At 33.5% G+C, this 57,671-nt stretch carries 59 protein-coding genes, 1 other RNA gene and 1 riboswitch (2 of these 61 running past the window's edge); of the genes, 50 read left to right on the top strand and 10 right to left on the bottom strand.

The window, feature by feature from the left end; genetic code table 11:
- The 5 genes in view from carB to pyrE are tightly spaced (at most 13 nt apart) and all read left to right on the top strand, a layout consistent with a single transcriptional unit that may run on beyond the window.
- A protein-coding gene (gene carB / locus VSF34_RS05080) for a carbamoyl-phosphate synthase large subunit (RefSeq protein ID WP_326717953.1) crosses the window boundary here: on the top strand, nucleotides 1–332 show its end. It extends 2,848 nt beyond the left edge of the window; only the last 332 of its 3,180 coding nucleotides appear in the window; its start codon lies beyond the left edge, outside the window; it ends in the stop codon at nucleotides 330–332.
- Nucleotides 333–345: 13 nt separating this feature from the next.
- Nucleotides 346–1,125, top strand: a complete 780-nt coding sequence (locus VSF34_RS05075) for a dihydroorotate dehydrogenase electron transfer subunit (protein ID WP_326717952.1) — start codon at nucleotides 346–348, stop codon at nucleotides 1,123–1,125.
- On the top strand, nucleotides 1,122–2,039 hold the full coding sequence (locus VSF34_RS05070; RefSeq protein ID WP_326717951.1) for a dihydroorotate dehydrogenase: 918 nt from the start codon (nucleotides 1,122–1,124) through the stop codon (nucleotides 2,037–2,039). Before VSF34_RS05075 ends, VSF34_RS05070 begins: the two co-directional genes overlap by 4 nt.
- Complete coding sequence (gene pyrF, locus VSF34_RS05065; protein ID WP_326718026.1) at nucleotides 2,036–2,749, top strand: orotidine-5'-phosphate decarboxylase; 714 nt, start codon at nucleotides 2,036–2,038, stop codon at nucleotides 2,747–2,749. Before VSF34_RS05070 ends, pyrF begins: the two co-directional genes overlap by 4 nt.
- A 1-nt stretch (nucleotide 2,750) precedes the next feature.
- On the top strand, nucleotides 2,751–3,365 hold the full coding sequence (pyrE, locus tag VSF34_RS05060; protein WP_326717950.1) for an orotate phosphoribosyltransferase: 615 nt from the start codon (nucleotides 2,751–2,753) through the stop codon (nucleotides 3,363–3,365).
- 32 nt (nucleotides 3,366–3,397) lie between these two features.
- Here pyrE and VSF34_RS05055 read toward each other — a convergent pair whose 3' ends face one another.
- Nucleotides 3,398–3,772 (bottom strand): PaaI family thioesterase, encoded by a 375-nt coding sequence (locus VSF34_RS05055; RefSeq protein WP_326717949.1) that lies wholly within the window; start codon nucleotides 3,770–3,772, stop codon nucleotides 3,398–3,400.
- Nucleotides 3,773–3,892: 120 nt separating this feature from the next.
- Between VSF34_RS05055 and menB the strand changes: the two genes are divergently transcribed.
- The 8 genes from menB to VSF34_RS05015 are packed head-to-tail and all read left to right on the top strand — an operon-like array spanning nucleotide 3,893 to nucleotide 12,258.
- Nucleotides 3,893–4,708, top strand: coding sequence for a 1,4-dihydroxy-2-naphthoyl-CoA synthase (menB, locus tag VSF34_RS05050; RefSeq protein WP_326717948.1), 816 nt, complete (start codon nucleotides 3,893–3,895; stop codon nucleotides 4,706–4,708).
- Between the two features lie 13 nt (nucleotides 4,709–4,721).
- A complete protein-coding gene (gene menE, locus VSF34_RS05045) occupies nucleotides 4,722–6,182 on the top strand; it encodes an o-succinylbenzoate--CoA ligase (protein ID WP_326717947.1) in 1,461 nt (486 codons plus the stop codon).
- The gene (locus VSF34_RS05040; RefSeq protein ID WP_326717946.1) at nucleotides 6,176–7,543 is read left to right on the top strand and encodes an isochorismate synthase; all 1,368 of its coding nucleotides are present in this window, start codon (nucleotides 6,176–6,178) and stop codon (nucleotides 7,541–7,543) included. Before menE ends, VSF34_RS05040 begins: the two co-directional genes overlap by 7 nt.
- Nucleotides 7,540–9,255: a 2-succinyl-5-enolpyruvyl-6-hydroxy-3-cyclohexene-1-carboxylic-acid synthase gene (menD, locus tag VSF34_RS05035; protein ID WP_326717945.1), complete on the top strand. Its 1,716-nt coding sequence runs from the start codon at nucleotides 7,540–7,542 to the stop codon at nucleotides 9,253–9,255. The genes VSF34_RS05040 and menD overlap by 4 nt, the downstream gene beginning before the upstream one ends.
- Entirely contained in the window at nucleotides 9,242–10,066 is an 825-nt protein-coding gene (gene menH, locus VSF34_RS05030; protein WP_326717944.1) for a 2-succinyl-6-hydroxy-2,4-cyclohexadiene-1-carboxylate synthase, read from the top strand. The genes menD and menH overlap by 14 nt, the downstream gene beginning before the upstream one ends.
- Nucleotides 10,063–11,142 carry an o-succinylbenzoate synthase gene (gene menC, locus VSF34_RS05025; RefSeq protein ID WP_326717943.1) on the top strand — a complete coding sequence of 360 codons (1,080 nt, stop codon included), beginning with the start codon at nucleotides 10,063–10,065 and terminating at the stop codon, nucleotides 11,140–11,142. Before menH ends, menC begins: the two co-directional genes overlap by 4 nt.
- A 24-nt stretch (nucleotides 11,143–11,166) precedes the next feature.
- Entirely contained in the window at nucleotides 11,167–11,586 is a 420-nt protein-coding gene (locus VSF34_RS05020; protein WP_326717942.1) for a phosphate-starvation-inducible PsiE family protein, read from the top strand.
- 45 nt (nucleotides 11,587–11,631) lie between these two features.
- Nucleotides 11,632–12,258 carry a YfbR-like 5'-deoxynucleotidase gene (locus VSF34_RS05015; RefSeq protein ID WP_326717941.1) on the top strand — a complete coding sequence of 209 codons (627 nt, stop codon included), beginning with the start codon at nucleotides 11,632–11,634 and terminating at the stop codon, nucleotides 12,256–12,258.
- Between the two features lie 48 nt (nucleotides 12,259–12,306).
- On the opposite strand, the gene trhA is transcribed toward VSF34_RS05015, so the two are convergent.
- Complete coding sequence (gene trhA, locus VSF34_RS05010; RefSeq protein ID WP_326717940.1) at nucleotides 12,307–12,954, bottom strand: PAQR family membrane homeostasis protein TrhA; 648 nt, start codon at nucleotides 12,952–12,954, stop codon at nucleotides 12,307–12,309.
- A 114-nt stretch (nucleotides 12,955–13,068) separates the two neighbouring features.
- Here trhA and VSF34_RS05005 point away from each other — a divergent pair, with 114 nt between their 5' ends.
- From VSF34_RS05005 to VSF34_RS04935, 15 genes are all read left to right on the top strand, one after another.
- Nucleotides 13,069–13,908 (top strand): DegV family protein, encoded by an 840-nt coding sequence (locus tag VSF34_RS05005; RefSeq protein WP_326717939.1) that lies wholly within the window; start codon nucleotides 13,069–13,071, stop codon nucleotides 13,906–13,908.
- Between the two features lie 51 nt (nucleotides 13,909–13,959).
- A complete protein-coding gene (locus tag VSF34_RS05000; RefSeq protein WP_326717938.1) occupies nucleotides 13,960–14,823 on the top strand; it encodes an SGNH/GDSL hydrolase family protein in 864 nt (287 codons plus the stop codon).
- Nucleotides 14,824–14,836: 13 nt separating this feature from the next.
- Nucleotides 14,837–15,508, top strand: coding sequence for a YpmS family protein (locus VSF34_RS04995; RefSeq protein WP_326717937.1), 672 nt, complete (start codon nucleotides 14,837–14,839; stop codon nucleotides 15,506–15,508).
- Nucleotide 15,509: 1 nt separating this feature from the next.
- Nucleotides 15,510–15,731: a YozE family protein gene (locus tag VSF34_RS04990; protein ID WP_326717936.1), complete on the top strand. Its 222-nt coding sequence runs from the start codon at nucleotides 15,510–15,512 to the stop codon at nucleotides 15,729–15,731.
- 17 nt (nucleotides 15,732–15,748) lie between these two features.
- Nucleotides 15,749–17,194 (top strand): S41 family peptidase, encoded by a 1,446-nt coding sequence (locus tag VSF34_RS04985; protein ID WP_326717935.1) that lies wholly within the window; start codon nucleotides 15,749–15,751, stop codon nucleotides 17,192–17,194.
- A gap of 153 nt (nucleotides 17,195–17,347) precedes the next feature.
- Nucleotides 17,348–17,923 (top strand): signal peptidase I, encoded by a 576-nt coding sequence (gene lepB / locus VSF34_RS04980; RefSeq protein ID WP_370659274.1) that lies wholly within the window; start codon nucleotides 17,348–17,350, stop codon nucleotides 17,921–17,923.
- Nucleotides 17,924–17,938: 15 nt separating this feature from the next.
- Entirely contained in the window at nucleotides 17,939–18,802 is an 864-nt protein-coding gene (ylqF, locus tag VSF34_RS04975; RefSeq protein WP_326717933.1) for a ribosome biogenesis GTPase YlqF, read from the top strand.
- Nucleotides 18,799–19,581 carry a ribonuclease HII gene (gene rnhB / locus VSF34_RS04970; protein ID WP_326717932.1) on the top strand — a complete coding sequence of 261 codons (783 nt, stop codon included), beginning with the start codon at nucleotides 18,799–18,801 and terminating at the stop codon, nucleotides 19,579–19,581. Before ylqF ends, rnhB begins: the two co-directional genes overlap by 4 nt.
- Before the next feature lie 102 nt (nucleotides 19,582–19,683).
- Nucleotides 19,684–20,550, top strand: coding sequence for a DNA-processing protein DprA (gene dprA / locus VSF34_RS04965; RefSeq protein WP_326717931.1), 867 nt, complete (start codon nucleotides 19,684–19,686; stop codon nucleotides 20,548–20,550).
- Between the two features lie 107 nt (nucleotides 20,551–20,657).
- On the top strand, nucleotides 20,658–22,739 hold the full coding sequence (topA, locus tag VSF34_RS04960) for a type I DNA topoisomerase (RefSeq protein WP_326717930.1): 2,082 nt from the start codon (nucleotides 20,658–20,660) through the stop codon (nucleotides 22,737–22,739).
- A gap of 107 nt (nucleotides 22,740–22,846) precedes the next feature.
- The gene (trmFO, locus tag VSF34_RS04955) at nucleotides 22,847–24,160 is read left to right on the top strand and encodes a methylenetetrahydrofolate--tRNA-(uracil(54)-C(5))-methyltransferase (FADH(2)-oxidizing) TrmFO (protein WP_326717929.1); all 1,314 of its coding nucleotides are present in this window, start codon (nucleotides 22,847–22,849) and stop codon (nucleotides 24,158–24,160) included.
- Between the two features lie 214 nt (nucleotides 24,161–24,374).
- Nucleotides 24,375–25,244 carry a tyrosine recombinase XerC gene (gene xerC / locus VSF34_RS04950; protein ID WP_370659273.1) on the top strand — a complete coding sequence of 290 codons (870 nt, stop codon included), beginning with the start codon at nucleotides 24,375–24,377 and terminating at the stop codon, nucleotides 25,242–25,244.
- A 23-nt stretch (nucleotides 25,245–25,267) separates the two neighbouring features.
- Complete coding sequence (gene hslV, locus VSF34_RS04945) at nucleotides 25,268–25,816, top strand: ATP-dependent protease subunit HslV (RefSeq protein WP_326717927.1); 549 nt, start codon at nucleotides 25,268–25,270, stop codon at nucleotides 25,814–25,816.
- 12 nt (nucleotides 25,817–25,828) lie between these two features.
- Nucleotides 25,829–27,226, top strand: coding sequence for an ATP-dependent protease ATPase subunit HslU (gene hslU, locus VSF34_RS04940; RefSeq protein ID WP_326717926.1), 1,398 nt, complete (start codon nucleotides 25,829–25,831; stop codon nucleotides 27,224–27,226).
- Between the two features lie 33 nt (nucleotides 27,227–27,259).
- Nucleotides 27,260–28,132, top strand: a complete 873-nt coding sequence (locus VSF34_RS04935) for an aldose 1-epimerase family protein (RefSeq protein ID WP_326717925.1) — start codon at nucleotides 27,260–27,262, stop codon at nucleotides 28,130–28,132.
- A 110-nt stretch (nucleotides 28,133–28,242) separates the two neighbouring features.
- Here the strand turns inward: VSF34_RS04935 and VSF34_RS04930 are convergent, their stop codons facing one another.
- Nucleotides 28,243–28,431, bottom strand: coding sequence for a YjzD family protein (locus VSF34_RS04930; RefSeq protein ID WP_326717924.1), 189 nt, complete (start codon nucleotides 28,429–28,431; stop codon nucleotides 28,243–28,245).
- 175 nt (nucleotides 28,432–28,606) lie between these two features.
- Between VSF34_RS04930 and dnaE the strand changes: the two genes are divergently transcribed.
- From dnaE to fur, 6 genes are all read left to right on the top strand, one after another.
- Nucleotides 28,607–31,942, top strand: coding sequence for a DNA polymerase III subunit alpha (dnaE, locus tag VSF34_RS04925; protein WP_326717923.1), 3,336 nt, complete (start codon nucleotides 28,607–28,609; stop codon nucleotides 31,940–31,942).
- A 190-nt stretch (nucleotides 31,943–32,132) separates the two neighbouring features.
- Entirely contained in the window at nucleotides 32,133–33,095 is a 963-nt protein-coding gene (gene pfkA / locus VSF34_RS04920) for a 6-phosphofructokinase (protein ID WP_326717922.1), read from the top strand.
- 49 nt (nucleotides 33,096–33,144) lie between these two features.
- A complete protein-coding gene (gene pyk, locus VSF34_RS04915; protein WP_326717921.1) occupies nucleotides 33,145–34,899 on the top strand; it encodes a pyruvate kinase in 1,755 nt (584 codons plus the stop codon).
- 238 nt (nucleotides 34,900–35,137) lie between these two features.
- Nucleotides 35,138–36,313 (top strand): MFS transporter, encoded by a 1,176-nt coding sequence (locus tag VSF34_RS04910; protein WP_326717920.1) that lies wholly within the window; start codon nucleotides 35,138–35,140, stop codon nucleotides 36,311–36,313.
- 123 nt (nucleotides 36,314–36,436) lie between these two features.
- Nucleotides 36,437–37,309 (top strand): CvfB family protein, encoded by an 873-nt coding sequence (locus VSF34_RS04905; RefSeq protein WP_326718025.1) that lies wholly within the window; start codon nucleotides 36,437–36,439, stop codon nucleotides 37,307–37,309.
- Between the two features lie 70 nt (nucleotides 37,310–37,379).
- Nucleotides 37,380–37,835 (top strand): ferric iron uptake transcriptional regulator, encoded by a 456-nt coding sequence (fur, locus tag VSF34_RS04900; RefSeq protein WP_326717919.1) that lies wholly within the window; start codon nucleotides 37,380–37,382, stop codon nucleotides 37,833–37,835.
- 88 nt (nucleotides 37,836–37,923) lie between these two features.
- Here the strand turns inward: fur and VSF34_RS04895 are convergent, their stop codons facing one another.
- The gene (locus VSF34_RS04895; RefSeq protein ID WP_326716671.1) at nucleotides 37,924–38,982 is read right to left on the bottom strand and encodes an IS30 family transposase; all 1,059 of its coding nucleotides are present in this window, start codon (nucleotides 38,980–38,982) and stop codon (nucleotides 37,924–37,926) included.
- 177 nt (nucleotides 38,983–39,159) lie between these two features.
- Nucleotides 39,160–39,924, bottom strand: a complete 765-nt coding sequence (locus VSF34_RS04890; protein ID WP_326717918.1) for a hypothetical protein — start codon at nucleotides 39,922–39,924, stop codon at nucleotides 39,160–39,162.
- A gap of 165 nt (nucleotides 39,925–40,089) precedes the next feature.
- On the opposite strand from VSF34_RS04890, the gene xerD reads away from it, so the two are divergent.
- The 6 genes from xerD (at nucleotide 40,090) to ssrA (ending at nucleotide 44,471) form a co-directional block, all read left to right on the top strand.
- Nucleotides 40,090–40,986, top strand: coding sequence for a site-specific tyrosine recombinase XerD (xerD, locus tag VSF34_RS04885; RefSeq protein WP_326717917.1), 897 nt, complete (start codon nucleotides 40,090–40,092; stop codon nucleotides 40,984–40,986).
- Nucleotides 40,987–41,005: 19 nt separating this feature from the next.
- Nucleotides 41,006–41,752: a segregation/condensation protein A gene (locus tag VSF34_RS04880; protein ID WP_326717916.1), complete on the top strand. Its 747-nt coding sequence runs from the start codon at nucleotides 41,006–41,008 to the stop codon at nucleotides 41,750–41,752.
- Between the two features lie 5 nt (nucleotides 41,753–41,757).
- Nucleotides 41,758–42,363: an SMC-Scp complex subunit ScpB gene (gene scpB / locus VSF34_RS04875; RefSeq protein ID WP_326717915.1), complete on the top strand. Its 606-nt coding sequence runs from the start codon at nucleotides 41,758–41,760 to the stop codon at nucleotides 42,361–42,363.
- 3 nt (nucleotides 42,364–42,366) lie between these two features.
- Nucleotides 42,367–43,092 carry a pseudouridine synthase gene (locus tag VSF34_RS04870; RefSeq protein ID WP_326717914.1) on the top strand — a complete coding sequence of 242 codons (726 nt, stop codon included), beginning with the start codon at nucleotides 42,367–42,369 and terminating at the stop codon, nucleotides 43,090–43,092.
- A 59-nt stretch (nucleotides 43,093–43,151) separates the two neighbouring features.
- A riboswitch (FMN riboswitch) is annotated at nucleotides 43,152–43,279 on the top strand.
- A gap of 133 nt (nucleotides 43,280–43,412) precedes the next feature.
- Entirely contained in the window at nucleotides 43,413–43,979 is a 567-nt protein-coding gene (locus tag VSF34_RS04865) for an ECF transporter S component (protein WP_326717913.1), read from the top strand.
- Nucleotides 43,980–44,104: 125 nt separating this feature from the next.
- Nucleotides 44,105–44,471: a transfer-messenger RNA gene (gene ssrA / locus VSF34_RS04860) on the top strand.
- Nucleotides 44,472–45,121: 650 nt separating this feature from the next.
- Here ssrA and VSF34_RS04855 read toward each other — a convergent pair.
- Entirely contained in the window at nucleotides 45,122–45,439 is a 318-nt protein-coding gene (locus VSF34_RS04855; RefSeq protein ID WP_326717912.1) for a hypothetical protein, read from the bottom strand.
- A 99-nt stretch (nucleotides 45,440–45,538) separates the two neighbouring features.
- Nucleotides 45,539–45,967 (bottom strand): hypothetical protein, encoded by a 429-nt coding sequence (locus tag VSF34_RS04850; protein WP_326717911.1) that lies wholly within the window; start codon nucleotides 45,965–45,967, stop codon nucleotides 45,539–45,541.
- A gap of 129 nt (nucleotides 45,968–46,096) precedes the next feature.
- Between VSF34_RS04850 and VSF34_RS04845 the strand changes: the two genes are divergently transcribed.
- From VSF34_RS04845 to VSF34_RS04835, 3 genes are all read left to right on the top strand, one after another.
- Nucleotides 46,097–47,266, top strand: coding sequence for an IS256 family transposase (locus VSF34_RS04845; RefSeq protein ID WP_326716335.1), 1,170 nt, complete (start codon nucleotides 46,097–46,099; stop codon nucleotides 47,264–47,266).
- 431 nt (nucleotides 47,267–47,697) lie between these two features.
- Nucleotides 47,698–48,315 carry a hypothetical protein gene (locus tag VSF34_RS04840; RefSeq protein WP_326717910.1) on the top strand — a complete coding sequence of 206 codons (618 nt, stop codon included), beginning with the start codon at nucleotides 47,698–47,700 and terminating at the stop codon, nucleotides 48,313–48,315.
- A 118-nt stretch (nucleotides 48,316–48,433) separates the two neighbouring features.
- The gene (locus tag VSF34_RS04835; protein WP_326717909.1) at nucleotides 48,434–48,991 is read left to right on the top strand and encodes a DNA-3-methyladenine glycosylase I; all 558 of its coding nucleotides are present in this window, start codon (nucleotides 48,434–48,436) and stop codon (nucleotides 48,989–48,991) included.
- Nucleotides 48,992–49,071: 80 nt separating this feature from the next.
- Here VSF34_RS04835 and VSF34_RS04830 read toward each other — a convergent pair whose 3' ends face one another.
- Entirely contained in the window at nucleotides 49,072–49,227 is a 156-nt protein-coding gene (locus VSF34_RS04830; protein ID WP_326717908.1) for a hypothetical protein, read from the bottom strand.
- Between the two features lie 231 nt (nucleotides 49,228–49,458).
- Between VSF34_RS04830 and VSF34_RS04825 the strand changes: the two genes are divergently transcribed.
- The 6 genes from VSF34_RS04825 (at nucleotide 49,459) to typA (ending at nucleotide 55,087) form a co-directional block, all read left to right on the top strand.
- Nucleotides 49,459–49,827, top strand: a complete 369-nt coding sequence (locus VSF34_RS04825; protein WP_326717907.1) for an SdpI family protein — start codon at nucleotides 49,459–49,461, stop codon at nucleotides 49,825–49,827.
- A complete protein-coding gene (locus VSF34_RS04820; RefSeq protein ID WP_326717906.1) occupies nucleotides 49,824–50,549 on the top strand; it encodes a winged helix-turn-helix domain-containing protein in 726 nt (241 codons plus the stop codon). Before VSF34_RS04825 ends, VSF34_RS04820 begins: the two co-directional genes overlap by 4 nt.
- Nucleotides 50,549–52,012 (top strand): ATP-binding protein, encoded by a 1,464-nt coding sequence (locus VSF34_RS04815; RefSeq protein ID WP_326717905.1) that lies wholly within the window; start codon nucleotides 50,549–50,551, stop codon nucleotides 52,010–52,012. Before VSF34_RS04820 ends, VSF34_RS04815 begins: the two co-directional genes overlap by 1 nt.
- Nucleotides 52,013–52,059: 47 nt before the next feature.
- Nucleotides 52,060–52,347 (top strand): UPF0223 family protein, encoded by a 288-nt coding sequence (locus tag VSF34_RS04810; protein WP_326717904.1) that lies wholly within the window; start codon nucleotides 52,060–52,062, stop codon nucleotides 52,345–52,347.
- Nucleotides 52,344–53,117, top strand: coding sequence for an inositol monophosphatase family protein (locus VSF34_RS04805; protein ID WP_326717903.1), 774 nt, complete (start codon nucleotides 52,344–52,346; stop codon nucleotides 53,115–53,117). Before VSF34_RS04810 ends, VSF34_RS04805 begins: the two co-directional genes overlap by 4 nt.
- 125 nt (nucleotides 53,118–53,242) lie before the next feature.
- A complete protein-coding gene (gene typA / locus VSF34_RS04800) occupies nucleotides 53,243–55,087 on the top strand; it encodes a translational GTPase TypA (RefSeq protein WP_326717902.1) in 1,845 nt (614 codons plus the stop codon).
- Here typA and VSF34_RS04795 read toward each other — a convergent pair.
- Together VSF34_RS04795 and VSF34_RS04790 are read right to left on the bottom strand one after the other, a co-directional pair.
- A complete protein-coding gene (locus tag VSF34_RS04795) occupies nucleotides 55,028–55,681 on the bottom strand; it encodes a hypothetical protein (RefSeq protein ID WP_326717901.1) in 654 nt (217 codons plus the stop codon). The two genes, typA and VSF34_RS04795, sit on opposite strands and share 60 nt — an antisense overlap.
- 40 nt (nucleotides 55,682–55,721) lie before the next feature.
- The gene (locus VSF34_RS04790) at nucleotides 55,722–56,681 is read right to left on the bottom strand and encodes an IS30 family transposase (protein ID WP_326716323.1); all 960 of its coding nucleotides are present in this window, start codon (nucleotides 56,679–56,681) and stop codon (nucleotides 55,722–55,724) included.
- 390 nt (nucleotides 56,682–57,071) lie between these two features.
- On the opposite strand from VSF34_RS04790, the gene VSF34_RS04785 reads away from it, so the two are divergent.
- A protein-coding gene (locus tag VSF34_RS04785; protein WP_326717900.1) for an acyltransferase family protein crosses the window boundary here: on the top strand, nucleotides 57,072–57,671 show its start. 1,248 nt of this gene lie beyond the right edge of the window; 600 of the gene's 1,848 nt are visible here — the first part of the coding sequence; its start codon is at nucleotides 57,072–57,074; its stop codon lies beyond the right edge, outside the window.

The following is a 57,671-nucleotide window of genomic DNA, read 5'->3' as shown; positions in this document are numbered from 1 at the left end:
TAGGAGAGCTTGCAAAACGTTTTGCAAAAATCGGTTATGGCTTACTTGCTACAAAAGGCACAGGAGAATATCTAATGAAATTAGGTTTGACAGTAAAAACAGTTGATAAAATTTCAGATAATGATACAAATGACATTCTGAGTAGTATAAGAAATAAAGAAGTTAGTTTAGTCATAAATACTACAGGTCAAGGGGAAGAAAATAATCGTGATGGCTTTGATATTAGACGAACATCAGTTGAAAGTGGGGTACCACTTATGACGTCTCTTGACACGGCAGAAGCTATTTTGCATGTATTAGAGGCGAGAAGTTTTACGACATTAGCACTATAAAAGGAGAGAAGACATGTTGCAAGAAATGATGACTGTTGTCAATCAAAAAGAAATCGCACCTGATATTTTTGAAATGACTTTAAGTGGTGAATTAGTTAAAGAGATGACAAAGCCTGGACAATTTATCCATATACGCATACCACGATCAGACTTACTAATGAGGCGTCCTATTAGTTTAGCCGAGATTGATCATAGCAATCATACTTGTAAAATAATCTACCGTACAGATGGTGAGGGGACGACTGTATTAAGTCAGCTGAAACAAAATGATCTCTTAGATGTTCTTGGTCCTTTAGGTAACGGATTTGAAATAGAGATGGTAGCTCCTGGTGATGTTGTATATGTGATAGGTGGAGGTATTGGAATCCCTCCTTTGTACCAACTAGGCAAAGAGTTATTTGCTAAAGGAGCTACGATTTATTTTTTAAATGGGTTTGCTTCTAAAGAAGTGGTGTATTACGAGGAAGAGTTTAAAAAGTTAGGTGAGTTATTTATTGCAACAGATGATGGAAGTTGTAGTATTAAAGGGCATGTTGGTAATTTGATGGAAGAGATTGTTCTTCAAACGAAAACACCTAAAGCTGTTTTTGCTTGTGGCCCTTCTGGATTATTAAGATCAGTTGAAGAACGATTTGACAATCATCCTCATGTGTATCTATCAATGGAGGAGAGAATGGCTTGTGGTATCGGTGCTTGTTACGCTTGTGTGTGTCCATCAAAAAAAGATCCGGCTAAAAATAAAAAAGTATGTGACGAAGGGCCTATTTTTAAATCCGGGGAGGTTATCATATGAGTCGTTTAAATGTGTCACTACCAGGACTAGATTTAAAAAATCCAATTATGCCAGCAAGTGGTTGTTTTGGTTTTGGTGATGAGTATAGTAAATATTATGATTTGAGTCTTTTAGGTGCCATTATGGTAAAAGCAACTACCATCACCATGCGCTATGGTAACCCAACTCCTAGAGTAGCTGAAACTCCTAGTGGAATGCTTAATGCCATTGGTCTTCAAAATCCAGGGTTAGAAGAGGTCATGAGAAATCAATTACCAGCTTTAGAAAAATGGGACGTACCGATTATTGCAAACGTTGCTGGTTCAAGCGTGGAAGATTATGTGAGAGTTTGTGAGAAAATTGGAGATGCACCAAATGTTAAAGCTATTGAACTAAATATTTCTTGCCCAAATGTGAAAGAAGGTGGTATAGCCTTTGGTACTAGTGCAGGGATTGCAAAAGAGCTGACTATGGCTGCAAAATCTGTCGCAAAGGTACCAGTATATGTAAAATTATCTCCAAATGTCACAAGTATTGTTCCCATTGCTAAAGCAGTTGAGGCAGGCGGAGCTGATGGTATCACGATGATAAATACATTACTTGGTATGCGGCTAGATTTAAAAACTAGACAACCTATTTTAGCAAATGGTACTGGTGGATTATCTGGTCCTGGTATAAAACCTGTGGCGATTAGAATGATTCACGAAGTCTCACGCGCTGTTGATATACCTATTATTGGTATGGGCGGGGTTGTTACAGTAGATGATGTGTTAGAGATGTTTTTAGCAGGGGCTAGTGCTGTGGCAGTTGGAACAATGAATTTTACAGATCCTTTTATCTGTCCAACTTTAATTGATGAGCTACCTAAAAGAATGGATGAATTAGGAATTGAATCTCTTGAAACATTAATTAGGGAAGTTAGGGAGGCTAGATAATGAAGAGACCAATTATTGCGCTAGATTTTTCAAATAAAAAAGAAGTAGACATATTTTTAGCTAATTTCCCAGAAAATGAATCTCTATTTGTTAAAGTAGGTATGGAATTATTTTACCAAGAAGGTCCAAACATTGTGACTTGGTTAAAATCATTGAACCATGATGTTTTTCTAGACTTGAAACTTCATGATATTCCAAATACAGTAGAGAGTGCTATGAGAGGTTTAGGTAAACTTGGTGTCGATATGACTAATGTTCATGCAGCAGGTGGAAAAGAGATGATGATAGCTGCCAGACGAGGCTTAGAAGCAGGAGCTAGCCAGTTTGGTAAAACACCTATTCTGATAGCTGTGACTCAACTCACTTCAACAAGTAATCAGGAAGTTAGAGAAGAACAATTAATTATAGAAGGACTGGAAGCTAGTGTGTGTCAGTATGCCAAACTAGCGAATGATTCTGGCTTAGATGGTGTTGTTTGCTCTGCTTTAGAAGTTGACATGATAAAACAAAAGACAAGAAAAGACTTTGTTTGTCTCACACCAGGCATTCGCCCTAACCTGAATACTCTAGATGATCAAAAACGCACGGTGACACCACAAATGGCTAGAGAAATTGGTTCAACCTTTATCGTGGTTGGTCGTCCAATTACCAAAAGTGATCACCCTTATGAAAGCTATCTTTCAATCAAAAAACAATGGAGCGGGGAATAATATGAAAAAAATTGCAAAGCATTTATTAGATATTAAAGCAGTGACACTAAGTCCCACTGAGCCATACACATGGGCTAGTGGCATGAAAAGTCCAATTTATTGTGACAATCGTTTAACGATGAGTTACCCAGAAGTTAGACAAGATGTGGCCTGTGGTTTGGCGAAAAGAATCAAAGAAGAATTCCCAGATGTTCAGGTGATTGCAGGAACTGCAACTGCTGGTATTCCTCATGCTGCTTGGGTCGCTGAAGAACTTGATTTACCTATGGTTTATATTAGAGGTGCTTCAAAAGGACATGGCAAGAAAAATCAAATTGAAGGTCGGATTGATAGAGGGGCTAAAATGGTAGTCATCGAAGACTTGATTTCAACTGGCGGTAGTGTGATTGAAGCTTGTCTTGCAGCTGAAAAAGAAGGCGCTGACGTACTAGGTGTCATGGCAATTTTTACTTATCAATTACCTGATGGCTTAGCTAATTTTAAAGAAAATAATTTAGCTTGTCATACGTTGACGAATTATGACGAATTAATTGAGGTAGCCTTAGAGAATAACTATATTCATCAAGATGAAGAACTCGTTTTAAAAGAATGGAAAAAAGATCCTAAAAATTGGTAAAAAATTGACTACTAGCGGAGTATGATAGCTTACTAGTAGTTAATTTTTTTATTCATCAAACTACATCTACCTACACTAATCAGTTCATTTTTATCATTAAAAATACTAGCTTCCCAAACTTGCGTTGTACCTCCTATGTGATTTGGTTTAGCGATAGTCGTAATAACACCACTTGCTACACTTTTTATGTGGTTGGCTTGCACATCTAATCCTATAGCCACTTTAATTTTATTATCCAAATACTCATTTGCCCCAATACTACAAGCTGTCTCAATTAACATAGCATTTAATCCCCCATGCATGAGTTTAAAAGGTTGCAGGTGATTTTGTGTCACTGTCATTTGTAAAACGACTTCTTCTTGATTTTTTGTCAGGCACTCAATCCCTAAATAATCTAAAATAGTCATGTAAAACCTCCGAGTTTGTTTTTTCAAGTATAGCATAAAATTTTGATAAACATTATCTACCATTAGTCACTTGATTTTGTGTATAATGAGATAGTAAAGAATTTAAGGAGGAATTAATACATGAGAGAATGGGAAACACTAAAAAATTATGAAGAAATTTTATTTGAGCAAACTGGAAAAGTTGCGAAAATTACGATAAATCGACCAGAAGTACATAATGCTTTTACACCGAAAACGGTTTTTGAAATGATTGATGCTTTTACAATTGCTAGAGACAAGCAAGATATTGGTGTGATTATTTTAACAGGTGCAGGAGATAAGGCTTTTTGTTCTGGTGGTGATCAAAAAGTTCGTGGTAACGGAGGATATGTTGGTAGTGATAATATACCTAGATTAAACGTTCTTGATTTACAACGCTTAATTCGTGTGATCCCAAAACCAGTTGTGGCTATGGTTAAAGGTTATTCAATTGGTGGAGGAAATGTCTTGCAGCTTGTTTGTGACTTAACGATTGCTTCTGACAATGCTAAGTTTGGTCAAACAGGACCCAATGTTGGTAGTTTTGACGGTGGATACGGAGCAGGTTACTTGGCTCGTGTGATTGGACATAAAAAAGCTAAAGAAGTTTGGTTTATGTGTAAACAATACTCAGCACAAGAAGCATTAGATATGGGTTGGATTAATACGGTCGTTCCTTTAGAAGATGTGGAAGATGTGACAATGGAGTGGGCTGAGGATATGTTAAAACGTAGCCCATTAGCTCTTCGTATGATTAAAGCAGCAATGAATGCTGACACAGATGGCTTAGCTGGTATTCAGCAACTTGCAGGAGACTCAACACTTCTTTATTACACAATGGAGGAAGCACAAGAAGGACGAGATGCTTTTAAAGAAAAACGTGATCCAAATTTTGATCAGTTTCCAAAATTTCCATAAGGAGCGATGATAGATGGAGTGGCTAGATAGACAAGCTAAGAATCAAGCAGGTCGTGTTGCCCTTTTTTATCAAGGAAAATCATGGACTTACAGTGAACTAAACAAAGCTATGTTGGATTTATCAAATCAACTATATCACGTGCTACCAAAAGAGAGTAAGCGAGTAGCTATAATGAGTCGTAATTCTAATATGATGTATATCGCTATTTTAAGTTTATGGCATTTGAAGAAAGAGATTGTATTTTTAAATACCCATCTTACCCAAAAAGAGCTTGAGTATCAGTTAAAAGATGCTCAGGTCTCTTTTGTGTTATGTGAAGAAAAATTCAGCTCTTTGTTAGAAGATTTGCCAGTTAATAGCTTGGATTTAAAGTCAGTCAGCAAAATGACAATTCACTCCGATACGATAGCAGAAGTATCTACTATTTCTGGTGAGGATATTGCTTCAATTATGTATACTTCAGGCACAACAGGAAAACCTAAGGGGGTTATCCAGCGTTTTAAAAATCATTATGCTAGTGCTGTGGCAACAAAAGATAATATGGCTATTACAACAGAAGATAATTGGTTGTGTGCCGTTCCTTTGTTTCATATTAGCGGTCTGTCTATATTAATAAGACAACTTGTTTTAGGCTCTCAGGTGACATTATATAATAAATTTGATGCTAAAAAAATAACTCAAGACTTAATAAATGCTCAAGGAACAGTGATGTCTGTTGTACCAACAACTTTACAGTCCTTAATGAAGGAATTAGGAGATAGAGAGTATCATCCAACATTTCGTAGTTTTTTATTAGGAGGAGCACCTGCGTCCATGATGTCATTAAAAACTGCTCAAGCAAAGCATGTTGAAGTTATTCAGTCATTTGGTATGACAGAAACTTGTTCTCAAGTGATTGCTCTAAATAATCAAGATGCTGCTAAGCACATAGGCTCTGTTGGAAAACCCTTAAAACATGTTGAGCTAAAACTTGTGACAAAAAGTGGGGAAGAAGCCGTAGCAAATGAGCCAGGTGAGCTATACTTAAAAGGACCTAGTGTGGTTGATGGGTATTTAAATGATGCCAGTTTTAAAGAACAATACTGGAGTGCAGATGGGTGGTTTAAAACACAAGACTTGGCTTTAAGAGATGATTCTGGTTATATTTATATTTTAAGTCGTTTAAGTGATTTGATTATTTCAGGTGGTGAGAATATTTATCCTAAAGAAATAGAAGATAAATGTCTCTTGCTTAATAATGTAAAAGATGTTGCTGTTGTGGGACAAGAGGATGAGACGTGGGGAGCTGTTCCTGTGGTGTATTTAGTTGGTGATGTGAATCAGGCAGAACTAGAAAAACATTTAAAACAGCATTTGGCTAGTTATAAAATCCCTAAAGCAGTTTATTATTGTCGTAGTTTACCTAAAACAGCGAGTGGGAAAATAGCTAAGCACAGATTATTAACAAAAGAAAGAGAGGACTTTTTGTGTTAGATATATTACTAAAAGATTTAGATACTTACTACAAAATGGGAACATATTATTACTCACTTTCAACACCAATTCATAATAGTCAAAAAGCTCCTTTTGATTATTTCAAAGTATTAAACAAGACCCAAAGGGAGGTATCTTTTTATTTTGAAACTCCAGATAAAAAGCTAGCTATGGTAGGTATTGGTGATTTAGAAGTCATTTTTGGTGGTGTTCAAGACATATCTAATTGGAGAAGGCAGTTGCCTATTATCTCTAGAAAAAGTAAGATTCCAGGTGTAGGACCATTTATCTTTGGTAGTTATCCTTTCTTTGACGAATTGATGATAACTGACACTTGGGGAGAGTTTGGTAGAGGGTGTCATATATTGCCGCAAATGGTGATAACTTTGTTTGAAGATCAGCTCTATTTAACAATAAATGTTTATGGTAAGGATTTAGTTAGTCTTAGGCAGGATGTGATAGCACAGTGGGAGTTATGTCATGAGTTAAGTTCTAAATCAAGTGTATTAGTCAGTAATCAGTCTAATATTTTGTCTCAATCAGAAATAGGTGTGGATCAGTGGTTAGAGACTGTGGATTTAGCAGTAGGGACATTAAAGTCATCTAGCCAAATAGAAAAAATTGTCTTAGCTAGAGAGATGATCGTGGAAAAATCTGAAGAAATTATACCAAGTGATGTGTTAGAGCAGTTAAAAGAGCAACAAGCAAATACTTTCTTTTTTAGTTTGTCATGGCATGACAATACTTTTATTGGAGCGACACCTGAGCGTTTATTAAAAGCTAGTGACGATGAGTTTGTAACGGCAAGTATTGCAGGTTCAACTCCTCGAGGAAAAAATAAAATTGAGGATGATAAGCTAGCTAATGCTTTACTAAATGATAAGAAAAACAGATATGAGCATAGTATTGTTTTATCAAGAATCAAAGAGGATCTATCTGCTTTAACTGGTAACAAAGTAATAGAAAGTGAGGTATCTATTTTAAAGAACAAAGATATCCAACACTTACATGTCCCTTTATCAGTGAAGCGTTCCGAATCAGTATCTTTTTCATTGGGTATTGAGACACTTCATCCAACACCTGCTCTTGGAGGTGAACCTAAAAATCTAAGTTCTGAATGGTTAAAAAATCATGAACCCTTAGCTAGAGGATTATACGGAGCACCTATTGGTTGGCAGTCTTTAATAGAAGATAACGGAGAGTATGTCGTTGGCATTCGGTCTGCTCTAATTAACGGAAAGCAAGCTAGGTTATTTGCAGGTTGCGGTATTGTAGCTGATTCTGAAAAAGAATTAGAGAAAATGGAAACCTTAGTTAAATTTAAACCAATGTTAAGAGGATTAGGAGGAAGTGTTTCATGACAAATTATCAAGAAGAAATGACAGATTATTTAAACACTGTTGTTGATGCTTTGTATCAACAAGGGGTACGTCAAGCTGTGATTAGCCCTGGGTCAAGATCTACCCCTCTAGCCTTGTTGTTACATCGTTATGAGTTGATTGAAACGACAGTTGGTGTTGACGAGCGATCAGCTGCTTTTTTTGCTTTAGGAAAGAGCTTATCTTCTCAAGAGCCGGTCGTGTTACTTTGTACGTCTGGAACAGCGGCTGCTAATTATTATCCTGCTATTTGTGAAGCATTTGAGAGTTGTATTCCGTTAATTGTATTAACAACGGATAGACCTCATGAATTACGACACGTCGGTGCTCCTCAAACAATGGATCAACAAGCACTATACGGAAATCATGTTAAAGCATTCTTAGATTTTAGTTTACCTGAAAATTCAGAAGAGATGCTAAATTATGCGTTTTGGCAAACCTCTCGTTTAACTAGTCTAGCTAAACAAAACCCGCGTGGTCCTGTTCAATTAAATTTTCCATTGCGTGAACCGCTTCTACCTGATTTAGAGCGACAAGTACCAGATATGACTCATTTTAAAGTAGTCATATCAGGAGTTAAGTCGTTATCAAAAGAACAACTTAATCAATTAGCTCAGCCCCTTAGTGGTAAAAAGATACTAGTTGTCATAGGTGGTGTACACACACCTAAAGAGGCTAAGGAGTTATTACAAGTCGCACAACGATTTAATTGGCCCGTTATTGCAGATCCACTAGTTAATGCGTTGAATTGCGGCTTTCAAACTGACTTGTATATCAGTCATGCTGATTTGATGATACCTTTTATATCAAAGGAGATGAATCCTGATTTAGTCCTTAGAATCGGAAGTTATCCTATTAGTAAAGAAGTGATGTTGTATTTAAAAAAATTAAAAAAACCAACCTATTGGCTAGATGAGATGGAACATTTTGCTGATATGCTAAAGCAAAGTGATGTGATTATTCAATCAGATTTAAGTCAGTTTTTAGAAATGCTAAAAGAAGTGAACTTGACCCCATCTACTGCTGATTGGACTAATAGATGGGTATCAATCCATACGGCTGTATCTGATATTTGCTCTTTAAAAGAAACAAATCATTCGTTAACTGAAATTGAAGTGAGTCAAATAGTCTTTAGACAAATGACCCCTTACTCTCAGTTGTTTTTATCTAATAGTTTATCTATTCGTCATATTGATAGATTTGCTCAGTCATTACCTTATGAATTTCAAGTTTTTGGTAACCGTGGTGTTAATGGTATTGATGGTATTGTATCTAGTGCTATGGGAATGGCTAGTTGTCAAGCTAATCATCAGTCAGTTCTACTTACGGGAGATTTGACACTTTATCATGATATGAACGGGATGTTATGGGCGAAGCAACAGAATATCCCGTTGACTATTGTTCTATTAAATAATCAAGGTGGGGGAATATTTTCTTATTTACCACAGCAAACACTGGATAAGTCAGATTTTGAACCTCTATTTGGCACACCACTTGAAATTGATTTTAAAGATGTTGCTCAATTATATGGAGCAAGTTATGATTTGGTATCAACGAAAGAGGAGCTTGAAACATGCTTAAATAGACATGTGTTTCAATTAATTGAAATTAGAACTAACCGAGATGCTAACGTATCGGAGCTTGAGCAAATAAAAAATAAAGTGAAAGAGATCTGTGTAAATGAAGTCGAATAGTCCTCGTTACTTTATTAAAAAATGGGGTAATCCAAGCAAGGATATACCTCCTTTAGTTTGTCTTCACGGCTTTACAGGTAGTTCTAAAACATTTGAGTCTTTATTTGATAATAGACAGCTGGATTTTCAAGTCATTGCTATTGATTTAATTGGTCACGGGCAAACAAGTGTAGTTGTTGACAAGATGTATTATACATTTGAAAATATGTGTGATGAAGTCATCCTTGAGTTAAAAAAAATAGGTGTCGTGTATTTTTCTTTATTTGGTTATTCTATGGGGGCTAGACTTGCCTTAGGTATTGCAAGTAAATATCCAGACCACATTAGTCATTTGATTTTAGAAAGTGGCTCACCTGGACTTAAAACAACTCAAGAACAAGAAAGTAGAAGGGCATCAGATGAGAAGCTAGCACTTAAAATTGAAGAGGAGGGCGTTGCTTCTTTTGTTGATTTTTGGGAAAATATTGCTTTGTTTGACAGTCAAAAATCATTGCCGAAAAAGTCTCAAGAAAAAATCAGGCAAGAAAGATTATCCCAACAAGTTTTTGGTCTAGCTAATAGTTTACGTTTTATGGGAACAGGCTCTCAGCCCAGTTTTTGGCCAAAGCTTAAAGAGATGACACTTGAGAGTATAACGTTAATAGTAGGTGAATTAGATTCAAAATTTATCACTATTGCTTTAGAGATGAAAAGAGAAAATTCTAAGTTTCAATTCATAACTATTAAAGAGGCAGGTCATTGTGTTCATCTTGAAAAACCAGATGAGGTATATCAAGTTATTAATAGTATTATGAAAGGAGGGGCAATATGAAAATTAAATCTATTCGTTCTTATCTAGTGAACTTACCGTTAATCACTCCTTTTAAAACAAGCTACGGAGAGTTACATGAGAAAAAATGTGACATTATCATAGTGACAGATGAATTAGGAAATGAGGGGTACGGGGAGCTAGTTGCTTTTGAAACCCCTGATTATGTGTCAGAGACACTAGACACTGAACGTCTCATTATTTCAAAAGATATCATCCCCCTGCTAATTAATAAAAAGATCAAACACCCAGAAGTTGTGACAGAGTTATTAAAACCAGTAAAAGGACATTGGATGGGAAAATCAGCTGTTGAGACGGCTATTTGGGATTTATATGCTAAGCGTCAACATGTCAGTTTAAGTGAGCTGTTTCATAGTCAAAGTAAGCATTTAGTTGTAGGTGTTAGTGTAGGTATTCAAGAAGATTTGGATTTGTTGTTAGAACAAGTTGGGAATTATGTTGAGGCAGGATATGACCGAGTGAAGTTAAAAATTAAACCAGGATATGATTACGAGCCACTACGGGTCATTAAAGAAGCATATCCTAATATAATGTTAATGGCTGATGCTAATTCTGCATACACCCTAAAAGATATTAATCAACTTAAAAAACTGGATACTCTTAACTTGATGATGGTTGAGCAACCATTTTCTACTGATGATTTTTTAGACCATGCAATTCTTGCTAAGGAGATAGAAACGCCTATCTGTTTAGATGAAAATATCCGCAGTGTTGAGGATTGTAAATTAGTAGTAGCTCTTGGCAGTGCTCACGCTATCAATTTGAAAATTCCTCGAGTTGGAGGCATTACTGAAGCACAAAAAATTGTTGCCTATTGCCTAGATCAAGGATTATTAGTATGGCTTGGTGGTATGTTAGAGTCTGGGGTAGGAAGAGCTTTAAATTTACAATTTGCTTCTCAAGCAGGTTTTGGTTTTCCTGGAGATATTTCAGCAACAAGCAGATATTTTCATCAAGATGTGATTAATGAAGAATTTATCTTACATAATGGGTGTTTACCAGTACCACAAGGCATTGGCATTGGTGTCACTTTAAATAAAGAAGTATTAGGTATTTAAAAGAAGGATAAAAGGACGTGACCTATGACAGATAAGTATCAAAAAGTATTAAGTATTACCATGAATATTTTTTTAGGAGTATTAGCGATTTTAGTTTTGATTTATATGGGAATGGATTTAGTTTCCATTTTTAAACTCATTTTTCATGATGGACATGTTGATTCAATTGATACGATTGCAAATTACATACTAGGCTTTTTCATGTTGTTTGAGTTTATTATTATGACACTAAAATATATTGAAGATGCTCATAATGTACCAATTAAATACTTAGTTTTAATTAGTATCACAGCCATATTAAGACAGCTACTGGTTGTTCATGATAACGGGTTGCAAACGTTACTATTAACATTATCTATTTTGATTTTAACCTTCACCTTATATTTACTTGAGTTGACTAAAGTGAAAGAAAAAGAGCGTAAATCAGTTAAAAAAATTGACTAAGTACTTAATCATGCGTATGATGATAAAAAAGTTGAGGTGATGGACATGGGATTAAATGAATACATACTAGGGTTAAACAATTTAGAAAAAATTACACGAGCACCAGGTTTTTTCAAATTTACAGAACACACAGTAGCAGCTCATTCATACAGAGTGGCATCAATTGCCCAAGTTTTAGGTGATATTGAAGAACTTAATCACCAGCAAGTAGACTGGAAGAGTTTATATGAAAAATCATTAAATCATGATTATACGGAGCGTTTTATTGGGGATATTAAAACACCTGTAAAATACGCAAGTCCAGAGCTTCGTGGTATGTTACAGATTGTTGAAGAAAAAATGACGGAAGAGTTTATTGATCAAGAAATTCCAGTTGAATTTCAAGAGATATATCGTAGACGTTTGTTTGAAGGAAAAGATGAAACGCTTGAAGGCCAAATTTTAGCAGTAGCAGATAAGATTGATTTATTATATGAATCTTTTGAAGAGATTGTTAAAGGGAATCCAGAAGTGGTTTATAAAGAGATGTTTATTGAAGCTGTTCAAACAATTCAAACCTTTAATCACTTAGTATCTGTTCAATATTTTTTAAAAGAGATTTTCCCAGAACTACTAGATAGAGAGTTCTATGGCAAAGAAGAATTTTTGATTCAAATTAATGAGTTGTTTTAACAAAAAGAAGCTGATTTTTGCATCAGCTTCTTTTTGATTTGAACTTATTTAAGTATATAGATAAATTGAGAAGAAGATAAACATAGCACCGGCTAATACAAATAGGTGCCAAATCACATGCATAAATTTAATGCTATTTTGTTTACTATAAAAGTAAGTTCCTACAGTATAAGAGACACCACCTAGAACAAGTAGTAATAGTCCAGTTCTTCCTAAACCTAAATAAAGAGGTTTAGTCGCAATCACACATAACCAACCCATTAAGATGTAGATAAAGTAATCTGCTTTACCTCTTTTTTGTAGAAAAATCGATTTGTAAACAATGCCAGTAATAGCTAAAGTCCAAATGGTAATAAGTAAAAACCAACCAAGTCCACCACCAATTGTGACTAGGCAATAAGGTGTATAGCTACCTGCTATTAGTAGGTAAATAGAGCTGTGATCAAATACTTGAAAGACTGGTTTTGCTTTAGTAAAAATTAAACTATGAAATAATGTTGAAAATAGAAAAAGTAAAATCATAGAAGCCCCAAAAATTGAATACGAGACAATGCGAATTGGAGAGTGCATCTGTGCTCCTTTTATGATAAGTAATACTAGTCCTGCAATACTTAGACCAGCACCTATACCATGAGTGATAGCATTGAATACTTCGTTAACAATGAGGTATCGTTTTGAAAAAGTTCTTTGTTGCATCAAAGTCATCCTTTCAATTTTTAGTGATAAATAATTGTTTTTCTGTTATACTATTTAAACAGATAGATAGTCTTATTCTACATGAATATGGTTTATTTGGAAAGAGGTTTGATGATGACAAATGTAAAAGTAGTAACAGATTCATCTTGTATTATTTCAGATGAAAGAAAAAAAGGTTTAGAAATACATACAATTAATTTATCTATTATGGTGGACAGTGTTATTTATGCTAATCAAAATGACTTAAACCCAGCTGAGTTTATGACAATGATGGCTAATGCGCAATCATTACCTAAAACAAGCCAGCCTCCAATTGGTGAGTTTGTTGAGTTATATGATAAATTAGGAGAAGATGGTAGTGAGATTATTTCAATTCACTTAACTGAATCATTAAGTGGGACAGTTAATACAGCTAGACAAGCAGCTCAAATTTCGACTTCTAATGTCACAGTGGTAGATAGTGAATATATTGATCAGGCGCTAGGTTTTCAGGTATACAAAGCTGCCACACTAGCTAAGCAAGGTGCATCGATTGACGAAGTTGTTAAAGGTGTTGAGCATGTTAAAAACAATACACAACTATACATGGGAGTAGCAACACTTGAGAATTTAGTTAAAGGTGGTCGCATTGGAAAATTAGTTGGTGCTGTTTCAGGATTTTTAAATATGAAGATTATGCTGCAATTAAAAAATGGTGAATTAGAAGTAGTCACAAAAGGAAGAGGGAATAAAACTTTTATTAAGTGGTTAAAATCCCTTGAAGAAAAACTATCTGATTTATCAATTGAAGCTATTGGGATGTCAGAGGCAAATGGTCGAGCTATTTGTGAGGAGATGAGAGTCTCTTTAGAAAAGGTCTTACCTAACATGGCTATTCCAATTCTACACACTACACCACTTGTTGCGACACATTCAGGTGAAGGGGCTTTTGCCTTAATGTTTTATACAGACTAAATACGTATTGGCAGATCTTTTTGATCTGTCTTTTTTTAAATGAGGGATTTTATGAAAAATATAAAGAAAAATATAAGTTTTATCTATTTATTTATTGGTACTTTTTTAATTTTTTGGTTTCTTTTTTCACTTATGATGCCAAAAGCTAATAATATTAGCCAACCTAAGGTGGAAGAGCCAAAAGAAAAAAGAATTGAGATGATTCGCCTAAGTGCTATTGGTGACTCTTTAACAGAAGGTATTGGTGATACAACCTCATCTGGTGGTTATATACCACTTCTTCAAAAAGACTTATCAGCTGAGTATCCAGTAGATGTTTTTCAAGCTGAAAACTTTGGTAAATCTGGGGATAGAAGTGATCAAATTTTAAAAAGGTTGAAAAAAAATGAAAATATGAGTAAATCAGTTAAAGATGCCGATGTTATTTTATTAACTGTAGGTGGTAATGATTTAATGCAAGCTTTGCAACCAAAATTATTTGGAAAAATAAGTATTGAAAAAATGGAGAAACCTAAAAAAGTTTATCTAGATAGAATGCAAGAATTATATGATGAGATAAGACGACTAAATCCTGAAGCGCCTATTTATCAATTAGGTATTTATAATCCTTATTACTTAACATTTTCTGAAATTCCAGAGTTACAAGACATTGTAAACTTTTGGAATAAAAGCTCACAAGAGTTTGTTAATGAGCAAGGTAATGCTTACTTTGTGCCTATTAATGATGATATGTACCAAGGTTTAAAGGATGGTACCGTTAGTTTAGAAAGTGCTGAAACAACAAGTGATAGTGGTGTTGTAAATGGCTTGATTTCACCAGAAGACACCGTTCACCCCAATAATCAGGGATATCAAATTATTGCTAATGCCTTTGAGCTTAAAATGGGTGCTACTAAAAAAGAATGGTTAAAGTAAGGAGTCGTTTTTGATGAGAAAAAAAGGAAAAGTAAATAAAATAATTGAAGTAAAACAACCAGGTAGATTTAAGGCCTTCTTTTCAAACCCTTGGAAAATTGCCTTTTTAGTATTATTAGCCATCATATTAGCTTTTGGAATTGTGATTGGCATTAGAATAAGTACACCTAGAATGTCTTACAATAATGAGCAACAAGTATCATTTGATAAGTCAGAACCAATTCTAGAAGTATTAATGACAAAACAACAAGTTAATTCAGTAGTAGATTATTATGCAAAAGATTTAATGAAGGACTCCGGTGTTGACTACTCCTTCACTCTGGAAAAAGATGCTTTAATTGATGGAACATTCTCACTAATGGGGCATGATACTCATTTTTACCTTTATTTTGAGCCTTACGTGTTGTCAAACGGTAATGTTCAATTAGAGGCGAAAAGTTTATCAATCGGGGCTTTAAATGTTCCTATTCCAGCAGTCATCAATTATATTTCTCACTCAGTTGATTTTCCTGATTGGGTAGAAATTAAGCCAGATGATTCAATGATTATTCTACATTTAGATAGTCTAGAGCTACCAAATGGTATGAGAGTGAGAGCTGAGCAGATTAACCTAGTAGATGATCAAATTAGGTTTAGTTTATTCTTGCCTGAAAAAGCGAAACCTAATAAAAAACAGGAGAATTAATATGACTTTAAGTTTTTATCAATTTATTCAAACACAGCGTGGTATGATAACACCAACTAACGTATCTCAGTTATCTGAAGATATTTTTGATGATTTGCAATTTCCAAAAAATGAGACCACTTATCACGATATTTCTGAGTATCTAGAAACAAATGCCTATTATGTGACAAGTATGGATGTTTTTGATGAGTTATGGTCTATGTATGAAGAAGCTAAGGATTAGGAGATGTGAGAGGTAAAATGAAAGAAAAAAAAGAAAAAAAGATGACCACGTTTCACTACGTTGTATCACTTATTGTCGTAGCAATTTTTGCTTCTGGAGCAACGGTGTTTATTTACGAATTAAACGATAACAAACAACTTGCCTATGAAACAGCAGGTGGAAAACAATCAGATGATGATGATTTGGCTTATTTATATAGTTTGATTGAAACAGGTTACATTGAGGATGTAGATCCACAAGCACTACATGATGGGGCGATGAAGGGGATGGTCCAAGCCATTGATGACCCTTATTCTAGCTATTTAACTAAATCAGAGGCTAAAGAATTTGATGATGACATTAGTGGTAATTTCGAAGGAATTGGTGCTGTGATGACTATGACTAATGATATGCCAACAGTTGCTGAACCACCAATTAAAGATTCACCTGCAGAAAAAGCTAAAATGCAGGCAGGAGATATTATTTTAAAAGTTGACGGTGAAGAAACACAAGGTAAAACCTTAAATGAAATTGTTAAAACAGTTCGTGGTGAAAAAGGAACAGACGTGGTCCTCGATATCCAACGTGATACTGAAACTTTTCCAGTAACGATTACCCGTGATGTGATTCCTGTTGATTCAGTAAAAGGAAACATTGATAAAAATGATAAAGATGTTGGCTACATTCAAATTAGTAGCTTTAATACCACAACTTCCAAAGAGTTTGATGAGGTGGTAAATCAATTAAGAAAAGACGGGGCTAAGTCCTTTGTCATTGATGTCAGAGGTAACCCTGGTGGTGTGTTGACAGAAGTTGAGAAAATTTCTAGTCGCTTTTTAGAAGATGGTCAACCCATCGTTAAATTTGATTCAAAACTTGAAGGAACAGAAGAGCATGATGCTAGTAAGCAATTAGATAATGGTGAGAAAATTAAAGAACCAACTGTCTTATTAGTAGATGAAAATAGTGCCAGTGCCTCTGAAATTTTAGCTGGTGCTTTTATAGACTCAGCTGGATTAGATGTCGTTGGGGAGTCAACTTTTGGTAAGGGAACAGTTCAGACTGTTATCCCAACTGGTGATGGTGGTGAGCTTAAGTTAACTATTAAAAAATGGCTAACACCAGATGGAACTTGGATTCATGAAAAAGGTGTGAAACCAACAATAGAAGAGAAAAAACCAGATTATATTCAGCATAAATTGATTGATACAAAAATAACTTACAAACTAGGTTCAACCAATGAAAATGTTAAAATAATCAATGAGTATTTAAATGTTTTGGGTTATTCTGTTGAGGATGATTCAGATACGTATTCTACAGAAACACAGTCAGCTATTAAAGCTTTCCAAGAAAAAAATGACTTAAAAGCCACAGGTGTAGCTGATAAGGATACAATCCGTTTACTAGAAAGACGAATTGTAGAGCATTGGAAAGACAATGACACTCAATACCAAAAAGGTATAGAAGTTTTAAATAAGAAGTAAGAGAGATTTAATTATGACATATATAAAAAGGCTGACTTGAAAAAAGTCAGCCTCTTCTTTGTCTATCTAAATACTTCTTCATAGCTAGAGAATTTTTACATGTTTTCAAGAAATTTTTAGAGTTTATCATAGCTTTTTCTCTGTTTTTTTTATATGATAATAGTCGAAAGAGTAGGTGATTTTTTGAAGAGAAAATGGATCGATATACTATGGCATTGGGTCAAGATGTTTGTACTCTGTACTGTTGTTGTTTTTATTATTAGAGCTTTTATTTTTGTACCACTTGAAGTGAGTGGTAGTTCAATGTCTCCTACTTTAAAAGAATCTGATTTTGTAGTTATGGAAAATTTTTCAGAAATCAAACGATTTGATATTATCGTTTTTTATTCTCCAGATGGTAGCACCTATGTTAAACGTGTGATTGGCTTACCAGGCGAGCAGGTCACTTACAAAAAAGACCAATTGTATATCAATGGTGAAAAAATTGAAGAACCTTTTTTAAAGGATATTAAAAAAAAGAAGAACGAGTATGTTTTTACAACTGATTTAGAATCTGAGGAAATTATTGGAAGTGAAACAATTCCAGAAAATCAATATTTTGTTTTAGGTGACAATAGAAGGCTTAGTAAAGATAGTCGTTCATTTGGGACGATTTCAGAACAATCAGTGATTGGTAAAGTTAAATTGGTGTACTATCCAGTTAATCATATGAAAATAATAAAAAGATAGGGAATGATGATTATCATGACAATTCAATGGTTTCCAGGCCACATGGCAAAAGCCAGAAGAGAAGTGGCAGAAAAATTAAAATTAGTTGATATTGTATTAGAAATTGTAGATGCTAGGTTACCTATTTCAAGTCGGAACCCGATGCTTGACTCACTAATTCAGCAAAAGCCAAGATTAATGTTATTAAATAAAGCAGATTTAGCAGATAACCGTGAAACTGCTAAATGGCATGATTATTTTGAAAAGCAAGGGATTCACTGTCTTGCTATTAATGCTAGTCAAGGCAAAGGGATTAATAAAATCATCCCAAAAGTAAAAGAAATTTTAGGTGAAAAACTAGAAAGACAAGCTGCAAGAGGCATGAAGTCTATGCCAATTCGTGCTATGTGTATAGGTATTCCAAATGTTGGTAAATCAACCCTATTAAACCGATTAGCTAAAAAAAATATGGCTAAAACTGGAAATACACCAGGTGTGACAAAGGGACAACAATGGTTAAAAACAGGAAAGGATTTAGAGCTATTAGATACTCCAGGTATTTTATGGCCTAAATTTGAAGACAAAGAGATTGGGAAAAAATTAGCCCTAACAGGGGCGATTAAAGACACATTATTACATATGGATGATTTAGCTCTTTATGGCTTAGAGTTTTTTAAAGAGTATTATCCTAAACAGTTACAAGAAAGGTATAAGTTATCTGATGAGGACATGATGCTTGAAGGGACTGATTTGCTGATAGTAATCACTAGAAAACGTGGATTCCAAGAGGACTTTGAGCGTGGTAGTGTGATGATTGTTCAAGAAATCAGAGATGGTAGACTAGGAACTTATACTTTAGATAGAGTAGCAGATTTTGAGCATGAAGAGGACCTTAAATGAGCGAGACGGTTAAAGTCATCAAAGAAAAATTATTAAACGTCACCACTATGGAAGACCCTTTTGTCAAACTTTGTGAAAAGGATGAGCGAAAAGGAGTTCAAACAGCTTTAATACAAACAAAAAGACGTCTTAAAAAAGCTGAACATTTATTGGAACGATTTGAAATGATGTCTCGTTTTGAGAAAAAATATCATAAGGCAGGTTTTGAATATATTGCCGGTATTGATGAGGTTGGACGTGGTCCTTTAGCTGGTCCTGTGGTTGCTTGTTCTATTGTTTTACCTAAAGATTTCTCTGTATCTTTAGTAGAAGTAAATGATTCAAAACAGCTATCACTAGCTAAAAGAGAAGAACTCTTTGATAAAATCATGGATGAAGCTTTAGCTGTTGGTATTGGGATTAAGTCTGAAACAGTTATTGATTCAGTTAATATATACGAAGCAACAAAACTGGCTATGATAGACTCAATTAATGAGTTAGGGATAAAACCAGATTATTTGTTAATAGATGCTATGACACTTCCTGTTGATATCCCACAAGATAATATTATCAAAGGAGATGCAAATAGTATTTCGATTGCTTGTGCTAGTATTATTGCCAAAGTGACAAGGGACAGAATGATGTTTGAGTTTGATAATACATATCCAGGATATGGTTTTGCAACAAATGCCGGTTATGGAACAAAGGAGCATTTGATTCATTTAAAAGAAGCAGGAATAACCCCTATTCATAGAAAATCCTTTGAGCCAATTAAAAGTATGGTCAATAAAGAAAATTAATATCACACAGTAAAGAGACTAATTTTATTATTAGTCTCTTTTTGCTTTTTACTTTTAAATTTTGCGAATACTTTTAGTAAGACATATAAAAGGAGTGTTGTCATGGATAACTATACTATTTTTCGTCTAAAATTACTAAAAGGACTAGGTAATAAAGGAAGATTGAAAGCTTTAGCTTACTCCAAGAATCATGAGTTGAAATTTGAAGAGGGTTTATTTTTAGAACAACTTTTAGGTATTCAGCCAAGGTATCGTCATAAATTTCAACAATCTTTAATAGATGTTCAGGATATGAGTGAAGAAGACTACCTGAGTTTTGTAGAGCAAACTGGTTTTGTGACGATTTTGGATGCGGATTACCCAGAACAGTTATTAGAAATTTATAACCCTCCCATTGCTTTGTTTTATCAAGGAGATATTAGTTTATTGCAAAAAAATATGCTCTCAGTCATTGGTTCAAGAGAACAAACTACTTTTGGAAAAGAAATGATTGATCATATCGTTCCTCATTTAGTCAATGAAGATATTGTAATTGTCAGTGGTTTAGCTAAGGGAAATGATACGTACGCTCATAAAACGGCAATTAGACACCGTGGGCAAACAGTCGGTGTATTAGGTTCTGGTCATAATTATATCTATCCAAAAGACAATCAACATTTGCAAACGTATATGGCTGAACATCAATTAGTTTTATCAGAGTATTTTCCGCATGAAAAACCTTTAGCTTATCATTTCCCTGAGCGTAACCGTATTATTGCAGGATTATCTAAAGGAACGATTGTGATAGAGTCTAAAGAAAAAAGTGGTACATTTATTACAGCTCAACTTGCCTTAGAGGAGGGAAGAGATGTATTTGCTATTCCAAATCAACCTTTTTGTATGGAATCAACAGGATGTCTAAATTTGATTAAAGACGGAGCAAAAATCACAACATGTGCAGAAGATATTTTAGAGGAGCTAATAAATTAAAAAGGTCTAGCCTTGACAAATGTTATATCCATAGTCTAATATGATAACCGATTGTCGAACAAAAGCATTTATATCATATAAAAAGATAAAAAGAGAGGAAGTAGGGCATGAGTTACAAATATTTGGTGATTGTAGAATCCCCTGCTAAAGCTAAGACCATTGAGAAGTATCTAGGTCGCAATTATAAGGTTGTGGCAAGTGTTGGTCATATTAGAGATTTGCCAAAAAGTAAAATGGGTATAGATATTGAAAATAATTTTGAACCTCACTACATTAATATCAGAGGAAAAGGTCCAGTTATTAAAGAATTAAAGAAATATGCGAAAAAGGCGGAAAAAGTTTACCTTGCAGCCGATCCGGATAGAGAAGGAGAAGCTATTGCTTGGCATTTAGCTCATATTCTAGATTTAGATTTAAATGATAACAACCGTGTCGTATTTAACGAAATTACAAAAGAAGCTGTTAAACAAGCCTTTAAGGAACCAAGAAAAATCAACCTTGACTTAGTAGATGCCCAACAAGCAAGAAGAATATTGGACCGTTTAGTTGGTTATTCAATTAGTCCTTTATTATGGAAGAAAGTTAAAAAAGGACTAAGTGCTGGTCGTGTTCAGTCTGTTGCTTTAAAGATGATTGTTGATAGAGAAGAAGAAATTAGAAAATTCGAGCCTGAAGAGTACTGGAGTATCCCAGGAACCTTTTTAAAGAAAAAAGCTAAATTTTCTGCTAATTTTTATGGGATAAATGGTAAAAAAGTAAAACTATCTAATGAATCAGAAGTGAAAGATGTGATGGATAAGTTAACTAGCCGTGATTATGATGTGACTAAGGTAACTAAAAAGGAGAGAAAACGTAATCCAGCTCTACCTTTTACGACGAGTAGTCTGCAACAAGAAGCTGCTAGGAAACTTAATTTTAGAACTAGAAAAACAATGATGGTTGCCCAACAATTATATGAGGGGATTAAATTAGGTAAAGGTCAAGGAACAGTCGGTCTGATTACTTACATGAGAACTGACTCAACAAGACTGTCTGATACTGCTAAAAATGAAGCTTATGATTATATCGTAGACACATATGGTAAAGAATATTTAGGGACGAAGAAAAAAGCGACTAAAAAAGCTGAAGGAGCACAAGATGCTCATGAGGCTATTCGTCCTTCAAGTGTCCTGAGAACACCTGAGTCTATCAAAGAATTTCTAGATAAGGATCAATTTAAGTTGTATTCATTAATTTGGTCAAGAATGCTTGCCAGTCGTATGGCTCCTGCCGTTATGGATACAATGCGGGTAGATTTATCTCAAAATGACATTAATTTTGTCGCAAATGGCTCTAAAGTTAAATTCCAAGGATTTATGAAAGTCTATATTGAAGGTAAAGATAATGGTAAAGAAGAAAAAGATAATATCTTACCTGAGCTTATTGTTGGGGATGTAGTAAAAAGTGTTGATATTGAGCCGAAACAACATTTCACGCAACCACCAGCAAGATATAGTGAAGCAACTCTTGTTAAAACCTTAGAAGAACAAGGTGTGGGACGTCCTTCGACGTATGCACCAACGCTTGAAACGATACAAAGAAGGTATTATGTCAAATTGAATGCCAGACGCTTTGAGCCAACTGAGCTGGGGGAGATTGTGAATACGATTATGTGTGAGTATTTCCCGCAAATTGTTAACCTAAGTTTTACTGCTGGTATGGAAGAAAAATTAGATAATATTGCAGAAGCTAAAGAAAATTGGGTTGAGGTCATTGATAAGTACTATCAACCATTTTCAAAAGAATTAGCGACAGCTGAGACTAAAATGGAAAAAATTCAAATTAAAGATGAGCCAGCAGGTTTTGATTGTGAATTGTGTGGCTCTCCTATGGTCATCAAACTTGGTAAATATGGTAAATTCTATGCTTGTAGTAACTTTCCTGAGTGTCGTAACACAATGGCCATTGTGAAAAAAATTGGAGTTTCTTGTCCAACATGTAAAAAGGGAGACGTCATTGAGAAGAAAACGAAGAAAAATCGTATCTTTTACGGGTGTGATCGTTACCCAGAGTGTGAATTTACTTCTTGGGATAAACCAATTGGTCGTGACTGTCCAAAATGTGAGCACTATTTAGTTCAGAAAAAAGTTCGTGGTGGCATGCAAATTATTTGTAGTAATTGTGATTATCAAGAAGACATTCAAAAATAAAGATATATTTTTAAAGGATAGTTGTGTATAATACGTGGAACAGAGTTATGATTAAAAACATACTCTGTTCCATTTCTATTTTAGACTGAGAAAGAGGTTGAAGTAAGATGACAGAACAAAAAGTAACCGTTATTGGAGCAGGTCTTGCAGGTAGCGAGGCAGCATGGCAAGCAGCACAGGCGGGAGTTAAAGTTGATTTATATGAGATGAGAGCAGTGAAAAAGTCTCCAGCACATCATACTGACAAATTTGCAGAGTTAGTGTGTACTAATTCTCTTAGAGGAAATAATATTACAAATGCCGCAGGTCTTTTAAAAGAAGAGATGCGTTTATATGATTCAATTATTACAGAGGCAGCTGATGCTACCCAAGTACCTGCAGGTGGAGCTTTAGCAGTAGACCGAGATGATTTTTCAACTTACGTGACAGAAAAAGTAAGTCATCATCCTAACATCACAGTACACCATGAAGAAATTACAAGTATTCCAGAAGATGGGATTACTGTGATTGCAACAGGTCCTTTAACCTCAGAACCATTAGCTGAAAGTATTAAAGAGTTTACAGAGTCGGAAGGGTTATATTTCTATGATGCAGCAGCACCGATTATTGATAAATCTTCAATTGATATGGATAAAGTCTATTTAAAATCCCGTTATGATAAAGGTGAAGCAGCTTACCTGAACTGCCCGATGAATAAAGAGGAGTTCTATGCTTTTCGTGAAACATTAGTAAATGCTGAAGTGGCACCGCTAAATTCATTTGAAAAAGAGAAGTTCTTTGAAGGTTGTATGCCAATTGAAGTAATGGCAGGACGTGGTGAGAAGACAATGACGTTTGGTCCGTTAAAACCAGTTGGGTTAGAAGATCCTAAAACAGGCAAAAGGCCATATGCTGTTGTTCAACTGCGACAAGATAATGCAGCAGCTTCTTTATATAACATTGTAGGATTTCAAACTCATTTAAAATGGGGAGAGCAAAAGCGTGTGATTCAAATGATTCCAGGGCTTGAAAATGCTGATATTGTGAGATATGGTGTGATGCATCGCAATACGTTTATGAATTCACCAGAATTGTTAAAACCAACCTATCAATCAAGAAAAAATGATAACTTATTCTTTGCCGGTCAAATGACAGGTGTTGAAGGTTATGTTGAAAGTGCTGCAAGTGGTATTTTAGCAGGCCGTAACGCTGCAAGATTAGCCCAAGGTTTAGAGCCAGTTGTATTGTCAGAGATGACAGCAATTGGTGGTATGGCTAATTACATTACTCATACATCTGGAAAACATTTCCAACCGATGAATGTTAATTTTGGTCTGTTTCCAGAGTTACCTGAGAGAATTCGTGATAAAAAAGAACGCTATACAGCTATTGCCGAAAGAGCACTTGAAGCAACAAGAGAGTCATTAGCTGAATTTAATTAAAAGTTATCAATTGTGAGTTGATCTTCAAGAAGATTGACTCACAATTTTTTGTATTTTTATCACTCGTAATCAAAGAGTGCTAAAAAACAACTATTATTTATATAAAATTTCTTAAATCACATACTTTTATTGGCAAAAAAAAAACGATTATGTTACATTAGCGAGTGTATTGGTATGAAAGGGGTTGATATTTATTGACTACATAGCATTATTTTTGAGATATTTAAATGTTGAAAGGCAGTATTCTAAGCAAACACAAATTGCCTATGATGGTGATATTCATGATTTTATACGTTTTTTATCAGAGACAGGTTCTTCTGATTATTTAAATATCGATACTAAAGATGTACGGATTTATTTAGCTTACCTTCACGACCGAGAATATAGTCGAAATACAATTAGTAGAAAAATATCTAGTTTAAGATCTTTTTACCAATTTTTAGTAAAAAATGATATATTAGGAGAAAATCCATTTACTTATATTGATTTAAAAAGAGGGCAACAACGTTTGCCTACATTTTTTTATGAAAAAGAAATGGAGAGTCTGTTTGCACAAACAAATGGTCACAAGCCTTTGGATTACCGAAATAAAGCGTTGTTAGAGTTATTGTACGGGACTGGTATTCGTGTTTCAGAATGTGCTAATATAAAACTAACTGATTTAGATACAACACATGATATTTTGTTGGTCAAAGGAAAAGGTGGTAAAGAGCGTTATGTACCTTTTGGTAGTTTTGCAGCAAATAGTTTAAGAGAGTATATGACCTCCTCAAGAAGTGTTTTAATGGCTAATTATCAAAAGCAGCATGATTATTTATTTATTAATCATTATGCAGATCCAATTACACCTCGAGGCATTCAGTATATACTTAAAAAGTTAATTGAAAATAGTAGCTTAACAACAGGACTACATCCTCATAAGTTGCGTCATACTTTTGCAACCCATTTATTGAATAATGGTGCTGACATGAGGACGGTACAAGAGTTATTGGGGCATGCTAGTTTGTCCTCGACACAAATATACACACACGTAACAACAGATACATTACAAAAAAACTATCGGGATTTTCACCCGAGAGCATAGTTGATAAGGGAGATAGAAAACACATGGGATATACAACATTTCATTCAACAACGATTTGTGCTGTTGAAAAAGACGGAAAATTTGCAATGGCTGGAGACGGTCAAGTCACAATGGGAGAGAGCGTTGTGATGAAAGGAACGGCTAAAAAAGTTCGTCGTATTTATAATGATGAAGTCGTTGTGGGCTTTGCAGGAAGTGTCGCAGATGCTTTTAACTTAGAAGGAAAATTTGAAGATAAATTAAACCAATATAAGGGTAACTTGATGCGTGCAGCTGTAGAACTTGCTATGGAGTGGCGTAGTGACAAGATGATGCAAAAACTAGAAGCGATGTTAATTGTGATGAACGACAAAGAAATGCTTGTTGTTTCAGGAACAGGAGAAGTCATTGCCCCAGATGATGGTATCTTAGCTATTGGTTCTGGAGGTAACTATGCTCTATCAGCAGCCAGAGCTCTAAAAAGAGACGGTCGTAAGGACATGACAGCTGGTGAAATTGCCAAAGCTGCCTTAAACGTTGCCGGAGATATTTGTGTTTTTACAAATCATAACATTATTGTTGAAGAATTATAGGAGATGAATAGTATGAGTACAACAACTAAAACACCAAGACAAATCGTTCAAGAATTGGATCAGTATATTATCGGACAAGAAGCTGCTAAAAAATCAGTAGCTATTGCTCTTAGAAATAGATATCGTCGTATGCAACTAGATGAGTCTATGCAACAAGATATTACGCCTAAAAATCTACTTATGATTGGGCCAACTGGTGTTGGTAAAACAGAAATTGCTCGTCGCCTAGCTAAAATTGTGAATGCACCATTTGTTAAAGTTGAAGCAACAAAATTTACAGAAGTAGGTTATGTAGGACGTGATGTTGAATCTATGGTTCGTGATTTAGTTGAGGCTAGCATCACTATTGTTAAAAAGCAACAATATAGTCAAGTTTATTCTCAAGCTAAAAAAATGGCTGATGAAAAATTAGTTAAATTACTCGTTCCTGGTATTAAAAAAGAAAAGAAAAAATCAGGTAATCAATTTGATATGATGATGCAAATGATGAGTGGCTTCCAAAATAATCAGGAAGAAGAAAAAGAGGAAGTTAGTGATTCAATTCGTGTGAGCCGTGAGACAGTAGCATCACAACTTGAAAAAGGGATGTTAGAAGAGCGTGAGATTACCATTGAAGTAGAAGAGAAGAAAACAGTTCCTGCTATGAATAATGGATTAGAGCAAATGGGAATAGACTTAAATGATGCCCTAAGCTCACTAACACCAAAAAATAAAGTGAAGCGTACTGTTACAGTTAAAGAAGCTCGTGAGATTTTAATTAATGAAGAATCAGAAAAATTAGTTAATTCAGCAGATATTAATAGCGCAGCCATTGATTTAGCTCAAAATAGCGGGATTATTTTCATTGATGAGTTTGATAAAATCACATCAAAATCAGAAAATAGTGGACAAGTTTCTCGTGAAGGGGTTCAGCGTGACATTTTACCAATCGTTGAGGGGTCGCTTGTCACAACAAAATACGGAACAATTTCAACTGATCATATTTTATTTATCGCCTCAGGAGCATTCCACTTATCTAAACCAAGTGACTTGATTCCTGAATTACAAGGTCGTTTTCCAATTCGTGTGGAGCTAGATGATCTAACTGCTGAAGATTTTGTTAAAATTTTAACAGAACCAAACAATGCTTTGATTAAACAATATATTGCTTTAATTGAAACAGAAAATATTCAGGTGACATTTACAAAAGAAGCGATTGAGCGTATTTCAGCGATTGCTTATGATGTGAATAGTGAAACTGATAATATCGGTGCTCGTCGTCTACATACTATTTTAGAAAAGTTATTAGAAGACCTATTGTTTGAATCTCCTGATATGAGTATGGGTGAGATTACCATTACTGAGAGCTATGTGGACCAAAAACTAGATAAGATTGCTAGTGATGAGGACTTGAGTCGTTATATTCTATAGTAAAAAATATTAAAGATACGAGGTGAATGGTTAATGTCAATTGTATTAGAGTCAAGTATGGCGATGGCAACAATTAATGAAATGGGTGCTGAATTATCTAGTTTCATTTTAAAAGAAACAGAAGTAGAGTATATATGGCAAGGTGATCCAACTTTTTGGGGTCGCCACTCACCTGTCTTATTTCCTTTTGTGGGTCGGTTGAAACGTGATCAATATGAATATGAAGGTAATATTTACTCCATGAGTCAACATGGATTTGCTAGAGATGAGATGTTTACTGTAAAAGAGTATGATAAGACACATGTCGTATTTGTTTTGAAAAGCACCCCTAAGATGAAAAAACAATATCCTTTTGATTTTACATTGACTTTAACTTATCATCTTGTAGATGCTAAATTAGTGATTAATTATCAGGTAGAAACAAGTTCAAATGAGATGTATTTTTCGATTGGTGCCCATCCAGCCTTTAATGTTCCATTAACATCTGGAACGGATTTTTCAAATTACTATTTCCAGTTTAATCCGTCAAAATCCAGATTAAAAATACCTTTAAATGGTCCTTTGATTGATATTAGTTGTAAAACATTAGCGCAAACAAATACAGCTATACAAATTAGAAGAGAGTTATTTAAAGAAGATGCTCAAATTTTAGAAACATCTGGTTTTAATGAATTTTCTATTTTGTCAGATAATCATGAACATGGTGTCTCTTTAGCATATGAAGATTTTCCATATGTTGGTTTTTGGACACCTTATGACAAGGAAGCGCCTTTTATTTGTATTGAACCATGGTGTGGTGTGGCAGATGATATTCATGCTACTGGGGAGTTAACTGAGAAAATTGGCATTAATCACCTTAAAAAAGGTGACATCTTTAAAAGAGAATTTACAATTAGTATTTTTTAATAGCTATACTAGGAATACTTTGGTTGTTAGTCTAATTAATATCAAAAATAAGGTATCAAACGAGGATCTAATATAGACGTCTTCGTTTGATACCTTATTTTATTGAAAATTTACTTGCTTACTTTTTTGGTTTCATTAGGTATTGCAACATTACCAATAATCATGATTAATACACCCGCAATTAATGATACAACTGTTGTTGTGACAAAGCTATAAGTACCACTATTTAAGGCACCACCGATATAGCCGACAACTTGACCTAATATAAATGACCAAAATAAAACAATTAGTTTACCCATTTATTATGCGCCCCTTTACGCCTTTAGTTTACCAACGTTTTGAAAAAAAGTAAAGCCCTTTTACGATTGATATAACAATCGTTTTGGAATATGGTGTGTCAAAAAAAATAAATAAATATGCTATACTATCTTTAACCTATATCGAAAATTAAAGAAGAAAAAGGAGGGATTGTTCATGAGTATTGCTCAATTACAAGTTTTAACTGAATATTCCCTGTTATCAAGTACTAATCGTATTGAAGACTTAGTCATCACAGCTAAACAAAGGGGTTATGACAGTTTAGCTATTACTGATAAAAACACACTACATGGTGTGATAGAATTCTACCAGACTTGCTTGAAACACCAAGTAAAACCAATCATAGGCATGACTTTAACTTATCAAGTCATGTCAGATATAGAAGCTGATCTTATTTTATTAGCTAAAAATTTGTCAGGTTATGAGCAGTTAATGAAGATAGCGACGCTTAAAGGAGAGTTTGCAACACATCAAAATCTGGAGTTGAAGGATATATCATCTATGTTATCTGATCTTATTTTGGTTATGCCTTTTAAAACAGGAGAAGCGTATCAATTAAGAGAATTAAATAAAGATGATAGAATCACTCGTTTAAACGAGTTTAAAGAAATAACAAAGCAGTGTGACACTTTTGCAGGAATCTCAATACAAGGCAATGGTGACGAGGATATAACGAAATGGGTAGACTTTTACAAAGAGGTAGGTTTACCTATTATTGCATTAGATAATATAAAGTACCTTAACCCTAGTGATGATTTTTCTGTTCGTGTTTTAGAACATATTGAAGATGGTAAGGTTATTTCTGTTGACTTTACTCATACTTCAGGCCCCTACTACTTGGAAGAAGCTAATCTATTTTGTGACAAATATCAACAAAAAGGGTTAGATGAGGCACTTAGACATGTACGTGATGCAGTGGATTCAATAGAGTTAATTATCCCTTTAAATCAAACCCTTCTACCAAAATTTGAAAGAACAGAAGACTTATCTAGTTATGAATTTCTAAAAAAACTCTGCCAAGAAGGCTTAATGACACGGTTAGGAACAGACAAAACAGATGTTAAAACTTATCAAGACCGTCTAGATTATGAATTATCTGTTATTCATGAAATGGGCTTTGACGATTATTTTTTAATCGTCTGGGACGTTATGCGTTATGCCAGAGAAAAACACATTGTCACAGCCTGTCGTGGTTCTGCTGCAGGTTCTCTTGTGGCTTTTGTTTTACAAATTACTGATGTTGATCCTATTGAATATCATCTTTTATTTGAAAGGTTTTTGAATAAAGAACGTTATACGATGCCAGATATTGATATGGATATACCAGATAATAAGCGTGAAGAGGTTTTAGAGTACGTTCACCAGACGTACGGACACCATAGAGTCGCTCAAATTGCAACTTTTGGGACATTAGCAGCTAAGATGTCTTTACGTGATGTTAGTCGTGTTTTTGGTTTATCCCAAAATGAAGCCAGTAAGTGGGCTGATGCCGTGCCTAATACACTTAAAATAACATTAGAACAAGCTTATCATGAATCTAAAAATTTAAGAGATTTAGTCGCCTTTTCTGAGAAGAACAGACTACTTTTTGAAACAGCTAAAAAGATTGAAGGGCTCCCAAGGCACGTCTCTACCCATGCAGCAGGGGTTGTTATTAGTGATCGGGATTTAACAGAATTAATTCCACTACAAGAAGGAAATAACGGTATCGCTTTGACTCAATTTGCTATGGGAGATGTTGAGGCGATTGGGTTACTTAAAATGGACTTTCTTGGTTTAAGAAACTTAGCTATTATTGGCAACACGATTGATGATATTTTTTATCAAACCAAAGAGAGAATTGATTTAGAGACAATCCCGATAGATGACGAAAAAACATTAGAGCTATTTAGAAAAGGTCAAACAATCGGGATTTTTCAGTTTGAGTCTAGTGGTATTAAAAATGTTTTAAGAAAATTAGGCCCAACGTCTATTGAGGATTTGGCTTCAGTGAATGCTTTATATAGACCAGGTCCTATGGAAAATATCGATCTGTTTATTCAACGTAAGAAAGGGATTAAGCCAATTCATTATCCTCATCCAGATTTAAAGCCTATTTTGGATTATACGTATGGTATTATTGTTTATCAGGAACAAGTTATGCAAATAGCTTCTCTAATGGCTGGCTTTACTTTAGGTCAAGCTGATATTTTGCGTCGAGCTATTAGCAAAAAAAGTAAAGATGTTATAGATCAAGAAAGAGAACATTTTGTTCAAGGTGCTATGGGTAAGGGATATACTCAACAAGTGGCAGAAGAAGTTTATGATTATATCGAAAAATTTGCTAATTATGGCTTTAACAGATCTCATGCTGTCGTTTACTCAGTTGTTGCCTATCAAATGGCTTATTTGAAAGTTCATTATTCAACTGCCTTTTTCCAGTCTTTACTACATTCAGTAAAGAATAACCCGAAAAGAATTAATAAATATATCTCTGAAGCAAGAGACTTCAATGTCGGAATTAACCCTCCTGATATTAATAAAAGCGACTATAGTTTTACTTTTTATAAAGGTAATATTTTGTATGGTTTCTCATCTTTAAAAGGAATTAGAAAAGATTTTATACAGCATATCATTCACGTTAGAAAAACAGATGGTCCGTATACCTCCTTGGAAAATTTTTTACTTAGAATTAATGGTAAGTGGTTAAAGGAGGCAAATATATTACCTCTAATTTATATTGGTGCTTTTGATGGTCTTCATCAAAATAGAAAGCAATTAGTGGTTGATTTAGATGGCATGATTCAAAACATTGAATACAGTGGGGGAAGTATAGATTTATTGGATGTATTAACCTTGAAAAAGCACACGGTACCTGATTTTACAAATTCTGAAAAATTAGAACAGGAACAACTGTATTTGGGAACTTATGTATCGAGTCATCCGGTTAATTCTTTTGATCATTTAATCAAGAGGTGTCAAGTGACACCAATCAAACAGCTAGAAATTGGAAAGACATATCATATTTTATTTTATGTGACTAAAATTAAGAAGATTAGAACTAAAAAGGGAGAATCGATGGCATTTTTAGAAGGCAGTGATGAGACAGATACTCTTTCTGTCACGATTTTTCCAATAACTTATCGTCAAATTGGGGCAACACTTTCAGAAAATGAAGTTTTACTTATTACTGGAAAAGTCGAAAAAAGTAAATACAATCAGGAAACACAGCTGATTGCTGATAAAGTCATCTTAGCTGAGGACATTAAGCTACCTGAATTATTAGACAGACGTTGTTTTATCAATATTAAAGAGGATAAAGATAATGCTAATGTTATGGAGGAGTTGTTTAAGATATTTCAAAAGTATTCAGGGAGTACTCCGGTTATTTTAATTTTTAGGCATAAAGAAGAAAATTGTCTGTTAGAAGACCGCCATTTTGTAACTGAATCTAAGTTATTTGTAGAAGAAATTCAAAGGTTATTAGGTGAAACGACTGTTATTTTTAAATGAATTATGGGCATGTTGCCTATTTAAACTAGTCAAAGTGAAGGAATAAAGAGTTTTCAAAGTTTTTTCACCATTTTTTTCGGATAGAGAAAGACTTTTTTAGAAAAGAGTGGTAGAATAATAAATGGATTTAAGTATTTTTTACATTATTAAAAAGTATAAAATTAACAACTTAATAAAGGTGGTTATGTTTATGAAGCGCATTGCTATTTTAACAAGTGGTGGAGATGCTCCTGGTATGAATGCTGCAATTCGAGCAGTAACTAGAAAAGCAATTCATGAAGGTATGGAAGTATATGGTATTAATTATGGATACGCAGGCTTAGTGGCTGGTGATATTCGTAAACTGGATGTGGCTGATGTAGGTGACATCATTCAACGTGGTGGAACAATGCTTTATTCAGCTCGTTATCCTGAATTTGCTACAGAAGAAGGACAACTAAAAGGTATTGGACAACTTAAAAAATTTGGAATTGAAGGGTTAGTTGTTATCGGCGGGGATGGTTCTTACCAAGGAGCTATGGCTTTAACAAAACGTGGTTTCCCTGCAATTGGTGTTCCTGGAACCATTGATAATGATATCCCTGGTACAGATTATACGATTGGATTTGATACAGCTATTAATACTGTACTCGACTCAATGGATAGAATTCGTGATACTGCAACAAGTCACGTACGTACATTTATTATTGAAGTTATGGGACGAGATGCTGGTGATATCGCTTTATGGGCTGGTGTAGCTGGCGGAGCTGATGACATTATTATTCCTGAGCATAATTTTGATATGAGCCAAGTCGCTGAAAAGATTCGTTACGGACGTGACCGTGGTAAAAAACATTGTCTGATTGTTTTAGCAGAGGGTGTGATGCCTGGTCATCAATTTGCAGAAGAATTAGCAGAATACGGTGATTTCCATGCTCGTGTATCTGTATTAGGTCATATTGTTCGCGGTGGTTCTCCAACAGCACGTGACCGTGTTTTAGCAAGTAAATTTGGAGCATATGCTGTTGATTTACTTAGAGAAGGTAAAGGTGGACTTTGTACTGGTTCACAAAACAATAAACTTGTGGCACTTGATATTGTAGAAACGTTAGAAAAAGGAAAACATAAACCAGATTTAAGTCTTTATGATTTGAATCATCAAATTTCTTTCTAAATCTATATTTTATATAATAAATAATAAAAATACTAAGGAGCTTTTTTTCATGAAAAAAACAAAAATTGTTTGTACAATCGGTCCAGCTAGTGAGTCTTTAGAAACATTAGTAGAATTAATGAATTCAGGAATGAACGTAGCACGTTTAAACTTCTCACATGGTGATTTTGAGGAACATGGTGCTCGTATTAAAAATATTCGTGAAGCAGCAAAAATTACTGGAAATACTATTGCTATCCTTTTAGATACAAAAGGTCCAGAAATTCGTACAAATAACATGGTAGATGGTAAAGTTAATCTAAGTACTGGTGACGTTGTACGTATTGCTATGACTGAAGTCGAAGGAACGAAAGAAAAATTCTCTATTACTTATCCTGGTTTAATCAATGACGTTGAATTAGGTAGCCATATTCTTTTAGATGATGGCCTAATCGATTTAGAAGTTATTGAAATCGATCAAGCTAACAATGAATTAGTGACTAAAGTTTTAAATGAAGGTGTTCTTAAAAATAAAAAAGGTGTTAACGTACCTAATGTAAGTATTAACTTACCAGGTATTACAGATAAAGATGCTGCAGATATCCGTTTTGGTATTGAAAACGATGTTGACTTCATTGCAGCTAGTTTTGTACGCCGTCCAAGTGATGTCTTAGAAATCACAAAAATTTTAGAAGAAGAAAATGCAACTCATATCCAAATTATTTCTAAAATTGAAAATCAAGAAGGTATTGATAACTTAGATGATATTCTAAAAGTATCAGATGGTTTAATGGTAGCCCGTGGAGACATGGGTGTTGAAATTCCAACTGAGGATGTACCGGTTGTTCAAAAAGAAATGATTAGAAAATGTAATGCTATTGGAAAACCTGTTATTACAGCAACACAAATGCTAGATTCTATGCAACATAACCCTCGCCCAACACGTGCTGAGGCAAGTGATGTGGCTAATGCGATTTATGATGGAACAGATGCTGTTATGTTATCTGGTGAAACTGCTGCAGGGGATTACCCAGTAGAAGCTGTTCAAACAATGGCAAACATTGCAACCCGTACAGAAGGTGATTTAACAGATCGTGATGCTTATGCTCTAAAATTACATAGCAAAACTGATATGACCGAATCAATTGGTCAAGCTGTAGGACATACTGCTAAAAACTTAGATATCCAAACAATTGTTGCAGCAACTGAATCAGGGTACACAGCTCGTATGATTTCTAAATACCATCCTAAAGCTCATATTGTGGCAGCAACATTCTCTGACCGTGTTGCTAGAAGTTTGACACTTAACTGGGGTGTGTTCCCAAGTGTAACTGAAAAACCAAGTTCAACTGATGAAATGTTCTCTTTAGCAACAACTATAGCTAAAGATACAGGATTTTCTAAAGATGGTGATTTAATTATTATCACTGCGGGAGCTCCAATTGGTGAGAAAGGAACAACTAACTTAATGAAAATTCAATTGATCGGTCAAAAATTAACATCTGGTCAAGGGATTGGTGAAGTAGCTGTCTTTGGTCAAGCTATTGTAGCATCTTCAGCAGAAGAAGCGATTTCATTAATGAAAGATGATTCAATTTTAGTTGTTAAAACAACAGATAAAGCATATATGCCAGCTATTGCAAAAGCTTCTGCTCTTATTGTTGAAGAAGGTGGCTTAACAAGTCACGCTGCTGTTGTTGCGATTGCAGAAGGTATTCCAGTTGTTGTTGGTGTGACTAATGCCACCCAAGACATTAAAACTGGAATGATTGTAACTGTTGATCCTCGTCAAGGTTCAATTTATGAAGGAGAAATAACTGTTTAGTAAATAGTTGTTAGATATCAAAAAGACTGGCTAAATAGTCAGTCTTTTTGGCGTCTATAGCATGAAAATAAGCTGAGATAGCAATGGTAAACAACTACCAATTAAGCTTGATATTGTTATTTTTCTCTTACCTGAGAAACTATATAGAAATTTTCATGAGAATTAAAATATTTTATAAGTATTTTTTGTGAAAATAGTGTAGAATAATCTGGATTAAGTGTTTTGGAGGAGGAATAGTTTGAAAAATAAAAATGGTATGTTGTATTTGGTAGTTTTAAATTTATTTTTAGTCTTTTTAGGTGTTGGTTTAGTAGTGCCTGTCATGCCAGCATTACAAAAATCAATGGATTTATCTGGTGCTACTATGGGCTTGATGATTTCAGTTTTTGCTGTTTTTCAGTTAATCGTCTCACCCATAGCTGGGAATTTATCAGATAAAATGGGACGAAAAAAAATTATCGCTGCAGGTATGCTTATTTTCTCAATTTCAGAGTTAATTTTTGGTTTAGGACATACCGTTGGTTGGTTATACCTCTCACGTGCCTTAGGAGGCATTGCTGCAGCCTTTATCATGCCTTCTGTTACAGCTTATGTAGCAGACATTACTACATTTGAGGAAAGGCCAAAAGGGATGGGGCTTGTTTCAGCCGCGATTAGTGGAGGTTTTATTATAGGACCTGGTGTTGGTGGTTTTTTAGCTCACTTTGGTATTAGAGCGCCTTTCTTTGCCGCTTCATTTCTAGCCTTTCTTGGTTTTATTTTAGCTATTTTAGTTTTAAAAGAACCAACGAAAAAATTTGTGACAGAAGAAGCTAGAGAAACACCAATTGAAGATGTCACAGTTTGGGATATATTAAAAGATCCGGTATTTACTTTCCCATTCATCATTATTTTGATTTCATCATTTGGACTTCAAGCTTTTGAGGCTATTTATGGTGTTATGGCAACCACTAATTTTAATTTTACAATGGGTGAAATCGCAGCTATCATTACAGTGAGTGGTGTGTTAGCTTTAATTTGTCAGCTATTATTCTTTGATGGGATAATTAAAAAAATTGGGGAAGCTGGATTAATTCGTTTAGCCTTTTTTGCTAGTGCTATTTTTGTCGGTGTTATGGCATTTACGTCCAGCAAGTGGGTAGCAGCTTTTTCAACGTTTATTATCTTTTTAGCTTTTGATTTATTACGACCTGCTATTACGACTTATTTGTCAAAACATGCAGGAGATAGACAAGGGACTGTCAATGGTTTGAATTCAACTTTTACAAGTTTTGGTAATATCTTAGGACCAATGGTATCTGGTATGTTATTTGATATCAACCATGTGTACCCTTACTATGTTTCATCAATCGTATTGTTAGCTACTGGGTTTTTAACGCTATTTTGGAAAAAACAAGTAGCCAAAACTAGATAGGTACTTATAAAAGAGAAATCATATATTGATTCTCTCTTTTTTTATGAATTCATCCGTATTTGTTTAGGAACAAGTTAAAATATGTTATGATATAATGATGAGTAATTGAAAGGACTGATGAAAATGAAAGAATTGATTGGAACTGTATGGAGTGGCTTGATTATCGATGAAAATGATAATGTTTATTTTGTACAAAAAAATGGGATAACATTTCACTTAGCCAAAAGTGAAGGGGAACATAAAATTGGAGATATGGTAGAAGGTTTTGGTTATGAAAATCAAAAACACCAATTAACTATGACAACAAAAATCCCTAATATTCAACAGCATAAATTTGGATTTGCCACAGTTGTTGCTTCAAGACGTGATTTAGGGGTATTTGTTGACATTGGTTTACCTGACAAGGAAGTTGTTGTTTCTCTTGATGAGTTACCAGAAATGAAACAATTATGGCCTAAGCAAGGTGATAAATTATACGTGAGATTATCTGTAGATGAAAAAGATAGACTATGGGCTAATTTAGCTGATGACATGACATTTTTAGCTATGTCAAGAGAAGCGACAGAAGCTATGATGAATCAAGATATTAAAGGGATTGTTTATCGTTTAAAACTAGTTGGCACATTTATTTTTACAGAAGAAGACCATTTTATTGGTTTTGTTCATCCTTCAGAACGCTATAGTGAACCAAGATTGGGTGAGGTAGTTAATGGCCGAGTTATTGGGGTTAGGCCAGATGGGATGTTAAATATTTCTTTAAAACCTAGAGCACATGAAGTTATCTCTTCTGATGCTCAGATGATTTTAACATTTTTAGAAAGATCAAAAGATGGTGTGATTCCTTTTTCAGATAAGTCGACACCAGAAGAAATTCAAGCAACTTTTGCCATTAGTAAGGGACAATTTAAACGAGCTCTTGGTTCATTACTAAAAGCTAAAAAAATCAAGCAAGAAAATGGTCAGACTATTCTTTTAACAGGCAGTGAGGAAGTCTAATTGCTTTTCATGATTGAATAAATTATAATGTAGTCAACAAAAAGAGATAAAAGAAGGTGTCGTTTTGGGCATGGAACAAACAGCAGTTGCTTTACAAAAAATTAAAGAACAATTACATGTAGCCAATTATAAGTTAACACCACAAAGGGAAGCTATACTATTAGTTTTATTAGAAAATGAAAAAGATCATTTATCAGCTGAAGAGATTTATATGTTGGTTAAATTACAAAATTTTGATATAGGCTTAGCAACAGTCTACCGAACACTAGAAATGTTGACAGAGCTTAGAATACTGGATAAAGTTAATTTTAATGATGGTATGGCGCGTTATGATATGAGAAAAGACGGTGCGAAGCATTTTCATCATCATTTATTATGTGTTGAGTGTGGTGGTATTGATGAAATAGAAGAAGATTTATTAATGGAGGCAGAAACTATTGTTGAAAGGGATTATGCTTTTAAGATTATGGATCATCGTCTAACTTTTCATGGTATTTGTCACACTTGTCAAATGAGGCATTCTTAATTGTAAAACAAAATCTAAATTGCAACATTAAGTTAGCCACTCTGGTAAAAATATCTAAATATCAGTGTTATTTTATTGAACCCCTTACTTACCAACATGTTTTGATCTTTAGATTTTGAATTTCTTCTAAAAATAATGTTGCTGGTTGTCTATAGTCTAAAATTTTACGCGGCAAAAGATTAACTTTTTCAGTAGCCAGTTGTATGAACTGCTTTGAGTAGTGACAGATAGGCGTTCCTTTCGGAACAAATTGCCGTAATAAACCATTATGTCTTTCGTTTGTTCCTCGTTCCCAAGATGAATAAGGGTGAGCAAAGTAGATATCAGTCATTTGTTGCAGAGTATCATCAAGTGAGCTAAATTCACTGCCATTATCAGCAGTAATCGATTGAAATATGCTACTAAATCGGGCTCTTCCAAACTCATATTTTAACTGTTTAATAGCGTAACTAACAGACTCTTCAGTATGATCATCTAGAACAACAGTAATCATGTAGCGAGTTTTTCTTTCAACAAGTGTAAGTAGAGCATTATCATCTTTAGATTTTGAACCAATGACACTGTCTATTTCCCAGTGACCAAACTCTTGTCTAGAATCAATTTTGCTAGGTCGTTCATCAATTGATTTTCCAAGAGCTTTTTTATGCTGACGACTTCTTTTCTTTTTAGGTGATAGTCTAACTTTCATCTTGAGATGATGATTTCTGACCGGTAAAAATCCTTTATCAATATAATTATAAAGTGTCTTAGTAGAAACAATAGGTTTATCCCAAGTCCCTAAAGACTTGATAAAGCCAACAATTGCATCTGGTGACCAATTAAAGTCTATCATTTGTTTACAAGCATAATTAATAAAATCAACAGCACTAACTAGCTTAGATTTCGAACCACAGCGTTTCCTGTTTTCTATGTATTTAGCTTGCCCCGTATCAGCAAAATAGAGTTGTTTAGGTTTCTTATTTTCTTTGATTTGCGTGGTCGTTCCTCGTTTAAGCTCATTACTTATTGTTTGATGGTGTCGGCCTAATCGTCTACCAATTTCTCTATTAGAGTCTCCCATATTATGCCAAACTTCAATAAGCTGCCTTTCCTTTAAGGAAAGATGTTTATAACTAGATGTCTTTGTGTTATTCTTAATTTTCACCATGATAAAAATTCCTTTCGTTGTTGGGTAGTTACTTCAATGATACACGAATTTTTACCATGGTGTTTTTTTATTCTTTTAGAGTGGCTAACTTGATTTTACAACTAAGCATTGTAAAACAAACTATAAAACAAGGTATTAAACAAAAAATGAGAATTTTCTGTTTAATACCTTGTTTTCTTAAAATTCTTTTCGATCAGAGTGATATAATTCTTGAAAATGGTCCACATCAACTAATAGTTTAGGGTTAATTATATAAGATTCTTGCTTAAAATAAATGATCTGCTCACTTACAAGACCTCTTACTAATTCGAATTCTATAGGAATTCGAATTTGTTTGTTAAATTTATTTGTTTTTGGGTCGTATAAGTTAATTTTTGCTAATATAACAGGAGATAATGTTCGGTGTTCATAGAAACAAAAGCATGTACCATCTGCCTTTTGTTTTTCCAAATTTAATATAGGAGCTTGTGCAACTGATAGAGCCTTGTTATCTTCAATGGAAGTTAAATCACTATCTGAGACGGTTGTTAAAGAAATGATGTCAAATTCTTGGTTTAGGAGTCGTTGTGCTTTAGCTTCTTTAGTAAAGTAATTATTAGTGGCTAGTGTGGTTAGCTTTTGATCAATGCTTTCTCTAATTAAATTTTCTTCTTCTTCACAAGTTTTAATGAAAGCTTGATATATAGGGTTTGATACGATGAAAAAACTCATAATCGAGACAAAGATAAAGAAGATAATAAATGACCACCAAGGTTGGTTGAATTTATAAACAGCAAAAGATGCTAAGACAATAGCTAGAGGTAAAATAAAAGTTAGAGACACGTAGAAGTAGTGTCTTTTTTTAATATAGACCTTTTCAATGTCTTCTAAAAAATCATGGGTATCTATGTTTAAAAATTGAAGAATATCTAAATGTTTAAAGGTTGCTTTTTTTTGTAGCACTAATTATGTCTGCCTCCGATCTGTTGCTTGTTTGCTCAATGCTTTTATTTTATAGTTTAATGAAATAAAAGTCTATGGCTATCTTGAAAAAAAGCTAAAATTATTCTAGTCATAGTATTTATCTTAAAAAACTGATAAAATGTAACAGACTACTGGAGGTGTATGATGGATAATTATATTGAGGAGTATTTACATTATTTAAAGATTGACCGAGGTTTGTCTCATAATACCATCATCAGCTATGAAAGAGATTTAAAACAATATAAAATGTTTTTAGAAAATAAGGAAATAAACTCTTTAAATGATATTGATCGATTTATTGTGATGGATTTTTTAGAAAGTTTGAAAGAACAAGGAAAATCATCTGCTAGTATTATTAGAATGATATCAACCCTTCGAAAATATCATTTGTTTGTGAGACAAGAAAGGTATGTGGATCATGATCCTATGACTTACATTGATACTCCTAAAAAACAACAGTCGTTACCGAAATCTCTTAGTTTAGAAGAAGTGGAAAAAATAATCGAAGCTCCTGACGTTACTAATGAGCTAGGTATTAGAGATAGAGCTATTTTAGAGGTCATGTATGCTACTGGACTTCGGGTAACTGAGTTAATCTCTTTAAAGTTAGATGACTTACACTTATCCCTAGGTCTTCTAAAAACTATAGGTAAAGGGGACAAAGAGCGAATAGTTCCATTAGGTGATCAGGCCATCTACTGGATAAATAGATATTTGGAGTACTCAAGAGCCGCTCTTGTTACTAAAAATAAAAAAGAAACAGTTAATGAAGTATTTTTAAATTATCAAGGAAAAAAATTTACAAGACAAGGTATTTGGAAAAATTTAAAAATTTATGTGGTGCAGGCAGGTATTGATAAAGACGTGACACCTCACACCCTAAGACATAGTTTTGCAACTCACTTATTAGAAAATGGGGCTGACTTGAGAGTAGTCCAAGAATTATTAGGCCATGCTGATATTTCAACCACACAAATTTATACACATATTAGTAAACAGAGACTGACTGATGTATATCAAGAATACTTCCCAAGATCTTAAAATAATTAAGAGGTAAAACATGAAGGAATTAAATATAAAATTAGAGAATTTTGAAGGCCCACTTGATTTACTACTACACCTGATTAAAACTATGGAAATTGATATTTATGACATTCCAATTTCTGATATTACAGAGCAATATATGACGTACATTCATACTATGAAAGAATTTGATTTAGAAGTCGCTGGAGAATTTATTGTGATGGCCGCCACACTGATGTCAATTAAGAGTAAGATGTTACTTCCTCAAGAAATGGTAGAAGTAGATGAAGATAGTGAATATGAGACTAGTGATCCTCGTGAAGAGTTAGTTCAACAATTATTAGATTATAAAAAATTTAAGTATGCTGCTACTTTATTAAAAGATAAAGAAGCTTTTCGTGATGATTATTATTTTAAAGAAGCGATGAATTTATCTGAATATGAACAGCTAAATAAGCCGTTAGAGCCTAATGAAGTGACAACTATTGATCTGTTTTTAGCCTTTCATGAGGTCTTAAATAGGCAAAAAGATGCTAAACCTGTTGAAGCGAGTGTTCAATTGGAAGAGTATACTATTAATGATAGAATGGATTATGTATATGCTAAAGTTTATAATGTAAAACTTAGTGAAGGATTAGAATTTGATAACTTGTTTGAAACCTTTACAAGACATGAGATTATCATGACTTTTCTAGCTATATTAGAATTAATCAAAAATCATGATATTATCGTTAAACAATCAACTAGACATGATAAGATTAAGATTTACCAAAAAGAAGGATAGGTATTATGGTATTATTAAAAGAGATAGAAGCTTTATTATTTGTGGTAGGAGAAGAAGGCTTAACTTTAGATGAGATGAGTCATATCTTAGATCAATCAACTTCAACTGTTTATGACCAGTTATTAGTTTTAAGGGAAGTATTAGAGCAAGATGAAAACAGTGGTATCACCATTTTAGAAGTAGGGGATTCTTTTGTATTGACAACTAAGAAAGAGTTATCTCCCTTATTAAAAAACTTTGCACAATCAGCTATTAATCAGCGTTTGTCACAGGCAGCTTTAGAAACACTAGCTATTATAGCTTATAGACAACCTATCACTCGGGTTGAAATAGAACATATTAGAGGGGTCCAAAGTTCTGCTTCGATTCAAAAATTAGTACATAGACAATTGATTCAAGAAAAAGGACGGGTTGATGGACCGGGACGTGCGATAATGTACGGGACAACGCCTTATTTTTATGATTATTTTGGTTTGAAAACGATGGCAGATCTTCCAGACATTAATGAATTGGAAGAAGAAGCAGAAGAAATTCCAACAGATTTATTTTTTGATGCATTTAAAGAACAGTTTGATGAAATAGAAAAAAATAAGAAAAAAGAGGATGGATAAAAAATGGAAAGATTACAAAAAGTTATGGCAAATAGTGGGGTAGCCTCACGTCGAAAATCAGAAGAATTGATTCAAGAGGGCCGAGTAACGGTTAATGGAAAAAAAATCACAGAACTTGGTGTTAAAGTTGGTAGACATGATGATATTGAAGTTGATGGTGTACCGATTTACCAAGAACAACCAGTTTATTATGCTTTTTATAAACCGAAAAATGTCATTTCAGCAGTATCAGATGATAAAGATAGACAAGTTGTAACTGATTACTTTTACGGGGTTCCTGAGAGGATTTTCCCTGTAGGACGTCTGGACTATGATACAACAGGCTTATTATTAATGACAAATGATGGTGAATTTTCAAACATGTTAACTCATCCAAAACATAAAATCGATAAAGTTTATGTTGCAAAAGTGAAGGGTGTCGTTAATAATGATTCTCTTAAGCCACTGCGAAAAGGTATCGTTATTGATGGGCGAAAAACAGCACCAGCTAAGTTTAAAATTTTATCAGTAGATCATGTTAAAGGTACATCAATTGTTGAGTTAATTATTCACGAGGGAAGAAATCATCAAGTGAAGAAGATGTTTGAAGCTGTTGGTTACCCTGTATTGAAATTAAAACGTGAAAAAGTTGGATCAATTGATCTATTAGGTCTACAACCAGGAGACTTCAGAGAATTAACTAAAAAAGAAATTAGTCAATTATTTGTTTTAGCATCAACTGATAAATAAGCTGATCTAGTTGATTTATTCATATGAAGTCAGTATAATGAGGTTATAAAAATAAAAAAGGTCATCTTCACGGGCAGGGCGAAATTCCCGACCGGTGGTATAGTCCACGAACTATTTAACATTGTTATTTAGCCGATCTGGTGTGATTCCAGAACCGACAGTTATAGTCTGAGTAAAGAAGATAGGGCTTATTTGAGAATACAATCAAGTAAACCACTGTTTTCTTTGTCATGTGCTGAATTTATGACAAAAAAACAGCTTTTTTTGTATTTTCAAATCTAAGTTCTTCCGGAGAGGGTCCTGTACTAGGAGGATTTCTTATGAGAACAAATAAAACAGAAAAAATAGTGACACTGTCGCTGCTTTCAGCAATAGCATACTTATTAATGCTATTTGAGATTCCCATTTTACCTATGTTTGGTTGGTTAAAACTAGATTTTAGCGATATACCAGTGTTAATTGCTACATTTTTATATGGACCATTTAGTGCCATTATTGTGGCATTTATCAGGTCAACATTACATTTTATAACAAGTGGTGGTAATATAGCTAGTCTGATTGGCGACTCGACGGGGTTTATAGCATCTGTTTTGTATATGTATCCAGTCTATCTATTTATGAAAAAAAGAAAGTCAAATACGAATTTAATCGTTGGTCTACTGACTGGTACCATTTTACTAACCGTTTTTATGTCGATTGCTAATTACTTCATCATTACACCATTTTACTTAAATGTTTTGGGTATGGATTTTGGTATGTCGATTAAAACAATGGTATTGTATGGGATTGTACCCTTTAACTTAATGAAAGGGACAATTGTAGGAGCTGCTTTCTTTGTTGTTTATAAAAGCATCATGCCTGTTTTGGAGAGAAGAATTGCCAAATAGTCATTGTCATAAAACGTTTGAGGTTGATACTTATGTATGGGCCTCTTTTTTTATATATTTTCATGAAATTCTTATATGTTGAATTTTCATGAAAATATGATATACTGATGTGGTAATTAAAATTTGGGGGCGTTACGGATTCGACAGGCATAGTTGAGCTTGAATTGCGTTTCGTAGGTTACGTCTACGTAAAAACGTTACAGTTAAATATAACTGCTAAAAACGAAAACAATACTTTCGCTTTAGCTGCCTAAAAACAGCTTGCGAAGATCCTCTTGGCATCGCCCATGTGCTCAAGTAAGGGTCTCAAATTCAGTGGGATACATTAAACTTTTCAGTCTGTAAAGTTTAAAAGAGATTATCAGACTAGCGACATCTAAGGCCGGTTGTGTGGCAAAAGATGAAGCGAAACCTTAAATAGCATAACTATAAACGTAGAGGTTTAAGTGGCAATGTGTTTGGACGCGGGTTCGACTCCCGCCGTCTCCATAAGTGGTTTTCAGAGGTTTTTACTAAGTGCTAAAACGTTGTTAATTCAATGTTTTAGCACTTTTTTGTTTGCACTGGTTTTCGCTAAATAAACTAACCTCTACATCAAAAATCAATATAATTATTGAACCGTTTAGCACAATATAAATGACTAGAGATATTTATAAGATGTACTCTTTAAATTGTCGCTAGTTGATACTTTTAGGAGGGAGAAAATGATTAATAAAAAATAAAGTCAAAGAACATGATATGACTTTGAATATCCTTAGTAAGTAATTAGAACACAATCAATTTAGACTGTTACAATATTTTCACTGAATTCATGGATAAACTCTCTTATGAACAATTTCATTCTCTTATGTATGGTCAATAGCAGGAAGTTGTTAAATAAAACTACTGTAGTGGGTATCGTACATCATTAGCAGTTTTAATTAATGAGATACTAGGTGACAAATTTGGTTTAAAAGAGTTCAATAAAATGAAAATACCTGATATTTACAGTATAAAATACGAAAATAATGTTCTCGTAAACTTTGAACATGAAGAGAGTATATTGTAAAAGATAGTATGTCAGAGAAAGTAAAAAAGTTGACACTTGTGTTTACTCACAAATACCAACTTTTTAGTATATAGCCATTAATTATATGAAGAGACTATAAAGCGATGAATGACATATCTTTTGTAATATCTTTTTTATTAATTGGTTTACCAAATAACATAAATTCTTCGACAATTTTGATCATCTCTTCATCGGTTACGTTTTCTCTATTGTTTAGTTGTCCAAGAGAAGTCAAGTCACCGTGAACCCCGTAAAAACGTCCCTCTGAATCATGTGAGTTAAATAAGTCCATTAATTTATGAGTTCCTCTATTTGCTAATAGTTGGTTACTAGGATTTAAAAAAACAATTGAAATATCTTCTTGTGAAGTTTTTACCATATTAAATAATTCTTTGGCTGTCATGTTTTCCATTTATATAACCCTCTTTCTGACAAAATATTATGTATAGATAAATTTTAGTGTATGTTAGTGATTTCGTCAATTATAGACTGTTATGAGACTTTAATTGCTTTATTTAAATTTAATAGTGAAGTTTGAATCCGTTATGAGATGTCCATGTTGAATCATTGATATAGCGACATGGTCATGCTTATTTTCTAGAGGAAACATTAAAGTGACACTCTTTGTTTCTCCTGCTTGTACTTTGGTATCTAAATCAGTACTAGTATCTTTTTCCCAGACAAGCTCTTCTTTATCTTGCTCGGCAAAAGGAATGATATCTGTCTCGTTAAAAGATACGGGGCTGTTTGTATGATGTGTCCAGTCAACGGTAACAGCTAATGTATCATCTTTTTTTATTTCAGCTTTTTTGGGTGTCAACACAACCCCTTCACTGCCATGAATGTCAGGAATATCAGACAAATCAATTATTTTTTGTGTGCAGCCAGTTAAGATAACTAATAATAATAAACTGGTTATAAGATAAAATTTACTTTTCATAAAAATCTCCTTTTGATATAGAGATAGGGTAAAATATTTTGTGTAAATAGAAATTTAGGGTAGAAAAAGAGAAAGTCCATTCTGTAAAATTAAAGTTACGACACAGAAATTTTATAGGAGGACTTTCTCATGACTCATTTTACTACAGAAATAATGGAAACACTAATTAATAAAGGTGATTTAGATGATTTATTTCGTCGTCATTTAGAACTCGCTATCAACTCATTATTACAGGCTGAATTAACAGCGTTTCTTGACTACGAAAAGTATGATAGAGCTGGATTTAATTCAGGTAATTCCCGCAATGGGAATTACTCACGTTCATTTAAAACAGAATATGGAGAATTAAATTTGGTGATTCCTAGAGATAGAAATGGAGAATTTTCCCAACAAACATTACCAGCCTATAAAAGAACCAATGATTCCTTAGAAACTACTATTATTCAGCTATTTAAAAAAGGGATCACTATGTCTGAAATCTCTGATCTAATTGAAAAAATGTATGGTCATTATTACACACCACAAACTATTTCAAACATGAGTAAAATCGTATCTGAAGATGTTTTGGCTTTTAAAGAAAGAACTTTAGAAGCTAAATACTCAGTCATTTTTATGGATGCTACTCATATTCCTTTAAAGAGACAAACCGTATCAAAAGAAGCCGTTTATATTGTGATAGGCATTCGATTGGATGGAACCAAAGAGGTTCTAGGATTTACTATTGCTCCAACCGAATCTGCTTATGTTTGGAAAGAGATACTTCAAGATTTAAAAGATCGTGGTTTAGAAGAGGTTTTATTAGTTGTAACTGATGGTTTAAGTGGTATTCACGATAGTATCCATAGTGTCTATCCAAATGCTCAATTTCAACAATGTTGTGTCCATATCTCTAGAAATATTGCTCATAAGGTTCGTGTTAGTGATCGACAAGAAGTCTGTAATGATTTCAAATTGGTTTATCAAGCAGCTTCAAAAGAAGAAGCTATGAATCAAATAAGTTTTATGATAGATAAATGGAAAAAGCAGTATCCACGAGTAGTTAAATTACTCTTGAATCCTGCTATATTAACTTTCTATAACTTCCCACCATCAATCAGAAGAACTATCTACTCAACTAACTTGATTGAGGGATTTAATAAACAGTTAAAAAAATATACAAAGAGAAAAGAACAATTTCCTAATGAAGAATCTCTGGAGAGATTCCTTGTTTCTCAGTTCAATGAATATAACCAAAAATTTTTAGGCAGAGTACATAAAGGATTTAAGGAAATACAAGATACATTAGAATCAATGTTTTAACTTAAAAAAATGGAATGGATTTTCCATTTACACATAATTCTTGACGCAACCGATATAGAGTAATAAATTAATGAATAATACATGCCACTATGAATTCTAACAATAATTTCCTAAATAAATATAACTTATTTTTTCTTGAGAATGAGCAAAAAAATATAATCATAAAAAGATTTATCAAAGTAATGTATAATGATAGTATTAAATTTTATCAAAAGGAGCTCATTTTAATAAAAGTAATAATGGCTGGAGTAGTGCTATGTTTAGTCTTAGTGGCTAGTAGATGTAAAAAGGAAGAGCCAGTAACTCGGATCTTTGACAAGGGCGGACAAGAGATATGTAAGTTTTAAAGTGGGAGTGAGGGCTATGAGTCACTCATTGAGAAATAGAGAGTTACGATATTAATGATTTATATGTCTAAATAGGAGGAGAATATGGGGCAATCAATTTTAATCATAGGTATTATAATTTATTTTATAAAAGAACAGTACAGTTTTTCTGAGGTGAAGAAATTAAATTTTTTGTTTATTCCAATTTTTTCTCTTTATCAATTTTTAACACAAATGGTTTGGTCAATTAATACTACAATTGCTTTAGTTGTTATTTTAGTTATCTCGGTAGGGGTTGGTTTGTATCAGGCAAGAAAAACACGAATTCGAGTTGAAGAAAAACCGATTTATTATATGAAGAATGATAAGCAAGAAGAGGTCCCTATTTATAAAAAAATAGTCACTTCAGTGGGAGGAAGTTATTATTTATTAGGTTGGCTTTTTATATTTGTCGCTCAAATGTTGGTCGAAGTGATTCTGTTTCATCAGCATCTAACTTTAGAGGGAACAACCAAAGAGTTGTTTGATGAAATTGTGGAAGATGTTTTTTCTTTATACCAAATATTTAATGCTCATAATTCAGGATGGTATGTTTGGGCACTGTACGGATTTTCAAGTTTTTCATATACATTATTTCTTAGTCATTATTCTGATCATTTTAAACATAAAGTATTTGGATCAAAAGAAAAAAATCCATATATTGTAGAGAAAGAGAAAATCTAAATAATTAAAACTGCTCAAGTTATATCTGAGCGGTTTTTTTAGTTCTTAGAAGAATTAATTTATTAAGATTTGTGCTAAAGTAAGGTCAAGATACAGATGATACCAAGGGGGATATAACATGAAAAGATGCTCATGGGCTGAAAAATCAAGTACGGAGATACACTATCATGATACAGAGTGGGGAAGACCGTCATATGATGATGATTATTTATTTGAAATATTATTATTAGAGACCATGCAAGCTGGATTAAGTTGGGCTACTATATTAAGTAAACGAGAAGGATTTAAAGAAGCATATGATCAGTTTGATTACAGAAAAATAGCTAGCTATACTGAAAATAATTTTTCTGAGTTACTACAAAACCCAGGGATTATTCGGCATAAACTGAAAATACAATCAACACAATCTAATGCTATAGCTTTTTTAAAGATTCAAGAAGCATACGGATCATTTAGTCATTACATATGGGGATTTGTTGATGGAAGACCAATTGATAATAAATGGGAAAAGATAGAAGATGTCCCATCTAAGACAGACTTGTCAGATGATATTAGCCAAGATTTGAAGAAAAAAGGCTTTAAATTTATAGGGAGTACAACTATTTATTCTTTCCTACAAGCAGTAGGTATTGTGAATGATCATATGGTGGATTGTTTTGTAAGAGAAGATAGGTAATAAAAAAGCATAATAAAAAGGCATTCATCCATATACGTTTGGGTGAATACCTTACTAAGAACTATCTTCGTCCAATTGGATTACTCCTTAATCAATTTTTTTAGGTTGTTTTTAGCTTCTTCAATAGTGTGTCCTTGTGCAGATACAGCTTCATTTCTTGCATCAAATACAATAAAAATGTTTTTATCAGTGTTTAGAGTAATTCTATACTCAATAGCTTGTTGTGTAAATAACATATGAATAACCTCCTTGTTTGATTTATTGTGTATATTATCAAGCATGAACCATGATGATATATAACAACAACAAGCAATTTACCACATCATTTTTTGGGATGCAAGTAATTTACATTTTCTTAATATTATTTTTTTTGAAAAAGTTAATTTTTAGAAAGAAGTTTAATAAGGTTTTAATTTAGTATGAAAACATAGTATAATGAATGTAATATATAGGGTAGGTGTTTGAATTTGATTTTTTATGTAGTTGGACTAATTATGATAGTTATAGGGTTGATATATTTAGTTTTCCCTTCGAAAAAAAGAGATAGTCGGTATGGTTACAGAACACCGAGGGCGAAATATTCTGAATCCACCTATGACTATGCACAAAAAAAAGCATCAAGTTTGTTGTTATTGATTGGTGGTATAACATTTTTAGTAGGAGTATTACTGAAAAAAACTAATAATCTTCAATATTTTATATTAGAGTTATTTTTAATTGGTATTCCAATTATTATGTTTTTTTATCTTGTGGAACGTCGATTAGAAGGATTTAATGATGCTCTAATTAACCAAACTAAGTTAAATGAGCAGTCAAAAGAGGAGGAAGACAAATGAAGTTATTAATGATAGAAGATAATGAATCTGTTTCAGAAATGATGAAGATGTTTTTTTTAAATGAAGAATGGGATGTTACATTTAAATATGATGGTAAAGAAGGTCTAGATGCTTTTTTAGAAGAGCCGAGTGTTTGGGATATGATTACTCTAGATTTAAATTTACCAACTATGGACGGAGTCACTGTGTGTCGTGAAATTAGAAAAGTATCATCTGTTGTTCCAATCATTATGCTAACAGCAAGAGATTCTGAAAGTGATCAAATTATTGGTCTAGAAATGGGAGCAGATGATTACGTTACAAAACCATTTAGTCCAATTACTTTAATTGCAAGAATTAAAGCACTATATCGCCGATCATTGTTATCAGAAGAAGGGGATGGTAGATCTGAAAATAGTGTTGATGAAGAGTTTGATATTGTAACAGATTACTTTAAAATCAATCATAAAACTCGTGAAGCTTACTACCAAGAAGAATTGATAGAAGGTTTAACACCAAAAGAGTTTGATTTATTAATGACCTTAGCTAAAAAACCAAGACAAGTTTTCTCTAGAGAAAAGCTACTTGAACTTGTTTGGGATTACCAGTATTTTGGTGATGAACGAACAGTGGATGCGCATATTAAAAAATTACGTCAAAAAATTGAAAAAGTCGGTCCTCAAGTTATCCAAACTGTTTGGGGTGTGGGGTATAAATTTGATGACTCTGGAGTTAAGGAGTAATGCGTTATCTGGTTCAACAAATGGCAGCATTTTTTGTCATTATTTTAACGGTTCTTATTATTTTTGGTATTTCTTTTACGTCATATACAAGAAGAACAATCACCGACTCCACCTACGAACAACTTGAGGGATATTCCAATACCATTATTAATAATGTGGCCAAACAAGGATGGACGCTGCAACAATCACTTGATACTTCCTTGGCTATTTTACAAAATCAACAGGTAGCATTTAATGTATTAAATCCCGACTTAACTGTTAGTTATCCAGCTAAATTTGAAGGCCAAAGCGGAGCTAATATTATTTCTGAAAGTGAGCTTGAGATATTAAAGCAAGGTCGCCCGGTAGAAAAAACAATTATTAATAAATCAATTTCAAAAAGCAAACATTCAACATCTTTATATGTACAACCATTGTTTTCTTCGCCAAATTTAGAACTCATGGGACTACTCCTTGTTTCAAAACCAAATAGTAGTATAGATGAGAGTGTTAATTCTTTAACTAATGACTTGTTTAAAGGTTTTATCTTATCAACGGTGATAGCATTATTGATTAGCTATCTATTGGCTAAATTACAAGTAAATCGAATAGATAGATTAAAACAAGCAACTGATCAATTAGCTCTTGGTAATTATGATGTTCACCTTGAAGCTAAAAATAATGATGAATTAGATGAGTTAGCACATGACTTCAATCAATTGGCTATTACTTTGAAAAATTCTGATGAGGAAATCAAACGACAAGAAGAAAGACGTCGAAACTTTATGGCTGATGTGGCTCACGAAATGCGAACCCCACTGACAACGATTAATGGGTTATTAGAAGGTCTAGCTTATGGTGCGATACCAAAAGATCAAGAAGAAAAGTGCTTAACTCTTATGCAAAATGAAACAAAACGCTTAATTCGTTTAGTAAATGAAAACTTGGATTATGAGAAAATTTTAAATAACCAAATTAAAATGGTTGTTCAACGTTTTAATGCTACAGAGGTTTTAGATTTAGTGATAGAGCAATTGTCTGCTAAAGCTATTGATAAAGATAATAAGTTAGTACTATTAACAGAACAGCCTGTTTATCTATATGCTGATTATGATCGTTTTGTCCAAGTGATGGTCAACATTATCACAAATGCCATACAATTTACGGAGAATGGTACAATATCAGTTGAGCTAATAGAAAAAGACAAAGAAACAAGCATTCATATTAAAGACACAGGTATTGGTATGAATGAGGAACAGCTTAAAAATATATGGGATCGTTACTACAAAGCAGATCCTTCAAGAAAGAACACTGAATACGGTGAGTCTGGTTTAGGTTTATCTATTGTAGATCAGTTAGTGAAACTACATGGTGGACATATAGAAGTTGATAGTAAGCTAGGCGTGGGAACCACATTTAAAGTCTCATTTCCTAGTACACCTAGCAAAGAACAGGAAATAAAAAAAGACAAACAAATGGGGTGATTTCCCACTTTGTTTGTCTTTTCATGCAAATAAAAAGGAGAATGAATATGAAAGAAAATTATACTTATCCACTTAACCCTGAATGGTCAACTGAGGAACTAATTGCTGTGATGAATATGTGGGATATGGTGGAGAAGGCCTATGAAAAAAAAGCAACAGCACAAGAAGTCCTTACGACATATAAAGCATTTAAATCGGTAGTCAAAAGTATTGGTGAGGAACGTGTTTTAGGTAGAGAATTTGAAGAGGTGACAGGGTATTCTATGTATCATGTTGTGAAGGTAGCCAAACATCAAAAAGAAGGATTATTAAATAAAAAGGAGTTTTCAAAATGAGTCGGCAAGTAGCTTTTATGGAAGAAGTTAAGGGTTGGGTTTATGAGGCTGGAGATTTTGTTAAAGAAGAATTAAGACATGTGATTACAGTGGAAGAAAAAAGTAATCGTCATGATTTAGTGACAAATGTTGATAAAGCCACAGAACAATTTTTAGTTAATAAAATTAAAAAACATTACCCAAATGACACGATTATTGGGGAAGAAGGAACTGGTAAGTCTGTTACAAGTAAAGATGGTAGACTTTGGATTATTGATCCCATTGATGGCACGCTAAATTTTGTTAAACAACAAGAAAATTTTTGTATTATGATAGGAATTTTTGAAGGTGGAAAAGCAAGTTATGGGTTTATTTATAATGTGATGAAAGATGAATTTGCTTATGGTGGGAGACACACTGGTATATTTATCAATGAGAAAGAGATTAAAAATATTGATAATATTGGGATTCGTGATGGTTTGATTGGCTGTAATGCTCAGATGTATACAGAAAACTTATATCATGCAACAGATATTTGTAAACAAGCTGTAGGGGTTAGAGTGCTAGGTTGTGCTGGGATTGATTTTTTAAATGTTATCACGGGTAGACAAAATGGTTATTTATCTAAATTAGCCCCGTGGGACTTTGCTGCTGGCGTTGCTTTAGCTGAACCTCTTGGGTTAATTTGTAAACAAATTCCTGATTTAGATTATGATATTCTAGGTGATAGACAATTTTTTGTGGTGGCAACAGAGAAAACTTATCACGAGATTGTAAGTGATTTCAAATAAAAAAGTGAAAAATGAAAAAACTTTCACTTTTTTTCATGAGTTTTTTTTGTTATACTGAATAGTCGGTTCGTGAAGGAGATAGATTATCCCTTCATTTTTTTAAACAGTGAGGAGAGTAAATAATAGTGAAATTAAGAGAAGATATTCGTAACGTGGCAATTATTGCCCATGTCGATCATGGTAAAACAACATTGGTTGATGAGTTATTAAAACAGTCTAATACATTAGACAGTCATTTAGAATTACAAGAGCGTGCAATGGATTCTGGTGATATTGAAAAAGAACGTGGTATTACAATTTTAGCAAAAAATACTGCTATCAACTACGAAGGTAAACATATCAATATTTTAGATACACCTGGACATGCCGATTTTGGTGGAGAAGTTGAACGTATCATGAAAATGGTTGATGGTGTTGTTTTAGTAGTGGATGCTTATGAGGGAACAATGCCTCAAACACGTTTCGTACTGAAGAAAGCTTTAGAACAAAAATTAACACCAATTGTCGTTGTTAATAAAATTGATAAGCCAACTGCCCGTCCTGAAGAAGTAGTTGATGAAGTTTTAGAATTATTCATCGAATTAGGTGCAGATGATGAACAATTAGAATTCCCTGTTGTTTATGCTGCAGCTGTAAATGGTACATCAAGTTTATCTGATGATCCAGCTGATCAAGAAGAAACAATGGATCATATTTTAGATGCAATTATCGATCACATTCCAGCTCCAATTGATAATAGTGATGAACCATTACAATTCCAAGTATCATTACTTGACTATAACGATTATGTAGGACGTATTGGTATTGGTCGTGTATTCCGTGGAACGATTAAAGTTGGAGATCAAGTGGCATTAATGAAACTTGATGGTGAAGTTAAAAAATTCCGTGTCACTAAATTACTAGGATTCTTAGGATTAAATCGTGTTGAAATCCAAGAAGCTAAAGCCGGTGACTTAATTGCTTTATCTGGTATGGAAGATATCTTTGTTGGAGAAACAGTAACACCTGTAGATCATCAAGATGCCTTACCAATTCTACATATCGATGAGCCTACTTTACAAATGACATTTTTAGTTAATAATTCACCATTTGCAGGACGTGAAGGTAAATATGTAACGTCTCGTAAAATTGAAGAACGTTTACATAGTCAATTACAAACAGATGTTTCTCTTAAAGTTGAAGAAACAGAATCTCCTGATAAATGGATTGTTTCTGGACGTGGAGAACTACATTTATCTATTTTGATTGAAAATATGCGTCGTGAAGGATACGAATTACAAGTATCTCGTCCAAGTGTAATCTACCGTAACGTTGATGGAGTACTTTGTGAACCATTCGAACGTGTTCAAATTGATACGCCTGAAGAATACATGGGTGGAGTTATCGAGTCACTTGGCCAACGCAAAGCAGAAATGCAAGATATGATCAACTCTGGTAACGGTCAAGTACGCTTAATTTTCTTAGCACCAGCTAGAGGATTAATTGGGTATTCAACTGAATTTATGTCAATTACTCGTGGATATGGTATTATGAATCACACGTTTGACTCTTATTTACCAGTTATTTCTGGATTAGTAAGTGGACGTCGTAATGGTGCTCTTGTATCAATCGATCAAGGTAAAGCAACCACTTATAGTATCATGAGTATTGAAGAGCGTGGAACAGTTTATGTTGAACCAGGTACTGAAGTTTATGAGGGAATGATTGTTGGACAAAATAGTCGTGAAAATGACTTAGGTGTTAATATCACTAAAGCAAAACAAATGACAAACGTTCGTTCAGCTAATAAAGATCAGACTTCTGTTATCAAAAAACCAAAAATTCTAACATTAGAAGAATCATTAGAATTCTTAAACGATGATGAATACTGTGAGGTAACTCCAGAAAGTATTCGTTTAAGAAAACAAATTTTAAACAAATCTGAACGTGAAAAAGCTGCAAAACGCAAAAAACAAGCAGATAACATCTAAATCAAAAAAGGCTAATATCCATAGGACATTAGCCTTTTTTTGTGTGTAAAAGTAAGCATTGGAAATATTATCATAAATAATAAACAGTAAAAGATAACTGATAATAACTACTGACATAAATGCTTGAGATATTAATAAACTTAATATGTATAGCAGAACCATTGCTATAGAACAAGAGAGGATGCTAGCTAAAGTCCCTAGCCAAACATAGTGTTTTGTTGGATATTTTTTTAAGAGGATAACTGATAAAGGGGGATAAAGTGATTTTCTTGGTTGTTTGTCATAGTTAAGACTAATAACATGTAAAAGAAAACTAAAAAATAAAGCAATTAGACCAGTGAGTAGATAGCTTGTCCAATTAACCATACCTGATTTATCTAAGCTAAATAAAATCCACAAAATTGGAAATCCGATTAAAGCACTTATTTTAGGTTTAATCTTCAATATGTGTGTCACAATGGGTGTAAATAACATAATCAAACCAATTGCAATCGTTGAGATTTGAAACTCTTCATTATTATAAAACGTAATAAGAATCATAAATGACAGATACAAGAAACTATGAAAGATAGTATCTATTGTATTTTTTAACATATTTTTGCTCCTTTCTTCAATGTTTATTCTTTTTCATTTGTCAAATTAAGCTAGACAAAATGTCATTGTCTACATAGCTCAAAAATACTTCTAATGGTGTTTTATAGTTTAATGATTTTCTAGGAATATTATTTCTTTTGGATGCAACAGATTGAATGAAAGATTCATCAACTTCGTTGAAATCCATTTTCTTAGGCAATCCATCCTTACGCAATAGCCCATTAGAATTTTCATTTAAACCTCGTTGTGAAGGTGTACCAGGGTCAGCAAAGTAGATATCAATATCATTTAAGTTACTGATAGATTTCCAGTTAGAAAATTCTTTGCCACAATCAAATGTGATAGATTTAAACAAGTGATTAGGGCATTTTTTTAACCATTCATTTAAGCTATTCTCAATATCTATAGCGTGTCTTCCTGTTGGCTTCAAGGTAATAATAACTTTTGATAACCTTTCAACTAATGTAATAACAGCACTTTTATGATTTTTCCCAACAATAGTGTCACCTTCTAGGTGACCAAATTCACTTTGAAACTCGTTATGCTCAGCGTCTCTCTGATGAATGGTTCGTTTAAATGCTTGTTTACCTCGTTTTTCTTTATGCCCATTAGGTTTTCTTTTACCTTTCATTGGTAAAGTTGTGGAATCAAAAGATTCACGCGAGAACAATCTATAAAGTGTCCGAACAGAGCAAGAAATAGAAATCTCAGCACGACCGATAATCACGTCAGGAGTCCATCCTTGAGCCACTTTGTTTTGAATATATTTTGTTTCATTATCAGGTAAAGAAATAGGACGCCTTCCACATTTCTTTTTATTTTTTTTGTATCTTTGATAGTAATCTAGAATAGATAATCCCTCATTTAAAGCGTTGTAAACATTATAAATAGTTTGTCTTGATCTTTTTAAAGTATCAGCAACATGTTTAACTTTTTTAGCTTGGTGATAATAAGATTCTATTAAAACAAGCTCGTCTGTAGTAAGATGTATATAGGTCATTTGTGATCACTCTCCTTGTTTTCTTTCGTCGGAAGTACAATTTGGACAATTTGAGTGTATCACAAATGATTTTTTATTTGTCTAGCTTAATTTTACAATCGGCGCTTATATTAATTATATCATGAATAAGACTGTGAGCGTATCATGAATTCTTTCGTAAAAAAGCTTCTGTGAAAATGACTCTTTTCGATAGTTTTTTATTGAAAAAATTTTGTGTATTGATTAAGCTACGAGTTTGGTATGTTAATTTATTTTTTTAGATATTAGAAATACTGATTTTAAAAGTACTTCAAATAGTTAAAAGGTTAACTATTATGATGTCTTTATTTGAAATGTCTACTAAATTGTTTTAAAATATATATTATGATATAGGTTAGAGGGGTATACCGGATGAGAAAAAGAAGATATATATTGGGAATTGATGGATTACGAGCTATAGCTGTAATTGGTGTTATACTCTACCATTTAGCTCCTAAATGGGTACCAGGTGGTTATCTAGGTGTACCATTATTTTTTGTTATATCAGGTTATTTAATGACTGATATCCTACTTAACGAGTGGGAAAGCAGAAAAAAAATTGATATTAAAAATTTTTATAAAAAAAGAATGGCTCGTGTTTACCCATCTTTAATAACATTATTATTAATAACAGGTAGTGTCTTTCCTTTTATTAAACAAAAATATTTGTTAAATTTTAGACAAATTGTAGGATCATCATTATTGAACTTTAACAACTGGTGGCAGATAAAAAACGGTCTTTCCTATTTTGAACAATTTAGTAATGAATCTCCTTTTACCCATTTGTGGTCATTATCAATTGAAGCCCAATTTTATATTTTATGGCCAATTATTTTGCCTATTTTGTTATATAAAGTAAAAGATTATAAAAAAATTAACTATGGTGTGATAGGTGTAACAATTTTATCAGGAATTTTAATGGCTGTGATGTATAGTCCTGAAGAAATTAACCGAGTATATTACGGAACTGAT

This window comes from Vagococcus jeotgali (genome assembly GCF_035918315.1).
Classification (GTDB): domain Bacteria; phylum Bacillota; class Bacilli; order Lactobacillales; family Vagococcaceae; genus Vagococcus; species Vagococcus jeotgali.
This window is presented reverse-complemented; position numbering and strand designations above follow the sequence as displayed.

What these genes read in the sequence shown, in the direction of transcription:
- VSF34_RS05075 (WP_326717952.1), top strand. Translation starts at nt 346, where the DNA reads ATGTTGCAAGAAATGATGACTGTTGTCAATCAAAAAGAAATCGCACCT.
- VSF34_RS05070 (WP_326717951.1), top strand. Translation starts at nt 1,122, where the DNA reads ATGAGTCGTTTAAATGTGTCACTACCAGGACTAGATTTAAAAAATCCA.
- pyrE (WP_326717950.1), top strand. Translation starts at nt 2,751, where the DNA reads ATGAAAAAAATTGCAAAGCATTTATTAGATATTAAAGCAGTGACACTA.
- VSF34_RS05055 (WP_326717949.1), bottom strand. Translation starts at nt 3,772, where the DNA reads ATGACTATTTTAGATTATTTAGGGATTGAGTGCCTGACAAAAAATCAA.
- menB (WP_326717948.1), top strand. Translation starts at nt 3,893, where the DNA reads ATGAGAGAATGGGAAACACTAAAAAATTATGAAGAAATTTTATTTGAG.
- menE (WP_326717947.1), top strand. Translation starts at nt 4,722, where the DNA reads ATGGAGTGGCTAGATAGACAAGCTAAGAATCAAGCAGGTCGTGTTGCC.
- menD (WP_326717945.1), top strand. Translation starts at nt 7,540, where the DNA reads ATGACAAATTATCAAGAAGAAATGACAGATTATTTAAACACTGTTGTT.
- menH (WP_326717944.1), top strand. Translation starts at nt 9,242, where the DNA reads ATGAAGTCGAATAGTCCTCGTTACTTTATTAAAAAATGGGGTAATCCA.
- menC (WP_326717943.1), top strand. Translation starts at nt 10,063, where the DNA reads ATGAAAATTAAATCTATTCGTTCTTATCTAGTGAACTTACCGTTAATC.
- VSF34_RS05020 (WP_326717942.1), top strand. Translation starts at nt 11,167, where the DNA reads ATGACAGATAAGTATCAAAAAGTATTAAGTATTACCATGAATATTTTT.
- VSF34_RS05015 (WP_326717941.1), top strand. Translation starts at nt 11,632, where the DNA reads ATGGGATTAAATGAATACATACTAGGGTTAAACAATTTAGAAAAAATT.
- trhA (WP_326717940.1), bottom strand. Translation starts at nt 12,954, where the DNA reads ATGCAACAAAGAACTTTTTCAAAACGATACCTCATTGTTAACGAAGTA.
- VSF34_RS05005 (WP_326717939.1), top strand. Translation starts at nt 13,069, where the DNA reads ATGACAAATGTAAAAGTAGTAACAGATTCATCTTGTATTATTTCAGAT.
- VSF34_RS05000 (WP_326717938.1), top strand. Translation starts at nt 13,960, where the DNA reads ATGAAAAATATAAAGAAAAATATAAGTTTTATCTATTTATTTATTGGT.
- VSF34_RS04995 (WP_326717937.1), top strand. Translation starts at nt 14,837, where the DNA reads ATGAGAAAAAAAGGAAAAGTAAATAAAATAATTGAAGTAAAACAACCA.
- VSF34_RS04990 (WP_326717936.1), top strand. Translation starts at nt 15,510, where the DNA reads ATGACTTTAAGTTTTTATCAATTTATTCAAACACAGCGTGGTATGATA.
- VSF34_RS04985 (WP_326717935.1), top strand. Translation starts at nt 15,749, where the DNA reads ATGAAAGAAAAAAAAGAAAAAAAGATGACCACGTTTCACTACGTTGTA.
- lepB (WP_370659274.1), top strand. Translation starts at nt 17,348, where the DNA reads ATGATAATAGTCGAAAGAGTAGGTGATTTTTTGAAGAGAAAATGGATC.
- ylqF (WP_326717933.1), top strand. Translation starts at nt 17,939, where the DNA reads ATGACAATTCAATGGTTTCCAGGCCACATGGCAAAAGCCAGAAGAGAA.
- rnhB (WP_326717932.1), top strand. Translation starts at nt 18,799, where the DNA reads ATGAGCGAGACGGTTAAAGTCATCAAAGAAAAATTATTAAACGTCACC.
- dprA (WP_326717931.1), top strand. Translation starts at nt 19,684, where the DNA reads ATGGATAACTATACTATTTTTCGTCTAAAATTACTAAAAGGACTAGGT.
- topA (WP_326717930.1), top strand. Translation starts at nt 20,658, where the DNA reads ATGAGTTACAAATATTTGGTGATTGTAGAATCCCCTGCTAAAGCTAAG.
- trmFO (WP_326717929.1), top strand. Translation starts at nt 22,847, where the DNA reads ATGACAGAACAAAAAGTAACCGTTATTGGAGCAGGTCTTGCAGGTAGC.
- hslV (WP_326717927.1), top strand. Translation starts at nt 25,268, where the DNA reads ATGGGATATACAACATTTCATTCAACAACGATTTGTGCTGTTGAAAAA.
- hslU (WP_326717926.1), top strand. Translation starts at nt 25,829, where the DNA reads ATGAGTACAACAACTAAAACACCAAGACAAATCGTTCAAGAATTGGAT.
- VSF34_RS04935 (WP_326717925.1), top strand. Translation starts at nt 27,260, where the DNA reads ATGTCAATTGTATTAGAGTCAAGTATGGCGATGGCAACAATTAATGAA.
- VSF34_RS04930 (WP_326717924.1), bottom strand. Translation starts at nt 28,431, where the DNA reads ATGGGTAAACTAATTGTTTTATTTTGGTCATTTATATTAGGTCAAGTT.
- dnaE (WP_326717923.1), top strand. Translation starts at nt 28,607, where the DNA reads ATGAGTATTGCTCAATTACAAGTTTTAACTGAATATTCCCTGTTATCA.
- pfkA (WP_326717922.1), top strand. Translation starts at nt 32,133, where the DNA reads ATGAAGCGCATTGCTATTTTAACAAGTGGTGGAGATGCTCCTGGTATG.
- pyk (WP_326717921.1), top strand. Translation starts at nt 33,145, where the DNA reads ATGAAAAAAACAAAAATTGTTTGTACAATCGGTCCAGCTAGTGAGTCT.
- VSF34_RS04905 (WP_326718025.1), top strand. Translation starts at nt 36,437, where the DNA reads ATGAAAGAATTGATTGGAACTGTATGGAGTGGCTTGATTATCGATGAA.
- fur (WP_326717919.1), top strand. Translation starts at nt 37,380, where the DNA reads ATGGAACAAACAGCAGTTGCTTTACAAAAAATTAAAGAACAATTACAT.
- VSF34_RS04895 (WP_326716671.1), bottom strand. Translation starts at nt 38,982, where the DNA reads ATGGTGAAAATTAAGAATAACACAAAGACATCTAGTTATAAACATCTT.
- xerD (WP_326717917.1), top strand. Translation starts at nt 40,090, where the DNA reads ATGGATAATTATATTGAGGAGTATTTACATTATTTAAAGATTGACCGA.
- VSF34_RS04880 (WP_326717916.1), top strand. Translation starts at nt 41,006, where the DNA reads ATGAAGGAATTAAATATAAAATTAGAGAATTTTGAAGGCCCACTTGAT.
- scpB (WP_326717915.1), top strand. Translation starts at nt 41,758, where the DNA reads ATGGTATTATTAAAAGAGATAGAAGCTTTATTATTTGTGGTAGGAGAA.
- VSF34_RS04870 (WP_326717914.1), top strand. Translation starts at nt 42,367, where the DNA reads ATGGAAAGATTACAAAAAGTTATGGCAAATAGTGGGGTAGCCTCACGT.
- VSF34_RS04865 (WP_326717913.1), top strand. Translation starts at nt 43,413, where the DNA reads ATGAGAACAAATAAAACAGAAAAAATAGTGACACTGTCGCTGCTTTCA.
- VSF34_RS04855 (WP_326717912.1), bottom strand. Translation starts at nt 45,439, where the DNA reads ATGGAAAACATGACAGCCAAAGAATTATTTAATATGGTAAAAACTTCA.
- VSF34_RS04850 (WP_326717911.1), bottom strand. Translation starts at nt 45,967, where the DNA reads ATGAAAAGTAAATTTTATCTTATAACCAGTTTATTATTATTAGTTATC.
- VSF34_RS04845 (WP_326716335.1), top strand. Translation starts at nt 46,097, where the DNA reads ATGACTCATTTTACTACAGAAATAATGGAAACACTAATTAATAAAGGT.
- VSF34_RS04840 (WP_326717910.1), top strand. Translation starts at nt 47,698, where the DNA reads ATGGGGCAATCAATTTTAATCATAGGTATTATAATTTATTTTATAAAA.
- VSF34_RS04835 (WP_326717909.1), top strand. Translation starts at nt 48,434, where the DNA reads ATGAAAAGATGCTCATGGGCTGAAAAATCAAGTACGGAGATACACTAT.
- VSF34_RS04830 (WP_326717908.1), bottom strand. Translation starts at nt 49,227, where the DNA reads ATGTTATTTACACAACAAGCTATTGAGTATAGAATTACTCTAAACACT.
- VSF34_RS04820 (WP_326717906.1), top strand. Translation starts at nt 49,824, where the DNA reads ATGAAGTTATTAATGATAGAAGATAATGAATCTGTTTCAGAAATGATG.
- VSF34_RS04815 (WP_326717905.1), top strand. Translation starts at nt 50,549, where the DNA reads ATGCGTTATCTGGTTCAACAAATGGCAGCATTTTTTGTCATTATTTTA.
- VSF34_RS04810 (WP_326717904.1), top strand. Translation starts at nt 52,060, where the DNA reads ATGAAAGAAAATTATACTTATCCACTTAACCCTGAATGGTCAACTGAG.
- VSF34_RS04805 (WP_326717903.1), top strand. Translation starts at nt 52,344, where the DNA reads ATGAGTCGGCAAGTAGCTTTTATGGAAGAAGTTAAGGGTTGGGTTTAT.
- VSF34_RS04795 (WP_326717901.1), bottom strand. Translation starts at nt 55,681, where the DNA reads ATGTTAAAAAATACAATAGATACTATCTTTCATAGTTTCTTGTATCTG.
- VSF34_RS04790 (WP_326716323.1), bottom strand. Translation starts at nt 56,681, where the DNA reads ATGACCTATATACATCTTACTACAGACGAGCTTGTTTTAATAGAATCT.